Here is a 57,671-nt window from a genome sequence, read left to right as displayed (position 1 = left end):
GCAGCGGGGTAACCGAAACATAGCCTTCATCAACGGCGGCAAAGTCGGTATCCGGACCCGCATCGCACTTATCGCCGGGAGGGCCAATCCAGTAAAGCGTGTTGCCGCGAGGATCCTGCTGCGGGATGACCTGATCGGCAGGGTGTCGACTCCCGCAACGGGTGACGCGAATGCCTTTAATTTCGTCGAGGGGAAGATCCGGCACGTTGATGTTGAGGATGCGCCCGGTACGCAACGGCTCGCGGCCGAGCGCCCGCAGGATCGAACAGGTCACCGCGGCGGCGGTATCGTAGTGCGTATGGCCGTTCAACGAGACCGCCAGCGCCGGGAATCCCAGATGGCGCCCTTCCATTGCGGCCGCCACGGTGCCGGAGTAAATCACGTCATCGCCGAGGTTAGGACCGGCGTTAATGCCGGAAACAACGATATCCGGACGCGGCCGCATCAGCGCGTTCACGCCCAGAAAAACACAGTCGGTTGGCGTGCCCATCTGCACGGCAATATCGCCATTTTCAAAGGTAAAGGTGCGAAGCGACGACTCCAGCGTCAGAGAGTTAGACGCTCCACTGCGGTTACGATCGGGCGCCACGACCTGCACATCCGCAAATTCACGGAGATGTTTCGCCAGGGTCTGAATGCCTGGCGCGTGGATCCCGTCATCGTTACTCAGCAATATTCGCATAATCACCCGAGGTGTTGATTAGTTCCCTGACAACACTGGTGGCAAAGCTACCTGCCGGTAGCCAGAAGCGTAACTCGACGGTTACGTCATCCCACCAGTTCCAGCTTAACTGCTGCGGATAGAGCAGCATCGCGCGGCGTGCCGCTTCAACTTTTTCCCGCACCAGCAAGGATTGTAATTCTGGCGCATCCGCTACGGCTGACTGCTCGGCGGCCAGCGCGTCGCCCTGTGTTCCCCAGTCGCCCGTACCCGGCAGCGCGGCGGTAATCATCAGCGCTTTTGCGTCCACGCGCGACTGCACATCGGCCATTTCTTCGGCCGTTGCCACAAACCAGCTTCCGCGTCCCGCTAATTGTAGCGCATCGCCAACAACAACTTGATTCGCGTCCGGTTTTTTCAGCCTTTCGCTCACAATCTGATTAAACAACGCGCTGCGGGCCGCCGACAACCAAAAACTGCGTTTATTCCTGTCGCGCACCGGTGCATCGCTTTGCGCCCAGCGCAGCGCGCCCTGCAGGTTGCTGCCGCCAATGCCAAAGCGCTGCGCGCCAAAGTAGTTCGGTACGCCGCGTTCACTGATAGCGTTCAGTCGTTTTTCAACATCTTCGCGGTGCGACACTTCACGCAGCACCAGCGTAAAGTCGTTCCCCTTCAACGCCCCCAGACGCAGTTTGCGCTTGTGCCGGGCGAATTCCAGTACCTTACAGCCTTCAAGCTCAAATTTGCTTAAATCAGGCATCGTATTGCCGGGAACGCGCGCACACAGCCACTGTTCCGTGACGGCGTGTTTATCTTTCTGCCCGGCAAAGCTTACTTCGCGGGCATGAATTTTGAGGAATTTTGCCAGCGCGTCGGCCACGAAGCGGGTATTGCAACCATTTTTCAGAATACGCACCAGGATATGTTCGCCTTCGCCATCCGGCTCAAAGCCCAGATCCTCCACCACGAGGAAATCTTCCGGGCTGGCTTTCAGCACCCCGTTCCCCTGCGGTTTACCGTGCAGGTATGTCAGGTTGTCGAAGTCCGTCATTTGCTCGCCTTCACCAGCAGCGCCACGGCCTCACAGGCAATCCCTTCGCCACGCCCGGTAAAGCCCAGCTTCTCGGTCGTCGTCGCTTTGACGTTCACGTCGTCCATATGGCAGCCCAGATCTTCTGCAATAAACACGCGCATCTGCGGAATGTGCGGCAGCATTTTCGGGGCCTGGGCAATAATCGTCACGTCGACGTTGCCGAGGGTGTAGCCTTTCGCCTGGATGCGGCGCCACGCTTCGCGCAGCAGCTCGCGGCTGTCCGCCCCTTTAAATGCCGGGTCGGTGTCCGGGAACAGCTTGCCGATATCACCCAGCGCGGCAGCGCCCAACAGCGCGTCGGTCAGCGCATGCAGTGCCACGTCGCCATCAGAATGCGCCAGCAGTCCTTTATCATAGGGAATGCGCACGCCGCCAATGATAATTGGGCCTTCTCCGCCAAAGGCGTGTACATCAAAACCGTGTCCAATTCGCATTATGCCTTCTCCTGATGGGTCGAACGGGTAAGATAAAATTCCGCGAGCTGTAAATCTTCCGGACGCGTCACTTTTATATTATCAGCGCGTCCTTCAACAAGCTCAGGGTGGAAACCGCAATATTCCAGCGCGGAGGCTTCGTCCGTGATGGTCGCGCCTTCTTTAAGCGCTCGCGTTAGGCAGTCGTGGAGTAATTCGCGGGGGAAAAATTGTGGCGTCAGCGCGTGCCATAAATCGACGCGATCGACGGTGTGGGCGATAGCCTGTTTTCCCGGCTCGGCGCGCTTCATGGTGTCGCGCACCGGTGCGGCCAGAATCCCACCGACCTTGCTTGTTTCGCTCAGCGCCAGCAGGCGCGCAAGATCGTCCTGATGCAGGCAAGGACGCGCCGCGTCATGCACCAGCACCCACGGCGCGTTTCCGGCGGCCTGAATGCCCGCCAGAACGGAATCGGCGCGCTCGGCGCCACCGTCAACGACGGTAATCTGCGGGTGATTTGCCAGCGGCAGCTGCGCGAAGCGCGCATCGCCAGGGCTGATAGCGATAATCACACGCGTCACCCGCGGGTGCGCCAGCAGCGCCGCCACGGCGTGCTCGAGGATCGTTTTATCGCCAATAGAGAGGTACTGCTTGGGACATTCTGTCTGCATGCGCCGGCCAAAACCTGCGGCCGGCACCACGGCGCATACGTCCGAAAAAGTTACTGCCATGTCGTAATCCTGGGCCTGATTATCGATTGTTTTGTGCTGAGCCCTGATTGCGTTTAGACGCATCCGGAACCAGACGATAAAAGGTTTCGCCCGGCTTAGTCATACTGAGTTCATTGCGTGCGCGTTCCTCAATCGCCTCCTGCCCGCCATTGAGGTCATCAATTTCAGCAAAGAGTTGATCGTTTCGCGCCTTAAGTTTGGCGTTTGTTGCCTGCTGAGCCGCGACGTCATCGCTCACCCGGCTATAGTCGTGAAGTCCGTTCTTACCGAACCACAGCGAATATTGCAGCCAGATTAGCAAAGCCAGCAACAGCAGCGTTAGTTTACCCATCCTGCCCCCTGAAAAACGGCATCATCATCCCAAGACTTCCCCAGAGCACTACGCCGGGGTAACAGAGATGCCGCAACATCGCGGGCAAATGTACCACATTTTTTCCGCAGAATCGTCCTGCACAATATCGTTACACAGTTGGTTACGGTTTGAATTATGGCTGAAGTTAGCCCATGAGCCACAAAAATAACAGACCAAACATCACAACCACCGTCACAATCGTGACCACGGTGCTGTAGAGGAGCTTGCCGTTGAGCAGAGAGTGCAGCGCAATGCCGACAACAACCGCCACGGGCATCAACGCCAGAAAGAAAGGCCAGGTGTAGAGAAAGAAGAACAGCGTGTTGCCGCCGTAGATAAGAAACGGAATGCCAAGCGCCAGCAGCCATGAGACGAAGCCAATGATGGCCCCAGGAAATGACCAGGTCGTTTCGTCGTCGGTCGCTAGCGGCTCCGACCCGGTGGTGGTGATGTAATGTTCACTGTTGCGCATAGCTAATCCTGTGACCGTGACTCATCGTTCGGGAAGACAGCTCCCGAACGATACCGCCTCAGGATCTGATAATATCGTCCCGCCTGAGCAGGTCTAATAATTGGCTTACTAAATTTGTTACCAATTGTTGACCTTCCAGGTGAATTTCAGGCGATTCAGGCGCTTCGTATACCGCGTCAATTCCGGTGAAGTTGCGCAGCTCTCCGGCACGCGCTTTCTTGTACAGCCCTTTCGGGTCGCGCGCTTCGCAAATCTCCAGCGGCGTATCGACAAACACCTCGATAAAGCGATCCTGGCCCACGCGTTCGCGCACCATCTGGCGCTCGGCGCGGTGCGGGGAGATAAACGCGGTCAGCACCACCAGCCCGGCGTCAGCCATCAGGCTGGCGACTTCGCCCACCCGGCGGATGTTTTCTTTGCGGTCATCGTCGCTAAACCTTAAATCGCTGCACAGACCGTGACGCACGTTATCGCCATCCAGCAGGTACGTGCTTACGCCCTGCTGATGCAACGCCTCTTCCAGCGCGCCTGCCACCGTCGATTTACCCGAGCCGGACAGCCCGGTAAACCACAGCACAACCCCACGGTGACCGTGGAGCTGTTCGCGCTGGGCGACGGTGACCGGATGAGGATGCCAGACGACGTTCTCATCATGGGCGGCCATTACTTGCCTCCCAGCAGATCGCGTGCGCCCCAGTGCGGGAAGTGTTTACGCACCAGCGCGTTCAGTTCCAGCTCGAAGGCGCTGAATTCAGACGTCGCGGCAGCCTGTTTAATCGGTTCGCGAACCATACCGGCCCCGACGGTAACGTTGGTCAGCCTGTCGATAAAGATCAGCCCTCCCGTGACCGGGTTCTGCTGATACGGATCCAGCACCAGCGGTTCGTCGAAGGTCAGATCGACCAGACCAATGCCGTTCAGCGGCAGCTCGGTGACGTCACGCTGGGTCAGGTTGTTGATATCCACCTGGAACTGAATACCGTCCACGCGGGCGCGGGTTTTCTTGCCGGCAATTTTGATGTCATAGCTCTGGCCAGCGGTCAGCGGCTGTTCGGCCATCCAGACCACGTCCACGGAAGCCCCCTGCACTGCCGCCAGCGTTTCCTGCGCGTCGACCAGCAGGTCGCCCCGGCTGATATCAATTTCGTCTTTCAGCACCAGCGTTACGGCTTCACCGGCGCCCGCTTCCTGCAGGTCACCGTCGAAGGTGACGATGCGGGCGATAGTCGATTCCACGCCGGATGGCAGCACCTTGACGCGCTGACCTACCTTCACGGAGCCTGACGCCAGGGTGCCTGAGAAACCGCGGAAATCGAGGTTTGGACGGTTCACGTACTGCACCGGGAAGCGCATCGGCTGGGTATCGACCACGCGCTGAATTTCAACGGTTTCCAGCACTTCCAGCAGCGTCGGACCGCTGTACCACGGCATGTTCGCGCTCTGGGAGGCGACGTTATCCCCTTCCAGCGCCGAGAGCGGCACAAAGCGAATATCCAGGTTGCCCGGCAGCTGTTCGGCAAAGGTCAGGTAGCTCTGGCGGATCTCCTCGAACTTCTCTTCGCTGAAGTTGACCAGATCCATCTTGTTGACCGCCACCACCAGGTGTTTGATCCCCAGCAGCGTCGAGATAAAGCTGTGACGACGGGTCTGATCCAGCACGCCTTTACGCGCGTCCATCAGCAGGATCGCCAGGTCGCAGGTGGACGCGCCGGTCGCCATGTTGCGTGTGTACTGCTCGTGCCCCGGGGTGTCAGCGATAATAAATTTGCGCTTCTCGGTAGAGAAGTAGCGGTAGGCCACGTCGATGGTGATGCCCTGCTCGCGCTCCGCCTGCAGGCCGTCCACCAGCAGGGCCAGGTCGAGTTTTTCACCCTGGGTGCCGTGACGTTTACTGTCGTTATGCAGGGAAGAGAGCTGATCTTCATAAATCTGGCGCGTGTCGTGCAGCAGGCGGCCAATCAGGGTACTTTTCCCGTCATCCACGCTGCCGCAGGTCAGAAAACGCAGCAGGCTTTTGTGTTGTTGCGCGTGCAGATACGCTTCCACGCCGCCTTCGTTGGCAATTTGTTGAGCAATAGTGGTGTTCATGGCGGCTCCTTAGAAATAACCCTGACGTTTCTTCAGCTCCATGGAGCCTGCCTGGTCGCGGTCAATCACGCGCCCCTGTCGCTCGCTGGTGGTGGACACCAGCATCTCTTCGATGATCTCCGGCAGCGTCTGCGCGCTGGATTCCACCGCGCCGGTCAGCGGCCAGCAGCCGAGGGTACGGAAACGGACCATCTGTTGTTTGATCACTTCACCCGGCTGCAGGTCGATGCGATCGTCATCGATCATCATCAGCATGCCGTCGCGCTCCAGCACCGGGCGCTCGGCGGCCAGGTACAGCGGAACGATCTCGATGTTTTCCAGATAGATGTACTGCCAGATATCCAGCTCGGTCCAGTTGGAGAGCGGGAAGACGCGAATACTTTCGCCTTTGTTGATCTGACCGTTGTAGTTGTGCCACAGCTCCGGACGCTGGTTTTTCGGATCCCAGCGGTGGAAGCGGTCGCGGAAGGAGTAGATACGCTCTTTGGCGCGGGATTTCTCCTCGTCACGGCGCGCGCCGCCGAAGGCCGCGTCAAAACCGTATTTGTTCAGCGCCTGCTTCAGCCCTTCGGTTTTCATGATATCGGTGTGCTTGGCGCTGCCGTGCACGAACGGGTTAATGCCCATCGCCACCCCTTCCGGGTTTTTATGCACAAGCAGCTCGCAGCCGTAGGCTTTCGCGGTACGGTCACGGAACTCGTACATTTCACGGAACTTCCAGCCGGTATCCACGTGCAGCAGCGGGAACGGCAGCGTGCCCGGATAAAACGCTTTACGCGCCAGATGCAGCATGACGCTGGAATCTTTACCGATGGAGTACATCATCACCGGGTTAGAAAACTCGGCGGCCACTTCGCGGATGATATGGATACTCTCCGCTTCGAGCTGCCGCAGGTGTGTAAGACGTTTTTGGTCCATAACCGTTCCTTAAGCCAAATTTACGACAGAAGAACCAAAGCCTTCTGTATCGGTTGTGTGTTGGAACCAGGCGAGCGTGCTGTGCAGCTGCACCACTTCACCCACCACGATCAGGGCGGGCATCGGGGCGTCTTTCGCCAGGGTTGCAAGATGTTCCAGCGTGCCCGTCGCAACGTGCTGATCGACGCGCGTGCCGCGAGAAATGACGGCAACGGGCGTCGTCGCCTCGCGACCGTGCTGAATAAGCTGTTCGCTGATGTCCGCGGCCTTCATCGTGCCCATGTAGATCGCCAGCGTCTGGCGGCTCTGGGCGAGATGCGACCAGTCGAACGGCGTGCTGTCGGCCTTGTAGTGGCCGGTCACAAAGGTCACGCTCTGGGCGTAATCGCGGTGGGTCAGCGGAATACCGGCGTAGGCCGTCACCGCAGAGGCCGCCGTGATGCCGGGCACCACCTGGAACGGTATGCCCGCTTCGGCTGCCGCCTGCAGCTCTTCGCCGCCGCGGCCGAAGATAAACGGATCGCCCCCTTTCAGGCGCACCACGGTTTTACCCGCTTTGGCGGCGTCAACCAGCATCTGGTTAGTGTCGTGCTGCGGCACCGAGTGCTCGCCAGCCCGTTTGCCGACGCAGATTTGCTCCGCGTCGCGACGGATCAGCTCGCGCACGCCGTCGGTGACCAGATGGTCGTAGAACACCACGTCCGCGTCCTGCAGCACCTGCAGGCCGCGCAGCGTCAGGAGCCCGGCATCGCCCGGCCCTGCCCCCACCAGAATGATCTCCCCGCCCGTGCTGCCGGGGTTATCCAGTTCGTCCTCGAGGATTTTCTGCGCCGCCGTCTCATTACCGGCATGCATCAGGCTGGCAAAGCGGCCGCGAAACACGCGTTCCCAGAAGCGACGGCGTTCCGTTACGCTGGTCAGGCGCGTTTTAAGGTGGTTGCGCCAGAAGCTGGCTTTTTCCGCCATGCGCCCGAGGCTGGTCGGCAGCAGCGCCTCGATTTTTTCACGCAGCACGCGCGCCAGCACCGGTGCGGTACCGCCGGAGGAGATCGCCACCAGCAGCGGCGAACGGTCAACGATCGACGGGAAGATAAACGAACATAACGGCTGGTCGTCCACCACGTTCACCAGGCGGTAACGGGCCTGAGCGGCGTCGGAAATCCGCCGGTTTAGGTCGCGATCTTCGGTCGCCGCAATCACCAGCACTACGGTATCGATTTGTGATTCGTCAAAATCCGCTTCTGCCACTACCCGCACCTGCGCCCCTGCGCGCTGCAAAAACGCGATTTTGCGATCGGCAATTTCACCCGTGCCTACAACCAGCACCGGCTTCTCTTTTATCGCGGCAAATAAGGGCAGATAGTCCACAAGCAACAACTCACTAACAACGAGGAATAAAGGGACTATAGGGGGCGGCTTAGACCGAATGAAATTACGAATTGGAATGAGTAGTTACTCAATGGAATAACGCCGTGAAAAAGCTAATACCAAAAAGTGCTTAACATGCGAAATATCGGGCATTTAAGAGCAATTCAAATTGTGTATGGGCGATCACAGTTTCATACTAGGCGGGTTAATATTTTGCTCTGTTTTTAAGGACTCACTATGTTTTCCGCAACGCGCCACCGTATTGCTGCCCTGGCGCTCGGCGTTTGCTTTATTCTTCCTGCCCAGGCAAAAAACCAACCTTATGGTGAAATTGCCACTATGCAGGCGCGGCATATTGCCACAGTCTTTCCTGGCCGCATGACCGGCTCGCCTGCGGAGATGCTCTCCGCAGACTATCTTCGCCAGCAGTTTACCGGGATGGGCTATCAGAGCGATATCAGGTCGTTTCACAGCCGCTACGTCTATACCTCACGAAATAAAACGAAAAACTGGCATAACGTGACCGGCAGTACGGTTATCGCGGCGCATGAAGGTAGCGCGGCTGAACAGATTATTATTATGGCGCACCTTGATACCTACGCCCCGATGAGCGATGCCGATACGGATAACAACCTCGGCGGGCTGACGCTGCAGGGCATGGACGACAACGCGGCGGGCCTGGGCGTGATGCTCGAACTGGCCGAGCGGATGAAAGATATTCCAACCCAGTATGGCATTCGTTTCGTGGCTACCAGCGGTGAAGAAGAGGGCAAACTCGGCGCTGAGAATCTCCTCAAACGCATGAGCGCTGAGGAGAAGAAAAATACGCTGCTGGTGATCAACCTCGATAACCTGATCGTCGGCGACAAGCTTTATTTCAACAGCGGGCAGAGTACGCCGGGACCCGTGCGGAAACTGACGCGCGACCGGGCGCTGGCGATAGCCCGCAGCCATGGCGTTTTTGCCACGACCAATCCGGGCGGGAATCCTGCTTTCCCACGCGGAACAGGCTGCTGCAACGACGGGGAAGTCTTCGATAAGGCGGGCATTCCGGTGCTGTACGTGGAAGCGACAAACTGGGCACTGGGCAAAAAAGATGGCTATCAGCAGCGGGCTAAATCGAAAGCCTTCCCGGACGGGACAAGCTGGCACAACGTGATGCTGGATAATCAGCAGCACATTGACAGCGCGCTGCCGCAGCGGATTGAGCACCGCAGTCGTGATGTGGTGAAGGTCATGCTGCCGCTGGTGAAGGAGCTGGCGAAGGCGGGGAAAGCCTGAGGTGGTTAAGCATAGCGCGGCCTGATGCCCTCACCCAAACCCTCTCCCACAGGGAGAGGGAGGATAAAGGATCACCCTTCATGCAGCCCGCACTCGCGCTTCAGCCCAAAGAATCGCGTCTCTTCTTCCGCCATTCCCGGTTCCCATTTGCGCGTGGTGTGGGTGTCGCCCACCGACAGATAGCCCTGGTCCCACAGCGGATGGTACTTCAGCCCGTGTTTTTGCAGATACTGATACACCGTCCGGTTATCCCAGTCGATAATCGGCAGCACTTTAAACACCCCGCGCTGGACCGCCAGCACCGGTAAGGTTGCACGACTGCCGGACTGCTCGCGACGCAGGCCCGCAAACCACGTCTGCGCATTGAGCTCTTTCAGCGCCCGGTTCATCGGCTCGACTTTGTTGATCTCATTGTATTTCTCAATGCCCTCAACGCCCTGCTCCCACAGCTTACCGTAGCGCGCCTCCTGCCAGGCCGCGCTTTCCGTCGCGCGGTAAACTTTGAGGTTCAGCTTGAGCTTGTCCGTCAGCTCGTCAATAAACTGGTAGGTTTCCGGGAACAGGTAGCCGGTATCGGTGAGAATCACCGGAATGTCCGGACGGATCTGATTCACCAGATGCAGGCTGACCGCCGCCTGAATACCAAAGCTCGACGAGAGCACATAGTCTCCCGGCAGGTTTTCCAGCGCCCACGCCACGCGCCCTTCGGCGTCCAGCTTTTCAAGGTGGGCATTGGTTTCTGCCAGCGCCAGAATGCGTTCGACTTTAGGCAGATCGTTAAGGGCGTTTAGATCGAGTACGGACATAAGAACCTCGTTTGCCTGTTTTGCCGGGCGGCACTGCGTTTGCCCGGCCTACAACACCTGTAAAACCATCGGGATGTTACTCCCAGAAATCCCTTGCGGGATCGAGCACCGGGCGAATGATGCCCGCACGCACCGTAAAGTCGCCGAAGCCTTCACCCGCTTCGCGCTCTTTCGCCCAGCGCCCGACAAGCTCGTCGATGGAATCAAGGATTTCCGGCTCGGTAATGTTCTCGCGGAACATACGCGGAATGCGAGTGCCGATACGGTTACCGCCCAGGTGCAGGTTATAGCGCCCCGGCGCTTTCCCCACCAGACCCAGCTCGGCCAGCATCGCGCGACCGCAGCCGTTCGGGCAGCCGGTGACGCGCATAACAATATGCTCGTCCGGAATACCGTGTTTTTCCAGAATCGCTTCTACCTTGTCAGTGAATGACGGCAGGAAACGTTCCGCTTCGGCCATCGCCAGCGGGCAGGTCGGGAACGACACGCAGGCCATCGAGTTTTCACGCTGCGGCTTAACCGCATCCATTAACCCGTGGTCGCGCGCCAGCTTCTCGATCTTCGCCTTCTGGCTCTCCGGCACGCCGGCAATAATGAGATTCTGGTTAGCGGTAATGCGGAATTCGCCTTTATGGATCTTAGCAATTTCCAGCAGACCGGTTTTGAGCGGACGGCCCGGATAATCCAGAATACGGCCGTTTTCAATAAACAGCGTCAGGTGCCATTTATTGTCGATACCCTTCACCCAGCCAATGCGATCGCCGCGACCGGTGAATTCGTAAGGGCGGATCGGCTCAAACTTGATGCCTGCGCGACGCTCCACTTCCTCTTTGAACGTCTCAACGCCCACGCGCTCCAGGGTGTATTTGGTTTTCGCGTTTTTGCGGTCGGTACGGTTGCCCCAGTCGCGTTGGGTGGTTACTACCGCTTCCGCCACGGCCAGCGTGTGCTCCAGCGGCAGGAAGCCGAACTCGCTCGCGGTACGGGCGTAGGTTTTCTTATTGCCGTGCTCAATGGACAGGCCGCCGCCCACCAGCAGGTTAAAGCCAATCAGCTTGCCGTTTTCGGCAATCGCCACGAAGTTCATGTCGTTGGCGTGCAGATCGATATCGTTCTGCGGTGGGATCACGACCGTGGTTTTAAACTTACGCGGCAGATAGGTCTGGCCAAGGATCGGTTCTTCGTCCGTGGTGGCGACTTTTTCCTGATCGAGCCAAATCTCCGCATAGGCGCGGGTGCGCGGCAGCAGATGCTCAGAGATCTTCTTCGCCCACTCATAGGCTTCGGCGTGCAGCTCGGACTCATACGGGTTCGAGGTGCAAAGCACGTTACGGTTCATGTCGTTGGCGGTCGCCAGCGCGTCCAGCCCGACCGAGTGCAGCATCTGATGCACCGGCTTCACGTTCTTCTTCAGAATGCCGTGGAACTGGAAGGTCTGACGGTTGGTCAGGCGGATGCTGCCATAAATCGTGTTTTCACCGGCAAACTTGTCGATGGCCTGCCACTGTTTGGTGGTGATCACCCCGCCCGGCAGGCGGCAGCGCAGCAGCATCGCATGACGCGGCTCCAGCTTCTGTTCGGCACGCTCGGCGCGGATGTCGCGATCGTCCTGCTGGTACATACCGTGGAAGCGGATCAGCAGGAAGTTGTCGCCTTTGAAGCCGCCGGTGAGACCGTCATTCAGATCTTCAGCAATGGTGCCGCGCAGATAGTTGCTTTCCAGCTTCATGCGCTCGGCGTCTGTCAGTTTACCTTCGACCACCAGTGGCCCTGGATGTTTTTCGCTCATTAGTAGACATCTCGCTGATAACGGCGCTCAACGCGCAGCTCACTTAAAAATTCATCCGCCGTTTCGGCATCCATACCGCCGAATTCGGCAATCACTTCCAGCAGTGCCTGCTCAACGTCTTTCGCCATGCGATTGGCGTCGCCGCAGACATAAATGTGGGCACCGTCATTGATCCAGCGCCACAGCTCTGCGCCCTGTTCGCGCAGTTTGTCTTGTACGTATACTTTTTCTTTCTGGTCGCGGGACCAGGCCAGATCGATGCGGGTCAGTACGCCTTCTTTAACATAGCGCTGCCACTCAACCTGGTAGAGGAAATCCTCGGTAAAGTGCGGGTTGCCGAAGAACAGCCAGTTTTTACCCGGCGCTTCATCTGCCGCGCGCTGCTGCATGAAGGCGCGGAACGGCGCAATGCCGGTGCCAGGGCCAATCATGATGACCGGCGTTTCCGGGTTCGCCGGGAGGCGGAAGTTGTCGTTGTGCTCGATAAAAACGCGCACTTCGCCCTCTTCTTCCACGCGATCCGCCAGGAAGCCAGATGCCCCACCCGCGCGGGCGCGGCCTTCGATGTCGTAGCGCACCACGCCGACGGTAATATGCACTTCACTCTCCACTTCGGCCTGCGAAGAGGCGATGGAGTACAGGCGCGGGGTCAGCGGTCGCAGCAGGCCGATCAGCGCATCGGCATCCAGCTGAGCCGGAGAGAAACGGACCATATCGACAATTGGCGTCGTCGCGGCGTAATGCTGCAGCTTCGCCTTGTCGCCCACCAGCGGCAGCAGGGATTCGCTGCGCGTTAAGGTGGCATAATTTTCGACGATATTCGGGGTATTCACCGTCAGTTCGAAATGCCACTGCAGCGCCTCTGAAAGCGACTGGTTTTTGCCGTCAACGGTGACGGGCTCGTCACCCTTCAGCCACAGCAGCTCAACCAGCTCTTTCACCAGAGCCGGATCGTTCTGGTACCAGATACCCAGCGCGTCGCCCGGCTGATAGCGCAGGCCCGAGTCGCCGAGATCGATTTCGATATGGCGCACGTCTTTTTCCGAGTCGCGGCCGGTAATTTTCTGGTTCACCGACAGGCTCGCCGTCAGCGGCGCCTCTTTGGTGTACGGGCTGGTGTGGATGTCGTTGACGGCCCCCGTCGCGGTGAAGGCGGCCTGCGCCGACGTCTCTTTCGGCACGCGCGCTTTTAACACCTCAACGATGCGCGCACGCCATTCGGCGGCGGCGGTCTGGTATTCGACATCCGCGTCAACGCGGTCCAGCAGGCGCTCCGCGCCCAGCTCCGCCAGCCTGCTGTCGAAGTCTTTACCGGACTGGCAGAAGAATTCATACGAGGTATCGCCAAGGCCAAATACGGCAAACGCCGTGCCATCCAGCTTCGGCGCTTTTTTCGAGAACAGGAACTTATGCAGCGCCACCGCTTCTTCAGCGGGTTCACCTTCACCCTGCGTAGAAGCGACCACCACCAGCAGTTTTTCTGACGCGATTTGCTTAAATTTATAATCCCCGGCGTTGACCAGGTTCACATTCAGTTTGGCGGCCAGCAGGTCGTCACGCAGCGCTTCGGCCACGCGGCGCGCATTGCCCGTCTGCGAGGCGGAAATCAGCGTAATGGCCGGAATTTCAACGGCCGTTACTGGTGCACCCGCCACAGCGCCAGGCTGCTGATTGAGCATTCCCCAGAAATAACCGGAGACCCAGGCAAGCTGAGTGGGAGAAAAATCAGAGGTGGCAGCCTGAAGGCGCGCCAGTTGCTCCGGGTTCAGGGGAAGCAAATTTGAAGGTGGGGCCTGTGTTGTCATGCGTCGTTATGTTCCAGTAGCCAAGCGGACTTTAAGCGAATAAATCCAAACTGAAGATAAGGTTAACGGCGAGGATAATAACAATTAAAGAAGGGATGGAAATAATAAATAACCAAATGGACTAACCTGTTTTAGTTGTCATACTTAACGATAAAACCGATTAATTAACCCACTGAAAATTATCGATAAAACCCACAAAAAAAGCCCGTTAACGAGACGCATGGCTTCAGAGCCGTTTTAGTTAATGCTAAAAATTGTGCTTTCCGGTACTATGCGGCGGTTTTTTCCGCATTACTGAGAGCGATCATGTCCACCACACTGTTTAAAGATTTCACCTTCGAAGCCGCCCACCACCTTCCGCATGTCCCTGAAGGGCATAAATGCGGCCGTCTGCACGGGCATTCGTTCATGGTGCGTCTTGAGATCACCGGTGAAGTTGATCCGCATACCGGTTGGATCATGGATTTTGCCGAGCTGAAGGCGGCGTTTAAGCCGAGCTACGATCGTCTGGATCATTACTACCTGAATGATATCCCGGGCCTTGAAAACCCGACCAGCGAAGTGCTGGCGAAATGGATTTGGGATCAGATGAAGCCGCTGGTGCCGCTGCTGAGCGCGGTGATGATCAAAGAGACCTGCACCGCTGGCTGTATCTATCGCGGGGAGTGATCCTCTTCATCACGCCCGTTTAGCGGCATGAACTCATAGAGCACGAGCGCGTTACTTTCCAGTGATTCTGTCATTTGCCAGCCGTCATTAAGCCGTTCATCGCGTAAGGAAAGCGTTGGACGCGCTTTGTGCGCAATCCAGCGCCACATCTCTTCATCAGGCCCGCTGTCGCTGCGTACCCCTTCCAGCAGCGGGTAGAGCGCACCATTGTGCCGATCGAAAAGATGGCGCCTGATGCGCCACTCGCCGCGCATCCCCTGTAGCTGCAGATGATATTGCTGTTGAAAACGTTGGATGAAAGCCTCCTCGCTGGAGAGCAGCGGATTGAACACCACCACGTTACGCAGCAGCAGCTGATAGCCCCCCTGATGGCGGAGCAGCAGCACGCTCTTGTCGTTGACGAGCACTTCTCCCCGCAGGCGTTGCCACAGCCAGAGCACCCAGTAGATGGGCCGCGGAAGGCCGTGATTATACTGAAGCGCAAGGCTCGATGTATCGAGGGTGTTGTTCGTCCTGGCTTCCCCCTGCAAACCGGAATTCAGCCAGAATCCCGCCAGCCAGACCTGTTCTGAAAGCCCGAGTAAATTTTGCATAAGCAGCGCGCCGCGAAAAAACCAGCCGTTGGTTGCCCGCGTATTCCCGGTAAGGGTATTCCACGAGAGTAACCATACCGGCAGCGTGCGCTGCCGCTGGCGAAGGGCGGAGAGTATTTGGCGGATCTTCAGCACGGGATAGTTTTCAGACGAGGAGAGATGTGCAGGATCCAGCCGCGCCAGATCGAGCAGCTCGTTGGCATCCGCCTGACAGGCGAGGAAATCGGCCTGGTCCAGAATGCCAGAATGGAACAGCGCGTCGTCGCCGAGTTCAGTACCCACGGGAGAGAAGCGATGCCACACCCCAAACTTTGCCTGTGGAAGGTAGGCCCCGACCGTCGCCCGCTGAGCCTGCCAGGCGTGCTCCTGGGTTTCCGCGCTTGCCTGAGGAGACCAGTGCATCACGACGTGCCAGCCTGCGGTAATATCGGGTAAAAATCGGTTAACCGACAGCTGCAAAAAGCGCTTCAGAAGATCGCATCGGGTGGTGACCCCCGTGTGCAGCAGGATCGTCCAGCCTTTTTTTGCTACCCAGGTAAACAGCTGCTGCAGATTGTACCAGCAGGCGTAACCCGCCATATGGGGATCGTCCCATCCCGTGGCGAACAGACGGCTGCTGAGAAAAGGTTCAGCGATATCAATCCCCTCAATTGGGATCGCCTCGTGAAGCGCCTCCAGATGCTGGCGAACATCCTCCCGCAGTAAATCGTCGAGCTCGCGCAGGGTGACGACCAGCCTCGCGCGGCGCAGCGCGGACGAGAGCGGATAAAGCTGCTGCAGATCAACTATTCGCTCCTGACGCGGAGAGTGGGTTAACGGAGCGGGTTCCCAGCCGCGGTTCTCAGCGCCTCTAAGCAAGCTAAACAGCCTATCCACCGCGATAGGAAAGCGCTGCTCGCCCGTGCCTGCCCGCAGCGGAGACGCATCGGAGCGATGCCGCCTGGCCTTACGAAACTCGCCCGGAGACATATTGTGATAGCGCCGGAACCGATCGGTCATCATACGCGTGCTGGCAAACCCGTGTTCCAGCGCAATCTGATGCAAAGGACGGCTGGTGAGGCGCAGGGCATCAGCCGCTTTTTCCAGCCGCAGGGCGGTGATGTACTGCATAAAACTGACACCCATCTCTTTTCGAAAGAGGCGGGAGAGCCACGCTTCGGAGACGAACTCACTCGCTGCAATTTCGGCCAGCGTAATGCGCCGGGTATAGCTGGCGTTGATCCGCTCCAGCACGCGGGCAATGCGCTTGCTGACGTCGGCGTGCTGGTCCCGGGGTTTCTGGCGGGCAGGCTGCTGAAAGCGGCCAATCAGCAGCAGCAGGATCTCGCTCAGCCAGCGATTTGCCTCCAGCCTGAAGCGGTGTGGATCGTTCACCAGCGTCACCACCAGAAGCTGACGCAGCAGGTGCCGAAGTTCGTCACACTGCGGCCAGTTTCCACCGGACTCTGTCGGAACCGCGTAGTCATGGGCAAAAAAGTCATTGTACAGCTTGATTACCCACCGCCCGGAGAGAACGACACGAAGCGTCACGTTCGCGCTCTGGCTACTGAACCGCCAGCGCTGATAGCGGTTTATCACCGCAAGACCGTTATTTGACACCGTCTCGCGTCCTGCGGCGGTTTGCAGTTCGGCTTGCCCTTCCAGAACCCACAGTATCGTCAGCGAATCACCTTCATCCTGCGTGAGCAGGCGAATGTCTTCAACGACTACCGCAAACTCGTTCCCATGCTGCTCCATTCGGCTCCCCCGCATGGACAAAAAATGATGCGCCATTTTTTGTCATAACTGAATCGTATGAAAAACAATCAGAAAAAAGGCGTCGCTTTACAACAAAAAAGGGCATTTTCCGGCAATGCGATCGACATAAACTCGAAACTAACACCGTTTGGCAGGAAAAGGATAACAAAAATGACACATCCAATTGTTGACGCTCTGCGGGACACCGAAGATCGGTTCACTGAACTTCGTCGCGAATTCCACCGACACCCCGAAATTGGCTTCGAGGAGCACAAAACCAGCGACCGCGTCGCGTCACTCCTTCAACAATGGGGCTATGAGGTTCACCGGGGAATGGCAAAAACCGGGGTGGTTGGCACCCTGAAGGTGGGCAACAGCAGCAAAAGCATGGGCCTGCGCGCCGACATGGATGCGCTGCCAATGCAGGAAAACAGCGGCAAGGCGTGGAGTAGCACCGTCGAGGGAAAATTCCACGGCTGCGGGCACGATGGCCACACCACCACGCTGCTCTATGCCGCAGAATATTTGGCTCGTACCCGCAACTTTAGCGGTACGTTACATCTCATTTTTCAACCTGCGGAAGAGCTGCTGTATGGCGGACGCGTCATGCTGGAGGATGGCCTGTTTGAGCAGTTCCCCTGCGACCATATTTTCGGCCTGCACAATATGCCCTCCCAGCCGCTCGGGAAAATCGGCCTTCGCGATGGCGCCATGATGGCTTCTTCGGACACCGTTCATATTGAAGTCAACGGGGTGGGAGGACACGGCGCCGTTCCGGAACACACCGTCGATGCCACGCTGGTTGCCTGCCACATCACCCTCGCCCTGCAGTCGATTGTGTCGAGGAATATTACCCCGTTCCAGCCGGTCGTCGTGACCGTGGGCAGCATCCAGGCGGGTCATGCTCCGAATATCATCAACGACAAGGTGTTAATGAAGCTTACCGTTCGCACGCTGGATGAAACGGTGCGTCAAACCGTGCTGCAGCGGATCCATGATATCGCCGTGGCGCAGGCTGAGAGCTTCAACGCCACGGCCACGATCCGTCACGTGAACGGGAGTCCGGTGCTAAGGAATAACCCGCAGGCCAATGAAATAGTGCGTACGGTAGCGACCGACCTGTTCGGTCAGGATGCCGTCTCGTCGGTGAATGCCTTTATGGGAAGCGAAGATTTTGCGTTCATGCTCGAGAAAAATCCCAACGGCTGCTACTTCACCCTCGGTGCGGGAGATGAGCCTGAACGCTGCATGGTGCATAACCCAGGCTATGACTTTAACGACAAGCTTCTCCTCACCGGCGCGGCACTCTGGAGCGCGTTGACCGAACATTATCTGCGTTAATTCCCGCCCACCCCGGAGGCTTGCACGATGAGTACCGTTCCCCTGACAGGCACACCGACCTACGCCGGTAACGATCGGCTGCTGGCCGGTATTGTGATGAGCGTTCTGACGTTCTGGTTATTTGCGCAGTCGGTGATTAACGTTGTCCCGGCAATGAAAAATAGCCTGACTATCTCCCTCGAAACCCTCACGCTGGCGGTCAGCCTCAGCGCCTTGTTCAGCGGCTGTTTTGTCGTTGCCTGCGGGGGATTTGCCGACAAGTTTGGGCGTATGCGCATGACCTATATCGGCCTGATGCTGAGCATCGTCGGAAGCGCCCTGCTTTTCATCTCGTGGGAGCCGGTTCTGTTTCTGCTGGGAAGAGCGATACAGGGGCTGTCAGCGGCCTGCATCATGCCCGCCACGCTGGCGCTGATTAAAACGTGGTATGAAGGAAACGCGCGGCAGCGGGCCATCAGCTTTTGGGTCATTGGTTCATGGGGCGGCAGCGGCCTGAGCGCGTTTGTCGGCGGGACTATTGCCACCACGCTCGGCTGGCGCTGGATTTTTGTTTTTTCCATGCTGGTCGCGGTGGCGGCGCTGCTGCTGATCCGCGGTACGCCGGAAAGCCGAAGCGACGCCGCGAGCCGCCATAAGCTGGATATCAGCGGCCTGGTGAGCTTTGTCTGCATGCTGGTGCTGCTGAACCTATTTATCAGTAAAGGGCACAGCTGGGGCTGGAGCAGCGTTTTATCGCTACTTGTGCTGGGTAGCGCCGCGCTGGCAGCGGTCTTCTTTGTGCTTACCGGGCGACGTAAAGGTGATGTGGCGCTGATTGATTTTGCCCTGTTTAAAAACCGGGCCTACAGCGCGTCGGTATTCTCAAATTTTTTGCTCAACGGCTGCATTGGCACCATGATGATCGCCAGTATCTGGCTGCAGCAAGGACACCATCTTTCGCCGCTACAAACCGGCATCATGACGCTGGGATATCTGGTCACCGTGTTGGCGATGATTCGGGTCGGGGAAAAGCTGCTCCAGCGTTACGGGGCGCGCCTGCCGATGATGACCGGGCCGCTGCTGACCGCAACGGGTATCACGCTGATCTCCTGCACTTTCTTAAGCAAAGAGATCTATATTGTCACCGTTTTTCTCAGCAACATTTTATTTGGCCTGGGGCTGGGGTGTTACGCCACGCCGTCAACGGATACTGCGGTAATGAATGCGCCTGAAAACAAAGTTGGCGTGGCCTCAGGGGTTTACAAGATGGGCAGTTCACTGGGCGGAGCAATGGGGATCGCCGTTACCGCGTCGCTGTATGCGCTGCTGCTGCCGCTGGGAATGGCCAGCGCCGCACAGTATGCGCTACTCTTCAACAGCGCAATTTGTCTCGCTTCGGCGGGAGTCACCTGGGCATTGCTTCCTTCAGAACGGGCCCCGCGATAGGCGGGGCCGCGCAAAGATCAGGCGATATTCAGATATTTGTGCGTCTGCATCGACAGGCGCCAGTTGCGCGCAATACAAGTTTCAATGCACAGGCGCGTTGCATCCTCTTTCTGGCTGATAGGCTGCAGGGCAATCACCCGCTGCTTTTCATCCGTCAGCGTGGCCAGCAGTTCATCCAGCGCTTCGATGTCACGCACGCGCCCTACCGGGTGCTTAATCTCATCCGCGCGTTCCAGCGCCTGAGACAGCACGTCATACCCGCCGCGCATATTCACTTTTGGCGATACCGTCACCCAGGTCGTGTGTGAACAGCGCACTTCATGGGTGCCGCTGGTCTCAATCTGGCAGCTGTAGCCGTTCTTTTCGAGCAGCTCGGTCAGCGGCGTCAGATCGTGGATGCAGGGTTCACCGCCGGTGATCACCACGTGGCGCGCCGTCCAGCCCTGACGACCAATAATGGCCAGCAGATCTTCTGAACTGCCCGCGCCCCACTTATCGCTCTCTTTGGTTTTCGCCAGAATGCTAAACAGCGACACTTCCCGATCTGCGAGCTTATCCCACGTATGTTTGGTATCACACCAGGCACAGCCAACCGGGCATCCCTGTAAACGAATGAAAATAGCGGGAACGCCGGTAAAGTAACCCTCGCCTTGCAGGGTCTGGAACATCTCGTTAATCGGGTACTGCATAGTCATCTCAGTAAAGGGGATAAACGATAAGTATCGCAGATCCCCGCCGGATGGTCATGCTCCATCGGTGCTTTGCGCGCCAATCGCCGCCATAAAACGCTCGGTAATTTGCTGTGGACGGGTGATCGCGCCGCCGACGACGACCGTATGCGCGCCCAGCGCCAGGCATCTGGCCGCGCGTTCAGGCGTATCCACGTTGCCTTCGGCAATCACGGGAACCGTCACGGCGGCCAGCACGGCCTTCAGGAACGCGCAGTCATTTTCCGGAAGCGAATGGCCCGCCGTTTCCGCCGTATAGCCGTAAAGCGTGGTGCCGACGCAGTCAAAGCCAAGCGCCTGCGCCGTCACGGCTTCGCCCAAGGTGGAAATATCGGCCATCAGCAGTACCGAGGGATAGCGTGAGCGGATGCGCGTGACCAGCGTTTCCAGGGATTCTCCACCGGGACGCTCACGCGCCGTCGCATCAAGCGCAATGATTTCCGGAGAAACGGTCATGAGCTCATCCACCTCTTTCATCGTGGCGGTGATAAACACCTCGCTTTCCGGGTAATCCCGTTTGATGATGCCGATAACAGGCAAAGACACCTGCTGCTTAATGGCCTCGATATCCACCACGCTGTTGGCACGAATGGCTGCGGCCCCGCCCTGTGCCGCCGCCAGCGCCATCCGCGACATAATAAACGGGCTGTGCAGCGGTTCATTTTCCAGCGCCTGACAGGAGACGACCAGTTTTCCCTTCAGGTTATCCAGTACAGTTTTCATTACGATAAGATCTCTTCCACTTCGTTTTTGATAATCGTGACGTGCGGGCCATAAATGACCTGAACACCGTTACCGCGCACGATAACGCCGCGCGCGCCGGTGGCTTTCAGCGCCGCGTCATTCACTTTGCTGCCGTCCTTCACCGTGACGCGAAGCCGCGTGGCGCAGCAGTCCACCTCTTCCAGATTCTCTTTTCCGCCTAACCCCGCGATCACCGCAACGGCGCGCTCGCTCCGGGATAAGGTCACTTCATTGGCCATCGCCTCCTTTTCCCGACCCGGCGTGGCAAAATCAAAGCGGTTAATCAGGTAGCGGAAGGTGAAGTAGTAAAGGAAGAACCACGGCACGCCCACCAGCGGAACGAACATCCAGTTGGTTTTGGCCTCCCCCTGCAAAATGCCGAACAGCACGAAGTCAATAAAACCGCCGGAGAAGGTTTGCCCGATGGTGATATGCAGCATGTGTGCGAGCATGAACGCCAGCCCGTCAAACAGCGCATGAATGACGTAAAGCACCGGCGCAATAAACAGGAAGGAAAACTCGATAGGCTCGGTAATCCCCGTCAGGAACGAGGTTAGCGCCGCAGAGAGCAGCAGTCCGGCAACGCGCTTTTTGTTCTCCGGTTTTGCCGTGTGGTACATCGCCAGACACGCGCCGAGCAGGCCAAACATCATCGTAATAAAGCGCCCGGACATGAAGCGCGACGTGCCCTCATAGAAATGCTGCGTGTTCGGGTCGGCCAGCTGGGCGAAGAAGATCCGCTGTGTGCCCTCAACGAGGTGACCGTTAACAATCTCACTGCCGCCGAGCGCGGTAGTCCAGAACGGCAGATAGAAGATGTGGTGCAAACCAAACGGGCCCAGCATGCGTAAAATAAAACCGTACAGCAGTGTGCCCAGATAGCCGGTGGCATCAACCAGCCCGCCGAGACCAAAAATCAGCTTCTGGAAATGCGGCCAGACCACGGTCATGAGCGCGCCGACGAGTATCGCCGCCAGCGAGCTGATGATGGGAACAAAGCGCGAGCCGCCTAAAAAGCCCAGGAACTGCGGAAGCGCAATTTTATTAAACCGATGATGGAGCGTGCAGGTCACCAGCCCAATCACCACGCCGCCAAACACGCCGGTTTCCAGCGTCTGGATCCCCAGCGTCATGCCCTGCCCTACAGCGCCCGGATTCTCATGCGCCAGTTTACCGGTGAGGATCAGCAGCGCGTTGATGGTGGCATTCATCACCAGAAACGCGAGCAGCGCCGCCAGCCCAGCCGTGCCCTTATCGCTTTTTGCCAGCCCGACGGCGACCCCAACCGCAAACAGCACCGAGAGGTTCGCAAACACGATTGATCCTGCGCTGCTCATGATGGTGAAAATGGCCTGCAGCCAGCCCACATCTAAAAACGGATAAGCCGCCAGCGTATTGGGATTCGATAGCGCGCCGCCTATCCCCAGCAGCAGACCCGCCGCGGGCAGCACGGCGATAGGCAACATAAAGGATTTACCAAAGCGCTGCGCTTTTTCAAACCATCCCCCCGAAGAAGCACCACTGAACATTTGCATCATGTTTTCATCTCCCCGTTAAATGATGAAAATTTTTACCACATAAATATATAACAGTGAAAATTATCATCAAAAACCAGGAAGCCGATCATACTTTTTCAAAATGACTGGCATCTTTCCCCTCCTTTCCGCCACACTAGTCGCAGCGAAACACATTAAGGACGTGGCATGTCGGACCATGAAAATCTGCTGCTGAAGCTCCGCCAGGAGGCTTCCGGGTACAGCCCAACGCAACAAAAACTCGGCGAGTTTGTCCTCAGCGATCCTGGCCGGGTGCTCTACCTGACGATCACTGAACTGGCGCGCGAGAGCCACACCAGCGAAGCCAGCGTAACGCGCCTTTGCCGGACGCTGGGCTGCAAGGGCTATAACGAATTTAAAATGGCGCTTGCGCTGGATATTCAGCAGGGCCAGCCCGCGCGTCAGGCGGGGGATGAGATTGATAACGTCGTGGATGAGTCGGTGCAGGCCTTGCAGGATACCGCCAGACTCCTCGACCGCACGCTGCTTGAAAATGCGGCGCTGGCGCTGCACCAGGCGCAATCCGTGCAGATTTATGGCGTCGCGGCCAGCGCGATCCTCGGAGAGTATCTGCATTACAAGCTGCTGCGGCTGGGCAAACCCGCACAGCTGTTTAGCGATATGCATCGCGCGGCCATGAATGCGACAACGCTTTCGAAAGATACGCTGGTTGTGGCCATCTCCAGTTCGGGTTCAACGCGGGATTTACTCCACGTGGTGAAGCTTGCCCGCAAGCGCGGCGTTAAGGTTCTGGCGCTAAGCAATACGCCCCGCAGCCCGCTGGCGTCCCTGAGCGACATGCAGCTGGTTGCAGCCAAACCAGAAGGCCCTCTAAGTGCAGGCGCGCTCAATGCTAAGGTTGGAGTCATGCTTCTGGTCGAGCTGTTGACCACGTCCATGATTGCGCTGGATGGTCATTACGGCGACGTTAGTCAACAAACAGCCAGCGCCACGCTTCCCCTTTTGCTCTGAAAATCATTCGCAGGCTAAATAAATCGGCCTGCGACTTATGTTGTCTGATTTGAGTTAAGTGGTATTTAAAAAATTTATTCGATAAATGTTTAGTGTAACAAATTATTATATTTATTACATTTTGAATTGCGTTAACCATTCGACACAGACCTCATAAAAACATTTGAATTCAATAATTTAAAATTTAACTTTTAATAGAGTGAATTTTTACCCTTGCGATAGTGTCCAATATCTCCACCTGATTCCCTTTCCTTAAAATAAGCTTAAGACGCCATCGATTTCGGCGTTTTATTATTTAAATGCCGTTTACTTTTGCACGCCTACAATCCGCCTCATCAATCATAATGAGACGGTATTAATGAAGATGTTATTGATTACAGGCGTGACCGGATTTCTGGGCGGTGCAGTTCTTGAAAAAATCCTGACCAGCGATCAACCAGCAAAACTCCTTTTGCTTGCGCGCGCCAGCGATCCGCAGAGCGGGCTGGAGCGCGTGCTGGAGAACATGCGCAAGTTCAACGTTCCCGAGGACAAACTGGCCTCCCTGAAGGTGGATAATATCCTGATTGGCGACCTCAGCCAGCCTGAAGCCTTTCTCAACGATCCCCGTCTGGATCGGGTCACGCACGTGGTTAACTGTGCGGCCGTGGCCTCATTTGGTAATAACCCGCTGATCTGGAAGGTCAACGTTGAAGGTACGCTCGCGCTGGCGCGCCGTATGGAGCAGGTTACAGGACTGCAGCGTTTCCTCCACGTCGGCACAGCAATGTCATGCACGCCGGAGCAGGATTCCCTGGTCGCCGAAAGTGCGGAATTCAGAGAGAATGCTGAACACCTGGTGGAATACACGTTTTCGAAGTCAACCATAGAACAGCTGATGCGCGAGGAGTGCCCTGACCTGCCGCTGCTCATCGCCCGTCCGTCCATCGTCGTCGGCCATACCCGTCACGGCTGCACGCCGTCGAGCAGCATTTTCTGGGTCTTTAGCATGGGCCTGATGCTGCAGAAGTTTATGTGCTCAATGGAAGACAGGATCGACGTTGTTCCGGTGGATTATTGCGCCGACGCGATGTTAATGCTGCTCAACAGCAACGCTCGTCCGGGAGAAGTGGTACACATTTCTGCGGGAGAAGAGAACAGCGTTCGCTTTGCGGATATCGATCAGGCAATGGCGCAGGCGCTGGAGAAAGCCCCCGTCGGGGATAAATATGCGCAGGTCAGCTACGAAACGCTGGTCAGAATGCGCCGCGAGCTGAAACATATTTTTGGGCCGTGCAACGAACGTCTGATGCTGAAAGCCATGCGTTTATACGGTGCGTTTGCCACGCTTAACGTGCGCTTCAGCAACGATAAGCTGCTGAGCATGGGGATGCCGAAGCCACCCCGGTTTACGGATTACATCGCCCGCTGCGTGCAAACCACTCAGGGGCTGACCATTCCGGAGCAAATGGCGGTCGATTTTAAATAGCCCAAAAAAATGCCAGTCATTCGACTGGCATTTTCATTTTAAGGCTTAAGCAATTATGCCTGGCCTTTGATCTCTTTCAGACCGTTGTATGGTGCTTTTTCGCCCAGCGCTTCTTCGATACGAATCAGCTGGTTGTATTTAGCAACACGGTCAGAACGGCTCATAGAACCGGTTTTGATCTGGCCTGCAGCGGTACCCACAGCCAGGTCGGCAATGGTAGCGTCTTCAGTTTCGCCAGAACGGTGAGAGATAACAGCGGTGTAGCCAGCGTCTTTCGCCATTTTGATCGCAGCCAGAGTTTCGGTCAGAGAACCGATCTGGTTGAATTTGATCAGGATGGAGTTAACGATGCCTTTCTCGATGCCTTCTTTCAGGATCTTGGTGTTGGTTACGAACAGGTCGTCACCAACCAGCTGGATTTTGTCGCCCAGTACTTTAGTCTGGTATGCGAAGCCAGCCCAGTCAGACTCGTCCAGACCGTCTTCGATAGATACGATTGGGTACTGTTTGGTCAGGTCTTCCAGGAAGTGAGTGAACTCTTCGGAGGTGAACGCTTTGTTGCCTTCGCCAGCCAGAACGTATTTACCGTCTTTGTAGAATTCAGATGCTGCACAGTCCATCGCCAGGGTGATGTCTTTGCCCAGCTCGTAGCCAGCAGCTTTTACTGCTTCTGCGATAACGGCCAGCGCTTCTGCGTTAGAACCCAGGTTTGGCGCATAGCCACCTTCGTCACCAACAGCAGTGTTCATACCTTTAGCTTTCAGAACTTTAGCCAGGTTGTGGAACACTTCAGAACCCATACGTACGGCTTCTTTCAGGGATTTCGCGCCAACTGGCTGAATCATGAATTCCTGAATATCAACGTTGTTGTCTGCGTGCTCACCACCGTTGATGATGTTCATCATTGGTACAGGCATGGAGTATTTGCCTGGGGTGCCGTTCAGTTCAGCGATGTGCTCGAACAGTGGCATACCTTTCGCAGCAGCAGCCGCTTTGGCGTTTGCCAGAGAAACTGCCAGGATTGCGTTCGCACCGAAGTTAGATTTGTTTTCAGTACCGTCCAGATCGATCATGATCTTGTCGATGCCAGCCTGGTCTTTGGCGTCTTTGCCAAGGATTGCCTGAGCAATAGGACCGTTTACAGCGCCAACCGCTTTCAGTACGCCTTTGCCCAGGAAGCGGGATTTGTCGCCATCGCGCAGTTCCAGCGCTTCGCGAGAACCAGTAGAAGCACCTGATGGAGCAGCAGCCATACCAACGAAACCACCTTCCAGGTGAACTTCGGCTTCAACGGTCGGGTTACCACGGGAGTCGATGATTTCACGACCGATGACTTTAACGATTTTGGACATTAGATTTTCCTCAGTACAAGTTAAACTAAAACTCCAGACAAACAACGCGTACCAAAGGTACGCGTTGCCGTTCTAACTTTTTTTACTTCGCCTGACGCTTCTGGTAGTCGCTGGCGGCCTTCACGAAGCCTGCAAACAGCGGATGCCCGTCACGTGGCGTTGAAGTAAATTCCGGGTGGAACTGGCAGGCGACAAACCACGGATGGTTTGGCACTTCAATGATCTCGACTAACTGATCATCCCCGGAGCGGCCCGCAACACGCAGGCCCGCGGCTTCAATAGGTTTCAACAACATGTTGTTGACTTCATAGCGGTGACGATGGCGCTCGGTGATGACCGGCTCGCCGTACAGCTTGCGAACCACGCTATCGTCAGACAGCTGGCAGGCCTGTGCGCCAAGACGCATGGTGCCACCCAGATCGCTCTTCTCGGTACGGACTTCGACGTTACCTTCTTCGTCACGCCATTCAGTGATAAGCGCCACAACAGGGTACTTACAGTCTGGCACAAATTCCGTAGAGTTCGCGTTTTCCATTCCCGCTACGTTGCGCGCAAATTCGATCAGCGCAACCTGCATACCCAGACAGATGCCGAGGTATGGAATATTGTTTTCACGCGCATAGCGCGCGGTGGCGATCTTGCCTTCAACACCACGGTAGCCGAAGCCGCCAGGGATAAGGATAGCATCCAGATCTTTCAGGATTTCAACGCCACGCGTTTCAACATCCTGCGAATCAATCAGCTTGATGTTCACGGAAACACGGTTCTTCAGACCACCGTGTTTCAGCGCTTCGATCACTGACTTATAGGCATCCGGCAGTTCAATGTACTTGCCGACCATACCGATAGTCACTTCGCCTGCCGGGTTGGCTTCTTCATAAATAACCTGTTCCCATTCAGACAGGTTCGCTTCCGGACAGTTCAAGCTGAATCGTTTACAAATATAATCGTCCAGGCCCTGAGATTTCAACAGGCCCGGGATTTTATAAATGGAATCGACATCTTTCATTGAAATAACGGCTTTTTCAGGCACGTTACAGAACAATGCAATTTTCGCACGTTCGTTCGCCGGAACCGCGCGATCGGAGCGGCAAACCAGGATATCTGGCTGAATACCAATAGAGAGCAGCTCTTTCACAGAGTGCTGAGTCGGCTTGGTTTTCACTTCACCTGCGGCGGCCATGTACGGCACCAGAGTCAGGTGCATGAACAGCGCGTGCTCCCGGCCAATATCTACCGCCAGCTGACGAATCGCTTCCAGGAATGGCAGGGATTCGATATCACCCACGGTACCGCCGATTTCAACCAGCACCACGTCGTGGCCTTCGCCACCCGCAACAATGCGTTCTTTGATTGCGTTAGTGATGTGCGGGATAACCTGAACGGTTGCACCCAGGTAGTCACCACGGCGCTCTTTACGCAGAACGTCGGAGTAGATGCGGCCAGTCGTGAAGTTGTTACGACGGGTCATTTTGGTGCGGATGAAACGCTCGTAGTGGCCAAGATCCAGATCGGTTTCAGCGCCGTCTTCAGTAACGAACACTTCCCCGTGTTGGATTGGGCTCATGGTGCCCGGATCGACGTTGATGTACGGATCCAGTTTCATCATGGTCACATTGAGGCCACGGGCTTCAAGAATGGCTGCGAGGGAGGCTGCGGCAATGCCTTTACCCAGAGAGGATACGACCCCGCCGGTCACAAAAATATAGTTCGTTGTCATGCTGAACCTGAGAAGTTAGGGTGAAACGATGGAATAACCAGGACGGGAAAGTAGTATACCCGAACACGGCGAGCGCCACAAACTTTCATTCTCCGTCCCCATTCCAGGCCATGACAAACATAAGGAGTGAGAAAATAGCCCCTTTTGGGTAAATGTTTTTGACGCAAATCAAGCGCTTGTCATTTAAAAAATCACACAAATTGCGCTTGATCGCAAAATCTCGTTAGAGATCAGATTCCTGGCGCTTTACTTCCTGCCAGACTTCTTCCATCGTTTCGAGGTCAATTCCGCTCATTTCCAGGCCTCGCGAGGCGACAATCCGCTCAACTTCGCGAAAGCGTCGTTCGAATTTTAGGTTGGCTTTTTGCAGGGCGGTTTCCGCTTTTACACCCAGGTGGCGAGAAAGGTTGACGGTCGCAAACAGCAGGTCGCCCATCTCTTCCTCAAGCTTTGCTTCATCCACTACCGCCTGCTGCGCTTCGTGCATGACTTCGTCAATCTCTTCGTGCACTTTATCCAGCACAGGGCCGAGGGAGGTCCAGTCAAAACCGACGGCGGAGCAGCGCTTCTGGATTTTATGCGCGCGCATCAGCGCGGGCAGGCTCAGTGGAATATCATCCAGCGCCGAGTGCTGGGATCTTTCCGCTCGCTCGGCGCTTTTGATCTGCTCCCAGCGGGCCAGCACCTCAGCGCTGTTCCCTGCGGTGGCATCGCCGAAGATATGGGGATGACGGCGCTCAAGCTTGTCGCTGATGGCAGCGCAGATATCGTCAAAGTTAAAGCGCCCCTCTTCCTGCGCCATTTGCGCATAGAACACCACCTGGAACAGCAGATCGCCCAGCTCGCCGCGCAGGTCGTCAAAATCTTCGCGGGAAATAGCGTCCAGCACCTCATAGGTCTCTTCGAGGGTATAAGGCGCGATGGTGGCGAAAGTCTGCTCTTTGTCCCACGGGCAGCCGTTTTCCGGGTCGCGCAGGCGTTTCATGATGCCAAGCAGGCGGTCGATTTGAGTCATAGTGTTTTCCATTAAAAAAACAAGCCGGGCGGCGGCAAAGCCTTACCCGGCCTACAGAAGAGTGTGTTTAACCGCCGTGCAGACGACGCGCGTCTATCACATCCGGCACCTGGTTCAGTTTGCCGAGCACGCGGCCCAGCACCTGCAGGTTGTAGATTTCGATGGTCATATCGATGGTGGCAAGCTGCTCGCGGGTATCGCTGCGGCTGGCGACGCCCAGCACGTTGACCTTCTCGTTGGCGAGAATGGTCGTGATGTCGCGCAGCAGGCCGCTGCGGTCGTTGGCGGTAACGCGCACCACCAGCGAGTAACCAGCGGAATAGCTCTCACCCCAAACCGCTTCCACGATGCGCTCCGGCGCATGCGACTGCAGCTCGGCAAGCTGGTCACAGTCGGAACGGTGAATCGAAATCCCGCGTCCCTGGGTGATAAAGCCGACGATATCGTCGCCCGGAATAGGCTGGCAGCAGCGGGCAATGTGGTGCATCAGGTTACCTACGCCTTCAACCACCACGCGGCCGTTGTCTTTGCTGCGCTGCTGCGGGGCGTAGGTTTTCTGCTGCAGCTGCTTCAGCGCCGCCGCGTCCTGCTCTGCCGCGCTTGGCTTATTGAACTGCGCCTGCAGGAAGTTCACCATCTGATTCAGACGGATATCACCGCCGCCAATGGCCGCTAACAGCTCGTCAAGCTCGTTAAAGTTGTAGCGCGGCAGCAGGAATTTCTCCGCCTCTTTCAGGCTTATCCCGATATGCTCCAGCTCGTCGTCAAGGATCTGGCGACCGGCAAGAATGTTCTTGTCACGATCCTGTTTACGGAACCAGGCGTGAATTTTCGATCGCCCGCGGCTGGTGGTGACGTAGCCCAGGTTCGGGTTTAGCCAGTCACGGCTCGGGTTGGGCTGCTTCTGGGTAATGATCTCAATCTGGTCACCCATCTGCAGTTGATAGGTGAACGGTACGATACGTCCGCCGATTTTCGCCCCGATGCAGCGGTGTCCCACATCGCTGTGGATGTGGTAGGCAAAATCGAGCGGCGTAGAGCCCGCCGGCAGGTCGACAACGTCCCCTTTTGGGGTAAAGACGTACACGCGATCGTCAAAGACCTGGCTACGTACTTCGTCGAGCATCTCGCCGGAGTCGGCCATCTCTTCCTGCCACGCAATCAGCTTGCGTAGCCAGGCAATGCGGTCTTCGTGGCCAGAACGCGCTCCGCCGGACGTGCCTTCTTTGTATTTCCAGTGCGCGGCCACGCCCAGCTCGGCGTCTTCGTGCATCTGTTTGGTGCGGATCTGAATCTCGACCGTTTTGCCGCCAGGGCCAAGCACAACGGTATGGATAGACTGATAGCCGTTCGGTTTGGGGTTAGCGACATAGTCATCGAACTCATCGGGAAGATGACGGAAGTGAGTGTGTACTATCCCCAGCGCGGCGTAGCAGTCCTGCAGACGCTCCGCCACGATACGCACGGCGCGCACGTCAAACAGCTCGTCAAAGGCGAGGTGTTTCTTCTGCATTTTGCGCCAGATGCTGTAGATATGCTTAGGCCGGCCGTAGACTTCGGCGCGCACGTTCTCTTCTTTCATCGCCTGGCGCAGCCCGCCGACAAATTCCTCGATATAGTGCTCGCGGTCGATACGGCGCTCGTGCAGGAGTTTGGCAATACGTTTATATTCCGCCGGGTGCAGATAGCGGAAGCAGTAATCTTCCAGCTCCCATTTCAGCTGACCAATCCCTAAGCGGTTCGCCAGCGGCGCATAGATGTTTGTACACTCTTTGGCAGCCAGCACGCGCTCGTCTTCCGGCGCATCCTTCACCTCTCGCAGGTGGGCAATACGCTCGGCCAGCTTGATGACCACGCAGCGGAAATCATCCACCATGGCCAGCAGCATCCGGCGAACGTTATCGACCTGCTCTGAGGAGACGGAATCGGTGTGCGCGGCTTTAAGCTGGCGGATAGCCGCCATATCGCGTACGCCGTGGATCAGCGCGACGACGGATTTCCCGACGCTGTCGCGCAGTACGTCTTCGCTGACCACGTCCGCATCCGCGAGGGGGAAGAGAAGCGCGGCCTGCAGCGTTTCAATATCCATGTTCAGCATGGATAAGATTTCCACCATCTCCACGCCGCGCCACAGGAGAAGATCGGCATCCGGATGCCCCTGCGTGGTGCGCAGACAATAGGCCCAGGTTTCGGTTAAGCGTTCACACGACTGCTGGCTGGAAATTCCCAGACTTGCGATCCATTTTTGTGGGTCAAATTCCCCAGCTTTATTGAGATGTGCACTTCTTACCGCAACCATTGTCCTCTCCTTTAGGGACCTGGGCCTGTCGAAGTCGACAAGCCAAACAAATTAGATGTGCTCGAACAACACCATCGATTCCAGATGTCCAGTGTGCGGGAACATGTCCAGCATTGCCAGACGCTGAATCTGGTAACCCGCGCTGATTAATGCCTCGCTGTCCCGGGCAAGCGTTGCCGGGTTACAGGAAACATAGACCACACGCTTCGGCGCGAGTTTAATAATATGTGCCATCACACCCGGGGCACCGGCACGCGCCGGGTCGAGCAAAATTTTATCAAAGCCCTGCTTTGCCCACGGCTGTTGGGTGACATCTTCCTCAAGATTTTGATGAAAGAATGTCACATTTTGCAAGCCGTTCTGCAGCGCGTTCTCCTGCCCTTTCGCCACCAGCGCCTCAACGCCTTCCACGCCGACGACGCTGGCCGCTTCTCGCGCCAGCGGCAGCGTGAAGTTGCCCATTCCGCAGAACAGGTCGAGCACCCGATCGCTTTTCTGAACGTCCAGCCACGCCAGCGCTTTCTCAACCATCAGTTGGTTAACGCCATCATTCACCTGAATGAAATCCCGCGGGCTGAACGTTAAGCGTAGCCCGTTTGACGCATACCAGGGCGCCTCACCGGTAACCTGCTCAAGTATCTCGCTTTGTGGTGCAAGGAAAAGCGCCAGGTCGTGGGAATGCGAAAAGCGTTCCAGTTTTTCGCGATCTTTTTTCGACAACGGCGCGGTATGGCGCAGGACCATCAGCGGTCCATTGTTTGCCATGACCAGTTCGACATGCCCGAGATGGCTAACGCCGTCCAGCCCGGAAAGACAGGTGCGCACTTCCGGAAGCAACGCCTCAAGATGGGGCACCAAAATGGGGCACTGCTGCACATCGACAATGTCGCTGGAACCGGCCTTGCGAAACCCCATCTCCAGCCGAGCCGTTTTTGGCTGATAGCTGAGGCTCAGGCGCGCGCGTCGACGATAGCCCCAGGGCACATCGGCGAGAATTTCGTTAACGTCATGTTTAAGCTGACGCGCCAGCGCGCGGCTTTTGCTTTTTTGCTGTAATTCTGTGCTCGCATGCTGTTGCTGGCAGCCCCCGCAAACGCCAAAATGTGGGCAGCGGGGCTTCACGCGCTCCGGGCTATCGTTGAGGCGACGCTTAACCTGTCCGCGCGCGAACTGGCGTTTATCTTCCGTCAGCGTAATTTCTGCTCGTTCTGTTGGCAGTAAACCTGTTATAAACAGAGCCTTACCATTGTGACGTGCCACTCCCTGACCAAACGGATCGAGGTCCGTGGCTTCAACAGTAATGATTTGACGCGTCGTCACGCGTCGCTTTGCAGAGTAGAATTGCGCCATCGCCGAGATTTTTCTCATATAAACATAATTATCTTAATTGTCCCATAACGGAACGCCATGACCAACTACAGCCTGCGCGCGCGCATGATGATTTTGATCCTCGCCCCCACCGTTCTCATCGGTTTGCTGCTGAGTATCTTCTTTGTGGTGCACCGCTATAACGATTTGCAGCGGCAGCTGGAGGATGCAGGTGCCAGCATTATCGAACCGCTTGCCGTGTCCAGCGAGTACGGCATGAACCTGCAAAACCGCGAATCCATTGGTCAGTTAATCAGCGTGCTCCACCGCCGCCACTCGGACATCGTACGAGCCATTTCCGTTTACGACGAACATAACCGCCTGTTTGTCACCTCGAATTTTCATCTCGATCCTGCGGCTCTGAAGATCCCGGACGGTACGCCATTCCCGCGCCATCTCACCGTACTGCGGCGCGGCGATATCATGATCCTGCGCACGCCGATCGTATCGGAAAGCTATTCCCCCGATGAGTCTGCGCAATCCGATGCCAAATCCAGCAACAATATGCTGGGATATGTGGCGCTGGAGCTGGATCTCAAGTCGGTCCGGCTACAGCAGTACAAAGAAATTTTTATCTCTGGCGTGATGATGCTGTTCTGCATTGGCATTGCGCTGATCTTCGGCTGGCGCCTGATGCGCGACGTGACGGGCCCCATCCGCAACATGGTTAATACGGTTGACCGCATCCGCCGCGGCCAGCTCGACAGCCGGGTGGAAGGGTTTATGCTGGGTGAGCTGGACATGCTGAAGAACGGCATCAACTCGATGGCCATGTCGCTGGCGGCGTATCACGAAGAGATGCAGCACAACGTTGACCAGGCCACGTCCGACCTGCGCGAAACGCTGGAGCAGATGGAGATCCAGAACGTTGAGCTGGATCTGGCGAAAAAGCGCGCCCAGGAAGCGGCACGTATTAAGTCGGAATTCCTTGCCAATATGTCGCACGAGCTGCGTACGCCGCTCAATGGCGTGATCGGCTTTACCCGCCTGACGCTGAAAAGCGAGCTTAACCCGACTCAGCGCGATCACCTGCACACCATTGAACGTTCGGCCAACAACCTGCTGGCGATCATCAACGACGTGCTCGACTTCTCCAAGCTGGAAGCGGGCAAGCTGATCCTGGAGAGTATTCCGTTCCCGCTGCGCAGTACGCTCGATGAGGTGGTGACGCTGCTCGCGCACTCGTCGCACGACAAAGGCCTTGAGCTGACGCTTAATATTAAAAACGACGTGCCGGATAACGTCATTGGCGATCCGCTGCGCCTGCAGCAGGTCATTACCAACCTTGTCGGGAATGCGATTAAATTCACCGAAAGCGGTAACATCGACATTCTGGTAGAAAAACGCTCCATCAGCAGCAATAAGGTGCAGATTGAAGTCCAGATCCGCGATACCGGCATCGGTATTCCTGAGCGGGATCAGTCGCGTCTGTTCCAGGCGTTCCGTCAGGCGGACGCCAGTATCTCCCGCCGTCATGGCGGTACCGGCCTGGGGCTGGTGATCACCCAGCGTCTGGTGAACGAGATGGGCGGCGATATCTCTTTCCACAGCCAGCCGAACCGTGGTTCAACCTTCTGGTTCCACATTAATCTGGACCTCAATCCGAATGTCCTGACCGATGGCCCGGTGACGGACTGCCTGAAAGGCAAGCGTCTGGCCTACGTCGAACCTAACGCGGCGGCCGCGCAGTGCGCGCTCGATATTTTAAGCACCACGCCGCTGGAGGTGGTCTACAGCCCAACCTTCTCAGCGCTTGCCGTTGAGCACTACGATATTCTGCTGATGGGGATCCCGGTTACCTTCACCGGCGAGCTGACCATGCAGCAGGAGCGGCTGGCGAAAGCCGCCTCAATGACCGACTATCTGCTGCTGGCGCTGCCCTGCCACGCCCAGATTAATGCAGAGGAGTTGAAAAACGACGGAGCCGCCGCGTGTCTGCTGAAGCCGCTCACCGCGACCCGCCTCCTGCCCGCGCTCACGGAGTATTGCCGTCTTAGCCAGCATGCTCTCCCGCTGATTAACGATGAGCAAAAATTGCCCATGAGCGTGATGGCAGTGGATGATAATCAAGCCAACCTGAAGCTGATTGGCGCATTGCTTGAGGACCAGGTTCAGCACGTTGAGCTGTGCACCAGCGGCGCGCAGGCGGTTGAACAGGCGAAGCAGATGCAGTTCGATTTAATCCTGATGGATATTCAGATGCCGGGCATGGATGGCATTCGGGCCTGCGAGCTGATCCACCAGCTGCCGCACCAGCAGCAAACCCCGGTCATTGCGGTCACCGCGCACGCGATGGCCGGCCAGAAAGAGAAGCTGCTGAGCGCCGGAATGAATGACTATCTGGCGAAGCCCATCGATGAAGAGAAACTTCATAATCTGCTGTTACGCTATAAGCCGGGTCACATTGGCGGGACGTACACGGTTTCCAGCGAGCCGATTGAAATCAGCGTTAACCAGAACGCGACCTTTGACTGGCAGCTTGCCCTGCGCCAGGCGGCGGGTAAACCCGATTTAGCCCGCGAAATGCTGCAAATGCTGGTCGCATTTCTGCCGGAAATTCGCAATAAGGTGGAAGAGCAGCTGGTGGGTGAAAATCCGGAAGCGCTGCTGGAAGCGATCCACAAGCTGCACGGCAGCTGCGGGTACAGCGGCGTACCGCGGCTGAAAAACCTTTGCCAGCTGCTGGAGCAGCAGCTGCGTGCCGGCACGCCGGAATCGGAGCTTGAACCGGAGTTCCTGGAGCTGCTGGATGAAATGGATAACGTAACGCGCGAAGCGACGAAGTTGCTGGGAAGCTGAGATAAAAGCCCGGTGGCGCTACGCTTACCGGGCCTGCAATTGCGGGTGCGGCCTGATGCCCTCACCCCGATCCTCTCCCACAGGGAGAGGGAGAACTACATTCCCTGCCCCACTTTCAGCACCGCCGCGATATTCCTGGCGGCCATCCTGACGTTCTCGCTGGCATTTTCCAGCGCATCCTCCAGCGAGCAGATGGTGTAAATCACGCTAAACACCGCATCAATGCCGTGATCGTGTACCACGCCAACGTCCGCCGTCAGGCTGCCTGCAATGCCGATGACGGGTTTGTTAAAGCGTTTCGCCACTTTCGCCACGCCCACCGGAACTTTGCCGTGGATCGTCTGGCTGTCGATGCGGCCTTCTCCCGTGATCACCAGATCCGCATCGGCCACCTGGTCGGCCAGGTGTAGCGCATCGGTCACGATCTCAATACCCTGGCGAAGCTGCGCGCCGCAAAAAGCGTACAGCGCGGCCCCCATGCCACCCGCCGCGCCGCCGCCAGCAATGTTTAGCACGTCGATATCCAGATCCCGGGCAATGACTCTCGCATACTGCGCCAGCGCGTTGTCCAGTGTGACGATCATCTCGGGAGTCGCCCCCTTTTGCGGGCCAAATACGGCTGACGCGCCGTCCTCACCGGTGAGCGGATTCGTCACATCACAGGCGACCTCTATCCGGCACTCCGCCAGACGTCTGTCCAGCCCGCTCAGGTCGATACGCGCGAGTTTTCCCAGCTCGCCCCCGCCCTGCCCAAGGGGCTGCCCGCTGTCGTCCAGCAGCTTTGCCCCCAACGCCTGCACCATCCCTGCTCCGCCGTCATTGGTGGCGCTGCCGCCAATGCCGATGATGATATGCTTAACGCCTGCGTCCAGCGCGTGACGAATAAGTTCGCCCGTGCCCCACGAGGTGGTTTTCAGGGGATTACGCTGCGAAGGGACGACCAGCTCCAGGCCGCTAGCCGCCGCCATTTCAATAAAGGCACTCTGCTCGTCACCGGATAAGCCATAAAATCCTTCCACGCGCTCACCCAGCGGGTCGGTCACCGGAACATGTACAATGCGTCCCTGCGTTGCCGCGATCATCGCCTCAACCGTTCCTTCGCCACCGTCCGCGACCGGCAGTTTGACGTAAACCGCCTCGGGAAAGATCTCGCGAAAACCACGTTCTATCGCTGTCGCAACCTCAAGCGCACTCAAACTTTCCTTATACGAGTCCGGTGCGATAACAATTTTCATAAGCCATCCTTACGCATAGTCGTTACGTTAAGCATACACCACGTAAAAGACCGTTCGTGGGAGCGGTCCCAATGCGTTTATCGTACCATGCACGGGCGTTTATTGTCGAATGTCCAGTCGGGGATCAGATACTGCATCGCCATCGCATCGTCGCGCGCGCCCAGACCGTGTTTTTGATACAGCTCATGGGCTTTCATAACCTGGTCCATATCCAGCTCAACCCCTAGCCCCGGCGTGGAAGGCACCTGCACCATGCCACCTATGATCTCAAACGGCCGCTTAGTCAGACGCTGATTACCTTCCTGCCAGATCCAGTGCGTGTCGATAGCGGTAATCGTGCCCGGCGCGGCGGCGGCAACGTGCGTGAACATCGCCAGCGACACGTCGAAGTGGTTATTAGAGTGCGAGCCCCAGGTCAGGCCAAACTCGTGGCACATTTGCGCCACGCGCACCGACCCCTGCATCGTCCAGAAGTGCGGGTCTGCCAGCGGAATATCGACGGAGTGCAATGACAGGGTGTGTCCCATCTGACGCCAGTCGGTGGCAATCATATTGGTCGCGGTCGGCAGCCCCGTGGCGCGACGGAATTCCGCCATGACTTCACGGCCAGAGAAGCCCTGTTCAGCCCCACACGGATCTTCCGCATACGCCAGCACGCCTTTCAGCTGCTTACCAATTTTGATCGCTTCATCAAGCGACCACGCACCGTTCGGATCCAGCGTCACGCGCGCCTGCGGGAAACGTTTTGCCAGCGCGGTGACGGCTTCCGCCTCTTCCTCACCGGCCAGCACGCCGCCCTTCAGTTTGAAATCATTAAAGCCATATTTTTCGTACGCGGCTTCCGCCAGGCGCACCACCGCATCCGGGGTCATCGCCTCGTCGTGGCGAAGTCGATACCAGTCGCATTGTTCATCCGGCTGGCTCTGATAAGGCAATGGCGTCAGCCTGCGGTCGCCGACAAAGAAAAGATAGCCCAGCATTTCCACTTCGCTGCGCTGCTGCCCCTCGCCCAACAGCGAGGCAACGTTAACGCCCAGATGCTGACCCAGCAGATCCAGCATCGCGGATTCAATCCCGGTCACCACGTGAATGGTGGTGCGCAGATCGAAGGTCTGCAGGCCACGCCCTCCGGCATCGCGATCGGCAAAGGTATTGCGCACGGTGTTGAGGACATTTTTGTACTCGCCCAGCGTTTTGCCCACCACCAGCGGAATGGCATCTTCCAGCGTCTGGCGGATCTTCTCCCCGCCCGGAATTTCGCCCACGCCCGTATGGCCGGAATTGTCTTTGATAATGACAATATTGCGGGTGAAGAATGGCGCATGCGCGCCGCTCAGGTTCATCAGCATGCTGTCATGGCCCGCAACCGGAACGATCTGCATGGCGGTGACGACAGGGGTAGAAAAAGTACTCATCGTGTAATCCTTTTATCAGTGACGTCCAAAAACAGGGCGCTTACGGTCAAATGTCCAGCCGGGGATCAGGTACTGCATCGGGCCCGCGTCGTTACGCGCGCCGCCCGGTAGCTTTTTATACGCCTCATGGGCTTTATGGATCTGATCCCAGTCAATCTCCACGCCCAACCCCGGCGCATCCGGTACGGCGATCTTGCCGTTGATGATTTCCAGCGGATTTTTCGTCAGGCGGGCTTCCCCTTCCTGCCAAATCCAGTGGGTGTCGATGGCGGTCGGGTTACCCGGCGCCGCCGCGCCAACGTGGGTAAACATCGCCAGCGAAATATCAAAGTGGTTGTTCGAGTGACAGCCCCAGGTCAGCCCCCAGTCATCGCAGAGCTGCGCCACGCGCACTGCACCTGAAAGCGTCCAGAAGTGAGGGTCCGCCAGCGGTATGTCGACGGCGTTCAGCATCACCGCATGACCCATTTCACGCCAGTTGGTGGCGACCATATTGGTCGCGACAGGCAGCCCGGTGGCGCGACGAAACTCGGCCATGACTTCACGGCCCGAGAAGCCCTGCTCCGCACCGCAGGGATCTTCTGCATAGGTCAGGACATCCCCCAGCCCTTTGCACAGGCTAATGGCTTCATCCAGCAGCCATGCGCCGTTGGGATCGACGGTGATCCGCGCATCCGCAAAGCGTTTTTTCAGCGCCCGGACCGTTTCAATCTCCTGCTCGCCGGGCAGCACGCCGCCCTTCAGCTTGAAATCCTTGAAGCCGTAGCGATCCTGCACCGCCTCGGCCAGCCGCACCACCGCGTCGCTGGAGAGCGCTTCCTGGTGGCGCAGGCGATACCAGTCGTGATCGCCCGTGGATCGAGCCAGATAAGGGAGATCGGTCTTATTGCGATCGCCAACGTAGAACAGATAGCCCAGCACCGTTACCGCATCGCGCTGTTTGCCTAGCCCCAGCAGCTCGCAAACCGGAACATTGAGCGCCTTACCCAGCAAGTCGAGCAGGGCGGCCTCCAGCGCGGCGACCGCGTTGACGCGCAGTTCAAACGTCCAGGCACCTTTACCGAACGTATCAAAGTCCGCCGACTGATTGCCCTTATGGACCCGCTGAACGACCTTGTTCAGGCGGGCGACCTCCTGACCCAGGACCAGCGGAATGGCATCGACCAGCGTCTGGTAAATCACCTCTCCGCCCGGGGCTTCGCCCACGCCGGTATTCCCTGAGCTGTCTTTCAGCACGACGATATTACGGGTAAACCAGGCGCTATGCGCACCGCCAATGTTGAGCAGCATGCTGTCCTGCCCGGCTACCGGAATGACCTTCATCTCCGTAACGGTTGGGCTCGATTGCGTTGTCATCATCCACGCTCCGCAACAGGTTTAAGTTCGACGCGTTTGATATCCCCAACCAGCACCAGGTAACTCAGCACCGCCACCAGCGCATGCACACCCACGTAGATCAGCGCACCGTTGAAAGAGCCGGTGGTGCCGACGATGTAGCCGATAGCGATAGGCGTAACAATCCCGGAGATGTTGCCGAACATGTTGAACAGACCGCCGCTCAGGCCGCTGATCTCTTTCGGTGCCGTATCCGCCATCACCGCCCAGCCCAGCGCGCCAATGCCTTTGCCGAAGAAGGCCATCGCCATAAAGCCGATAATCATCCATTCGGCGTTGACGTAGTTACAGAACACCATGGTCATGGAGAGCAGCATGCCGAGCACAATCGGGGTTTTACGCGCGATGTTCAGCGAGCCGGTCCGGCGCATCAGCCAGTCGGAAATCACTCCGCCGAGCACGCCACCGACGAAGCCGCAGATTGCCGGAACCGACGCGACAAATCCCGCTTTCAGAATCGACATGCCGCGAGCCTGCACCAGGTACACCGGGAACCAGGTGATGAAGAAGTAGGTTAAGGCGTTAATACAGTACTGGCCCAGATAGATGCCGATCATCATGCGCGAGCCGACGAGCTGCTTGATCTGCGCCCATTTCTGGCTGAACGGGACTTTTGCTTTTGCGGATTTCTGATCCATATTGATCAGCGCGCCACCTTCCGCGATGTACTCCAGCTCTTTTTTGTTCACGCCAGGGTGCTGGTTGGGTTCGTGGATCACTTTCAGCCAGACGAAGCTGATGACGATCCCAAGTCCGCCCATGAAGAAGAAGACGTGCGACCAGCCCACCTCATGCGTCAGCCAGCCCATGATTGGCGCGAAGATCACCGTTGCGAAGTACTGTGCGGAGTTGAAAATCGCCACCGCCGTTCCCCTCTCCTGCGCCGGGAACCAGGCAGCGACAATGCGGCTGTTCCCCGGGAAGGAAGGTGCTTCCGCTAAGCCTACCAGGAAGCGCAGCGTGAAGAGCGCCACGATAATGCCGAAGCCGCTGAAGATATCGACGAACCCCTGTAACAGGGTAAACATCGACCAGATAAAGATGGACCAGAAATAGACGCGTTTAGATCCAAAACGGTCCAGCAGCCAGCCGCCAGGAATTTGCCCGATGACGTAGGCCCATGAGAATGCGGAGAAAACGTAACCCATGCCCACCGGATCAAGGCCGATGTCTTTTGCCATTTCCGAACCGGCAATCGACAGCGTGGCGCGGTCACCATAGTTAAAGGATGTGACGATAAACAGCATCACCACTATCCAGTAGCGGGCGTTGGTGCGCTTTTCAGCGCTGCTCGCTGCGTGGCTTAATGTACTCATTGTTGCACTCCTGAAACATAGCTTTCGCCTGGTTCATTCTGTACAGCACCGGTAGGGTAATCAGAATGAGATTGGTGTTTTGTCGTTTTGGTACGGCCTGACGCCGTTTTATAGTGACCGGAAAAGTATATGAAGGAGTGCCTCATCACCTCACCGTGCAGAAACACAGTATTAAAGGATGTATGAGAGGTTGTTTATGGCATAAGCCCAGGGGAATGGAAGGTGGTTCACGGAATTGGCGTTTGGAGCGGGATGTATCGCCGGGCGGCGGCTACGCCTGACCCGGCCTACACAACTATTTAAGGAGAGTTGCCCAGTGCTCGACCCACGGGTTCGATTCGCTTTCGGGTTCAGGATGCTCCCCGGCATCAATCAGCAGCATCTCGCCGACGCGCTGGGCGCTCTGTTCCTGCAGGAGCGCATCGAACTGCTTGCCGCCGCCGCAGAAGTTAGCGTAAGAACTGTCGCCCAGAGCAATGATGCCGTAGTGCACGTCCGGCTGATAGCCAAGCTGGTCTTTAATGCCCTGAAACAGCGGCACGATGCTGTCCGGCAGATCGCCCTGCCCGGTGGTGGAGGTCACCACCAGAATGTATTTATCTGTATACTTTTCCCAGTCTGCCAGTTCCGGATCTTCATAGACCGTGGCTTTATGGCCCTGGCTGGCGAGTATTGCCTCAGCCTCTTCCGCTACCAGCAGCGAGTTGCCGTACATTGTCCCGACAAAAATGCCTACTTCAGCCATGATGTTTTCCCATAATGAATGCGCTTACCGTTCATCCTGAACGTTGCCCGATACAAACTCAACCCTTTCATTTTCGGGGAGTTGGCCCAGCCAGCCAAACTGTGACAGCGCCTGCATCCAGACGTCGTCCAGCCCAGCACGGATAGTCAGCGGCTCGCCGGTAAACGGGTGCGTCAGGCTCAGCTCGCTGGCGTGAAGCATCAGACGATGGCAGCCAAAGTGTTCGGCCGCACTGCGGTTCTGGCGCAAATCACCGTGTTTGCTGTCGCCAATAATCGGATGGCGCAGGTGCGCAAGATGGCGCCGCAGCTGGTGCTTACGCCCGGTTTTAGGCAGAAGCTCAACCAGGCTGTAGCGTGTGGTCGGAAATTTGCTGGTTGCAACCGGCATTTCGGTCGTCGCCATGCCGCGATAATCCGTCACCGCGGGCTGCGGACCTTTGTCATCGCGGGCAAATTTATCGGCGATTTTGTCCAGCTCCTCTACCAGCGGATAGTCCAGCGTGGCGGCTTCCGTCAGCCAGCCGCGCACGATCGCGTGGTAGCGCTTTTGCATCTGATGCTGTTCAAACTGCTGTGACAGCAAACGCCCCGCCTCGCTGGAAAGCCCCATCAGCAGCACGCCGGAGGTCGGCCTGTCGAGACGATGGGCGGTAAAAACATGCTGACCAATCTGGTCGCGAACGGTCTGCATCACCACCACTTTCTCATCGCGATCGAGCCAGCTGCGGTGTACCAGCCAGCCTGACGGTTTATTCACCGCTACCAGCCACTCGTCCTGATAGAGGATCTCAAGCGTCATGCATCTTCACCGGCAAACAGGGCATCCAGTTTTTCCAGTTCGACCAGCATCACGTCGCGCGCAGGGTGCGTCGCCTCGAGCGCCATTTCATAGTAGGGAGAGACAGCAAACGCCTGCGGCAGCGGGTGACCGCCCTCAAGCAGGGCGTGCATGCGCGGAATTAACACCCACTGCAGCCATTCAAACGGGGCCAGCGTATCCAGGCAGAAGGGCTGAGTGCTCGCGAACGCTTCTGGCTGCGGCGCGGTCTCCTGCCACAGCTGATGTTGGCGCAAAAGGGCTTCGATGGCGTGCAACTGAGCACGAACGCTATCGTGTTGCGTCATAGTAACCTCAACTGAAAAAGTGAACGGCGCGCAGCATAGCATTGCGGAAGGCAGAAATAAAAAAAGGGAGCACTGTAAAAACAGTGCTCCCGGTTCGTTTCGCAGCATTCCAGCTACAATTCGTGCTCCCTGCTCATCCGTGACAACTTTTCCTGAAGCCCGAAGGCCTGGTCATCCGTAAGCCGATGCATCCTGCACACATCTTCCTGACGCGTTTGTCTCATCCTGAAACATCCTGGCCTTCCTGACCCACCGACCATCCTGACCGGCTCTCATTCTCCTTCCTGGAGGTGTCCCTTACGCATCCTGCGTTATCCACTTCGCTTCATCCTGAAGCCTTCCTGCAGCGCCATCCTGACGAGTCCTGTGTGAGAAACGCCATCATCCTGATGTTCGTTTCTCGTGTCGGCGTCCTGTCGACGGAGATAGAATCCGCTATTCCGCTTCGTCTTACAACCCACTCAGCCGGAGTTGTAAGACGCACAGGCTCCCTAAAAATAATAGGATGAACAACTAATCTATTGAAAAATAGAGTGTTATTAATCTGAATTTAATAAGGTAATACTGAATGTTCCAGCGATCTCTCACAAACCTTGTAAGAGATCTCTCACACGCGCTGTAGCAGCATGGATTACAGAAGGGGCTCAAGTCGGGTGAGGAAATCCGCAAGAGAGGGGGCGAGAGTCTCGCGATTGCGGGTGCCGATAGTCTCTTTAACCACTTCACCTGACAGGTTACAGACGGATAACACATCCAGTTCGCTGTCCAGCGTGGCAATAAAGAGCGTCGGAGAAAGCTTAAGGCGTTTTTGCGTGACCAGATGACCAATCAGGTTTTCCTGAACACGCTGCAGATCGTCTTCGCTCCAGGTCTGCAACAGCGTCAGCGTGATATCAGCAAAGCGCGCGGGCATATCCCCTGCGAACTGCGTGGTATAAAACGCGTGAACCGCTGGTTGTACCACAATGTCCATTGCACGCTCAACCGCATTTACATTTTGCTCGCCGTCGAAAGGTTTTGGCTGCCAGATAACGTAATCGTCGACTGAAGAGATAATGCACGGCGAGGGTACGCCATACAAATCAGTGCTTTGTGGCCATGTTCCGTGCTTTTCATGCCATGCATCGCAGTAGCGGGCCGTGAAGGTAGTGAGGGCATTTGCAGTTTCGATGTCCACCGATTTCTCTCTTCTTGTCAGACAGGATAAACTCAGGCCATAAGTGTACCTGTAAAGTGGCTATGAAACATGTCTTACGAAAATCATCAGGCGTTAACCGGCTTAACGCTGGGTAAATCGACCGATTACCGCGATACCTACGATGCAAGCCTGCTGCAGGGCGTGCCGCGCAGCCTGAACCGCGATCCTCTGGGCCTGCATGCGGATGCCTTGCCGTTTGTCGGCGGTGACATCTGGACGCTGTACGAACTCTCGTGGCTTAACGCGCGCGGTCTGCCGCAGGTGGCAGTGGGCCACGTTGAGCTGGATTACGCCAGCGTTAATCTCGTGGAATCCAAAAGCTTTAAGCTCTATCTCAACAGCTTTAACCAGACTAAATTCAACAGCTGGGACGACGTTCAGCACACCCTGGAACGTGATTTAAGCGCCTGCGCGCAGGGAAAGGTGAGCGTTTCACTGTATCGCCTGCACGAGCTGGAAGGGCAGCCAGTCGCCCGCTTCAACGGGACCTGCATCGACGATCAGGATATCGAGGTGGAGAATTATGAATTCAGCGCCGATTACCTCGAAAACGCGGCGAGCGGCAAAGTGGTTGAAGAGACGCTGGTCAGCCATCTGCTGAAATCTAACTGCCTGATCACCCACCAGCCGGACTGGGGCTCGGTGCAGATCCAGTACCGCGGCCCGAAAATTGACCGGGAAAAGCTGCTGCGCTACCTGGTGTCTTTCCGCCATCACAACGAATTCCACGAGCAGTGCGTGGAGCGCATCTTTAGCGATATTCAGCGTTTCTGCCAGCCAGAAAAACTGAGCGTTTATGCGCGCTATACCCGCCGGGGCGGTCTGGACATCAACCCGTGGCGCACCAACACCGATTTTGTGCCGGCAACGGGACGGCTGGTGCGTCAGTAATATAAATATTTTCACAATATGCGCGGTATCTTCCGCGCTTTAGGTTGTGAAACGTCACGCGCCAGGGCTATTGTAATCAACAGGGAAAGACGATAATCGTCCCGTAAGGAGCTCACTTGATTACACATATTAGCCCGCTTGGCTCAATGGATATGTTGTCGCAGCTGGAAGTGGACATGCTTAAGCGCACGGCCAGCAGCGATCTTTATCAACTGTTTCGTAACTGTTCACTTGCCGTACTGAACTCCGGAAGCCTGACAGATAACAGTAAAGAACTGCTGTCCCGCTTCGAAAGCTTTGATATCAACGTGCTGCGCCGCGAGCGTGGCGTGAAGCTTGAAGTCATCAACCCGCCGGAAGAGGCCTTTGTCGACGGGCGCATCATTCGTTCACTTCAGGCTAACCTGTTTGCCGTGCTGCGTGACATTCTGTTTGTTAACGGGCAGATCCACAACGCAGGCCGTTTCCAGCATCTCGACCTGGAAAGCTCGGTCCATATCACCAACCTGGTGTTCTCCATTTTGCGTAACGCCCGGGCCCTGCACGTTGGCGAAGCGCCGAACATGGTCGTCTGCTGGGGCGGCCACTCCATTAACGAAACTGAATACCTTTATGCGCGTCGGGTGGGCACCCAGCTCGGCCTGCGCGAGCTGAATATCTGTACCGGCTGCGGTCCGGGTGCGATGGAAGCGCCAATGAAAGGTGCCGCAGTAGGTCACGCGCAGCAGCGTTACAAAGAGGGACGGTTTATTGGCATGACCGAGCCGTCAATCATTGCCGCTGAGCCGCCTAACCCGCTGGTTAACGAGCTGATTATCATGCCGGATATCGAGAAACGTCTTGAAGCGTTTGTCCGTATCGCCCACGGCATTATCATCTTCCCGGGCGGCGTAGGGACAGCGGAAGAGCTGCTCTACCTGCTGGGTATTCTGATGAACCCGGCCAACAAAGATCAGGTTCTGCCGCTGATCCTGACCGGGCCAAAAGAGAGCGCCGACTACTTCCGCGTGCTGGACGAGTTTATCGTGCACACGCTGGGCGAAGCCGCGCGTCGTCACTATCGCATCATCATTGACGATGCCGCAGAAGTGGCGCGCCAGATGAAAAAAGCGATGCCGCTGGTAAAAGAAAACCGTCGCGATACCGGCGATGCGTACAGCTTTAACTGGTCAATCCGTATCGCGCCGGACCTGCAGATCCCGTTCGAGCCAACGCACGAAAATATGGCGAACCTGAAACTCTATCCGGACCAGCCGGTGGAAGTCCTGGCTGCCGATCTGCGTCGTGCCTTCTCCGGGATTGTGGCGGGCAACGTGAAAGAGATGGGCATCCGCGCCATTGAACAGTACGGTCCATACAAGATCCACGGCGATCCGGAGATGATGCGCCGCATGGACGACATGCTGCAGGGCTTTGTCGCCCAGCACCGCATGAAGCTGCCGGGCTCAGCCTATATTCCTTGCTACGAAATCTGCACATAACGCTCAACAGCATCTGATTAAAGCCGGGTCGCCCTGTTGCGCGTCCCGGCTTTTTTATTACCGAGGTAATTCATACGCATCACTTATGTCTTTTACAAACTATGCGCAAACGCAAACGATTACCTGGTTTTTTCAACCGTAAATTATCAGCCTTAATCCAAATTACCTGCCAGAAAATACTAAAAACCCATTTCTTTACAGCTAAAGACACCTATATCACGGGCCAGTCTTTCAGCTCACATGTCGTTGGTGGTAGCCTTCGCGCCCGTAAATTCTCTTTGGCGTTTTTTTAACAGATAAATGGTCTAAAGATGCCCACATCATAAGTGGATTATTGCATTTGGGATCAGGATCACTGATAGATTCATAACTAGAATGTATCTTTCCGCCCGCCAATAGTTACGGGCAAAAATTATTAAAAAACCGTCACTGAACGAATTTCATATTACCGTCAGGCACTTTTTCATCGGATTTGACTAAAAACCTGACAATTCGCTTCCTCCAGGAGATACAGATGGAAACCACTCAAACCAGCACCGTTGCTTCGATTGAATCCCGAAGTGGTTGGCGCAAAACGGATACCATGTGGATGCTTGGCCTTTACGGCACGGCAATCGGCGCTGGTGTACTGTTCCTTCCTATCAACGCAGGCGTCGGCGGTCTGATCCCGCTGATCATTATGGCTATCATTGCTTTCCCGATGACCTTCTTTGCACACCGCGGTCTGACCCGCTTCGTGCTGTCCGGTAAAAACCCGGGTGAAGACATCACTGAAGTGGTTGAAGAGCATTTCGGCGTGGGCGCAGGTAAACTGATTACCCTGCTCTACTTCTTCGCGATTTACCCTATCCTGTTGGTTTACAGCGTGGCGATCACCAACACCGTTGAAAGCTTCATGCTGCACCAGCTGCACATGACGCCGCCACCGCGTGCCATCCTGTCTCTGATCCTGATTGTCGGCATGATGACCATCGTGCGCTTCGGTGAGCAGATGATTGTGAAAGCGATGAGCGTACTGGTGTTCCCGTTTGTGGCCGCACTGATGCTGCTGGCCTGCTACCTGATCCCACAGTGGAACGGCGCAGCGCTGGAAACCCTGTCCCTGAGCAGCGCATCGGCAACCGGTAACGGCCTGCTGATGACCCTCTGGCTGGCGATTCCGGTGATGGTGTTCTCCTTCAACCACTCCCCAATCATCTCCTCTTTCGCCGTGGCGAAACGTGAAGAGTACGGTAATGGCGCAGAGAAGAAGTGCTCCAGCATCCTGGCGCGCGCTCACATCATGATGGTACTGACCGTTATGTTCTTCGTCTTCAGCTGCGTACTGAGCCTCTCCCCGGCGGATCTGGCGGCAGCGAAAGAGCAGAACATCTCTATTCTGTCTTACCTGGCGAACCACTTTAACGCACCGGTCATTGCGTGGATGGCACCAATCATCGCGATTATCGCCATCACCAAATCCTTCCTGGGCCACTACCTCGGCGCGCGTGAAGGCTTCAACGGTATGGTGATTAAATCTCTGCGCGGTAAAGGCAAGAGCATTGAAATCAACAAGCTGAACAAAATCACTGCACTGTTCATGCTGCTCACCACCTGGGCGGTAGCGACCCTGAACCCAAGCATCCTGGGCATGATTGAAACCCTGGGCGGCCCGGTCATCGCAATGATTCTGTTCCTGATGCCGATGTACGCGATTCAGAAAGTCCCTGCTATGCGCAAGTACAGCGGTCATGTGAGCAACGTCTTTGTGGTTATCATGGGTCTTATCGCAATCTCTGCGATCTTCTACTCCCTGTATACCATGTTCTGATTATCACCCGCGCCGTCTTCGGACGGCGCACTCCTCCCTCTCTGACTGAAAGCAATGGACGCATCATGATTAGCGTATTCGATATCTTCAAAATCGGTATTGGTCCTTCCAGCTCTCACACCGTCGGACCAATGAAAGCCGGTAAGCAGTTCACGGATGACTTGATTGCACGCGGCATCTTGCATGACATTACCCGCGTGGTTGTCGATGTATACGGCTCGCTTTCCCTGACCGGGAAAGGCCACCATACCGATATCGCCATTATCATGGGCCTGGCGGGAAACCTGCCGGATACCGTTGATATTGATGCGATCCCTGGCTTCATCCAGGATGTGAACACCCACGGTCGCCTGCTGCTGGCGAACGGTGAGCATGAGGTTGAATTCCCGGTTGACCACTGCATGAATTTCCATGCGGACAACCTGTCGCTGCACGAAAACGGCATGCGCATTACCGCGCTGGCCGGCGACAAAGCGGTATACAGCCAGACGTATTACTCTATCGGCGGCGGCTTTATCGTCGACGAAGACCACTTTGGTCAAACCAATACCTCTTCTGTCGAAGTGCCGTATCCGTACAAAACGGCGGCGGACCTTCAGCGTCACTGCCAGGAGACGGGCCTTTCCCTCTCCGGCCTGATAATGAAAAACGAGCTGGCACTTCACAGTAAAGAAGAGCTCGAACAGCACTTCACTAACGTCTGGGAAGTGATGCGCGGCGGTATTGAGCGCGGGATCACCACCGAAGGCGTTCTGCCGGGCAAGCTTCGCGTGCCGCGTCGCGCTGCTGCGCTGCGCCGTATGCTGGTGAGCACCGACAAAACGACGACGGACCCGATGGCCGTTGTAGACTGGATCAACATGTTCGCCCTGGCGGTAAACGAAGAGAACGCCGCAGGGGGCCGCGTGGTCACCGCGCCGACTAACGGCGCCTGCGGTATCGTTCCGGCGGTGCTGGCGTACTACGACAAGTTTATCCGAGAAGTGAACGCGAACTCGCTGGCGCGCTACCTGCTGGTCGCCAGTGCGATTGGTTCGCTGTATAAGATGAACGCGTCTATTTCCGGTGCGGAAGTGGGCTGTCAGGGTGAAGTCGGCGTGGCGTGCTCCATGGCGGCGGCGGGTCTGGCCGAACTGCTAGGTGCAAGCCCGACACAGGTGTGCATTGCTGCGGAAATCGGCATGGAACATAACCTGGGACTGACCTGTGACCCGGTTGCCGGACAGGTACAGGTGCCGTGCATCGAACGTAACGCGATTGCCTCAGTGAAGGCGGTGAACGCGGCACGTATGGCGCTGCGCCGCACCAGCGAGCCGCGCGTCTGTCTCGATAAGGTTATCGAAACCATGTACGAAACAGGTAAAGATATGAACGCCAAATACCGCGAAACCTCTCGCGGCGGCCTGGCGATGAAGATCGTGACCTGCGATTAAGCCCCTCAGGAAGCCTCGTTTTGCGAGGCTTCTTCCTGTTTTCCCCACCATTCATAGTTTCACGCTGCTGACAGTGTTACCCTTCACGCATGAGATAGAAGGGAGATTATCTGTGGCCGTTCATTTACTTATCGTCGATGCTCTTAACCTGATCCGCCGTATCCATGCGGTACAGGGGACGCCTTGTAAAGACACCTGTCTGCACGCGCTGGAACAGCTTATCCGCCACAGTGAGCCCACCCATGCGGTCGCGGTATTTGATGACGAAGCCCGCAACACGGGCTGGCGACACCAGCGTCTGCCCGACTACAAAGCCGGACGCGCCCCGATGCCGGACGATCTTCACGCTGAATTGCCCATGCTGCGCGCTGCATTTGAACAGCGGGGCGTTCCCTGCTGGGGTGCACAGGGAAATGAAGCAGACGATCTCGCGGCCACCCTGGCCGTAAAGGTGGCAAGCGCCGGACATCAGGCCACTATCGTTTCAACTGACAAAGGCTACTGCCAGCTGCTCTCCCCGACTATCCGCATTCGCGACTATTTTCAAAAACGCTGGCTGGACGCGCCGTTTATTGCCAGCGAGTTCGGCGTCTCGCCTGAGCAACTGCCGGATTACTGGGGGCTGGCAGGCATCAGCAGCTCTAAGGTTCCGGGTGTCGCCGGTATTGGGCCGAAGAGCGCCGCGCAGCTGCTGACCGATTTTCAGAGTCTGGAAGGGATTTACGCCCGTCTGGATGAGGTACCGGAAAAGTGGCGCAAGAAGCTGGAGGCGCATAAAGAGATGGCGTTTATCTGCCGGGAAATCGCAACGCTACAGACGGATTTACAGCTGGACGGGAATTTACAGCAGCTGCGGTTAGAACGTTAATATCCCCTCACCCTAACCCTCTCCCCATGGGGGAGAGGGAATTGGTGCGGTCTTTTCCTCCTCGCCCCTTTGGGAGAGGGCCGGGGTGAGGGGCAATCAGCGGACTATCGCTCGTCGCGACGTCCGCCGACCGCAGCCCACCAGCGACGAATATGCACCGTCACCTCTTCACGGTCGTGATACAGCTGACGCGCCTGGATCTCCACGTTAATTCCGTGTTCATCCATCTGCTCCTGAATGTAGGCGAGGTTCTGCGACACTTCCTCATAGCGCTTTTTCATCGGCAGCTTGAGGTTGAAAATGGTCTCACGACACCAGCCGTTGACCAGCCAGGAGGCCATCAGCGCGGCGACTTTTGCCGGCTTCTCAACCATATCGCACACCATCCACGAGATGTTGTTACGGTTCGGGCGATATCGGAATCCGTCTTCACGCAGCCAGGTAACCTGCCCGGTGTCCATCAGGCTTTGCGCCATTGGGCCGTTATCAACGGACGATACCCACATATTGCGTTTCACCAGCTGATAGGTCCAGCCGCCCGGGCACGCGCCAAGGTCGACGGCGTACATGCCGTTTGCCAGACGCTCATCCCACTCATCTGCCGGGATAAAAACGTGGAACGCCTCTTCCAGCTTAAGCGTGGAACGGCTTGGCGCATCGGACGGGAAGCGCAAACGCGGAATACCCATAAAGAAGGGAGAGTTGTTGGTGGTGTACGAATAGCCTGTATAACAGCAGCCCGGTGCGATAAAGAAGATATGCACCACCGGACGCTTCGGCGTTTCGTAGTTCGTCAGCACGCCCGCATCACGCAGCGCCGCACGCAGCGGCACGGTGAACTTACGGCAGAACTTCATCAGCTCTTTACTTTCGTTGGTATCCGCCACTTCAACGCGCAGATCGCCGCCCTTCTCCACCACGCCCTGCAGCATGCCGACAATAGGCGTGATGCGGTCTTCCGGCGGAAGATCCTTCAGCAGCTCACCCGCGACAAACATCTGGCGAGCAAAGATCAGCGAGCTGAACGGCAGCTCGCGCGCCAGCTTGTCCGCGTCTTCAGGCTGATAGCACTCGAATACCACATAGCCCGCGTTTTCTTTTACGCGGGCAAAGCCGAAGACTTCGCGCTTCGCCGCTTTATCGGTAATTTCCGCGGCGCACTCTTTCTCAAACCCCGGGCGACAATATAAAACAACCTTATTCATGAACAACGCCCTTGCGTTTCAGACGGATAGCTCCGATAAACATTAATACCCAACCCGCCAGGAAGCTGAAGCCGCCGACAGGTGTAACAAACGCCCACAGGCGCAAATGTGAGAGCGCAAGGCAGTACAGGCTACCGCTGAACAACACGGTACCCAGCGCCATAAACACGCTGCTCCAGTAAAACCAGATACTGATACGACGCTGCATCGCCACCGCCAGCCCAAAAATAGCCAGCGTGTGGAACGCCTGATATTCAAGGCCGGTCTGGATCCAGCCCATCTCTACTGCGCCCAAAGACTTGCTTAATACATGTGCGCCAAAGGCGCCCAGTGCAACAAAAATAAAGCCACTCACCGCGGCAAAAATCAGCATGAATCGGCTGGTCATGTTTAAGTCCTGAGTTGATGCGTGCCCGGCACACAAACGTTATTGCTCATACCTGAAGCGGAATTTTTCTTGCTCGGTTGCCGCTTTCGCCAGTATCCACTGCCGGAAGGCGGCTATTTTACCCAGTTCTGCCTGACTGTCATGACAAACCAGATAAAACGCATTCTTGCTGACCAGTACATCATTAAAAGGGCAAACCAGGCGGCCTGCCTCAATTTCGGACTGCGCCATGACGTTGTTTGCCAACGCCACGCCCTGCCCGTGAATGGCAGCCTGTAACACCATCGCACTGTGGCTAAAAATGGGTCCCTGCTGCACGTTAATATGTGTAAGACCTAATTGACGGGTATAAGTTTGCCAGTCGCGGCGAGAGGCATCATGCAAAAGCGTATGCTGAGCCAGATCAGCGGGTGACTTCAGCGCCTTCTCACCTGTTAACAGCAGAGGAGAACAGACCGGCAGGAGATATTCTGCGTATAATTTTTCAACGCGCAAGCCCGGCCAGTTACCGCGACCATAAAAAATGGCGACATCTACGTCATCGGCCAGCTTGTCCTCCTGACGATCTACCGCCTGGATTCGAACGTCGATCCCCGGATAAGCTGAGTTAAAGCTTGAGAGTCTTGGCACCAGCCAATGAATGGCAAAACTGGGCAATAAACTGACGGTCAGAGCACCTTTTGCACTCCGAGCCTGCAGCTTACGAGTGGCTTCCGTAAGCTGGGAAAAAATCTCTTTAATATCCTGAAAATAGCTCTGCCCCTCTTCGGTCAACAGCAACGAACGGTTGCGTCGACGAAACAGCTTAAGGCCCAGAAAATCCTCCAGAGACTTGATTTGGTGACTTACTGCGGCCTGTGTCACAAAAAGCTCATCTGCCGCGCGGGTGAAGCTCAGGTGACGTGCTGCTGCATCAAAAACACGTAATGCATTAAGGGGTGGCAATCGCTTTGACATGGTTATCTGGCTTAGATGTTAACGGATTTTAACAAACAGGAAACAACGTTTAACCTATTAGTTTTTTTTATCTGAGCCATTATAATTTGTCCGTTGAGGAACTACCAGCAAATACCTATAGTGGCGGCACTTCCTGAGCCGGAACGAAGAGCTTTTTTCGGAATGCGTGTTCTGAAGGGCTTTTGGCTTACGGTTGTGATGTTGTGTTGTTGTGTTTGCAATTGGTCTGCGATTCAGATCACGGTAGCAACGCTACCAATTTTTCACTTCCTGTACATTTACCCTGTCTGTCCATAGTGATTAATGTAGCACCGCCAATTTGCGGTGCTTTTTTTTCGCCTGCGATCTGTTAATGCTCGATCTCTTTCATCTCTTTCACGTCCGTGCGGTTGATCTGCTGCTTGTTCCCGTTAGCATCTTTGTACGAAATCATCCCGGTATCATTATCGGTAGTCGGTTTCCCTTCCGAAACGATAGAACGACCATCGTTGGTGTGCATCACGTAGTTGTTACCAGAACAGGCGCTCAGGGCAAAAGTAAACGCACAGGCAGAAATGATTGCAGCTGTCTTATTCATGATTATTCTCCTTTAGCAATTAATGCTATTCAAACCTCGATTTATAACAGGCTAAAACATCCGCCTAACACTATTTAGCATAACCTGCTTTTTTGAGGTCGTAAGGATAAGCAGACAATTCTGATAGATATCAACCTCCTTGCCCTGCCGCTGAAATTGCGCGACGATCGCTATATTGAAATGAGGAATCCCATGAACGCTTTCAGTCCTGCGCAGTTCCGCGCACAGTTTCCGGCCCTGGCCGATGCAGGTATTTACCTGGATAGCGCCGCCACCGCCCTTAAGCCACAGGCGGTGATTGAGGCCACGCAGCAGTTCTACAGCCTGAGCGCCGGGAACGTGCATCGCAGCCAGTTTGCCGAAGCCCAGCGATTAACCGCGCGCTACGAAGCCGCACGCGATCAGGTCGCGCGCCTGATCAATGCCGAAAGCGGGAAAAACATCGTCTGGACGCGCGGCACCACCGAAGCCATCAATATGGTGGCCCAGTGCTACGCGCGCCCGCCGCTTCAGCCGGGCGATGAGATCGTCGTCAGCGAGGCGGAACATCACGCCAACCTTGTGCCGTGGCTGATGGTGGCCGAGCAAACGGGTGCACGCGTGGTGAAGCTTCCACTGGGTGCAGACCTTCTGCCCGACGTGGCCCGTCTCCCCGAACTGATTACCCCTCGCAGCCGCATTCTGGCGCTCGGACAGATGTCGAACGTCACGGGAGGTTGCCCGGACCTGGCTCAGGCTATTCGCATTGCCCATGCAAGCGGGATGGTGGTGATGGTCGACGGCGCTCAGGGCGTGGTGCACTTCCCCGCTGATGTGCAGGCGCTTGATATCGATTTCTATGCCTTCTCAGGGCATAAGCTCTACGGGCCAACCGGTATTGGGGCGTTGTACGGCAAGCCTGAACTGCTGGCAAAAATGACGCCGTGGCTGGGTGGCGGCAAAATGATCACCGAAGTGTCGTTCGATGGCTTCAAAACTCAGGATGTTCCCTATCGCCTGGAGGCCGGTACGCCGAACGTGGCGGGTGTGATTGGCTTAAGCGCGGCGCTGGAGTGGCTGGCAGAAACAGACATCGTTCAGGCTGAAAGCTGGAGCCGGGGGCTGGCGACGCTGGCAGAGGAAGAACTCAAAAAGCGCCCGGGCTTCCGCTCGTTCCGCGTTCAGGATTCAAGCCTGCTCGCCTTTGATTTTGCGGGCGTACATCACAGCGACATGGTGACGCTGCTGGCCGGGTACGGCATTGCCCTGCGTGCCGGACAGCACTGCGCCCAGCCGCTGCTGGCGGCGCTTGGCGTTAACGGTACGCTGCGCGCCTCGTTTGCGCCGTATAATACCCAAAGCGATGTCGACGCGCTGGTTGCCGCCGTTGACCGCGCCCTTGAAATACTGGTGGATTAATGACTAGCGCTGCTTTAGCCGGACATCCGTTTGGCACCGTCATCACAGAAGAGACCTTAAAACAGACCTTCGCCCCGCTCCAGCAGTGGGAAGATAAATATCGACAGCTGATCCTGCTGGGTAAACAGCTCCCTGCCCTTTCAGACGATCTTAAAGCGCAGGCGAAAGAGATCGCAGGCTGTGAAAACCGCGTCTGGCTGGGCGTGAGCGTCTCCGGCGAGACGCTGCACTTCTTCGGCGACAGCGAAGGCCGCATCGTCCGGGGCCTGCTGGCCGTATTGCTGACCGCTGTGGAAGGGAAAAGCGCGGCGGAATTGCTGGCACATTCGCCGCTGGCGTTATTTGATGAGCTTGGGCTGCGCGCGCAGCTCAGCGCCTCGCGCGGTCAGGGGTTGATCGCGCTCAGCGACGCGGTACTGGATGCCGCGCGTCAGGCTCAGGCCTGACGTTCCGCCTTCGCCATCATTTTCTTGAGGGCGTGAGACACCGCCACAAAGCCGAAGGAGGCGGTCACCATGGTGGCCGCACCAAAACCTGAGGCGCAGTCCATTCGTTTTGGCCCTTCCGCCGTGCTTTTCATCGCGCAGACTGAACCATCCGCCTGCGGGTAGACCAGCGCTTCGGTCGAGAACACGCAGTCGACGCCGAGCTTGCCTTTGCTGTTCTTCACCACGTTAAAATCGCTCTTCAGGCGCTCACGCAACTTGGCCGCCAGCGGATCCTGGATCGTTTTCGCCAGATCGGCCACCTGGATCTGCGTCGGATCGATTTGTCCGCCCGCACCGCCCGTCGTGACCAGCGGCACCTTGTAGCGACGGCAGTATGCGATCAGCGCCGCTTTTGGCCGCACGCTGTCGATGGCGTCAATCACATAGCTGTAGCCTTTGCTCATGTACTCCGCGACGTTATCTGCCGTCACAAAGTCGTCGATCACCGTCACGCGGCACTCCGGGTTGATGAGACGAATACGCTCCGCCATCACCTCGGATTTTGCCAGGCCGACGCTATCACGCAGCGCATGGATTTGACGGTTAGTGTTGGTGACGCAAACGTCATCCATGTCAATCAGCGTGATTGCGCCAATACCGGTTCTCGCCAGCGCTTCTGCCGCCCACGACCCCACACCACCAATGCCCACGACGCAGACGTGCGCATCCGCAAACAGCTGCAGGGCTTTTTCACCATATAAACGTGCCGTCCCGCCAAAACGCTGGCGCCAGGCGTCGCTGATTACCACAGACATAAGACCTCAGATGTAAAAAGGGTGAGGTTTTCCTCACCCTGAACAGTAATCCGTATTGTGCTCAGAATATCACAATCAGCCGCTGAATACGTTTCCAGCACCCGGCGCCGCCTTCAGTACCCACACGCGTCCGTAGTGGTTATACCAGCCCGCGCGATGGCCTGCGTCAGGGCCAATACCCTGATAGATGTCGAAGTGCTGGCCTTTAATTGCCCCGCCGACGTCCAGCGCCACCATCAGACGCAGCTCATACTGACCGTTGAACTTGCCGTTATTGTCCAGCAGAGGGACTTCAGCCAGCAGCGTGGTGCCTGCAGGAATAATCGAACGATCCGATGCTACCGACGCGCGGCCAATCAGCGGAACCGCGCTGGCCCCTTTCACCGGCGCGAAGTTTTGCGGTTTGAAGAAGACGAACGACGGGTTCTGCTCCAGCAGCTCGCGCACCTCGGCTTCGCTGTGTTTCTCGCCCCACTCGCGGATCGCCTGCATCGACATATCTTCTTTCTTCACTTCGCCGCGGTCGATCAGCACCTTACCGATACTGCGATAGGCGTGGCCGTTTTTACCGGAATAGCTGAAGAAGTTAAGCGGCGACCCGTCGCCAAAATCAATGTAGCCGCTGCCCTGAACGTCCATGATGAAGTTATCCATCAGGGAGTTGCTGTAGGCCAGAACGTAGTTTTCGCTTAGCGCACCGGCGTAGATCTCAGCGCGAGACGGCAGACGACCGCGTTTTGGCGGCATACGGTAGATAGGGTACTGGAACTCGCCCTGACGCGAGTGCCGTGCCTGGATAACCGGGGTGTAGTAGCCGGTAAACTGGACGTTGCCGTAGTTATCGGCCCCTTCCATCTGCCAGGCGTCGATACCAAACTGACGCATGTTGCGCGTATCGCCGCCTGCTTTCAGCCAGTCCTGGACCGCGTTATACACGCTACTCTGGGTACCATACAGACGCGGCGACGCGTTGCGGATCTGGTAGACCTGCTCGGAGAAATCACCGGCATTAATCGGTGCGCCGACGGCATCAGGCTGATTAACTAAAGAGAAAGGCTGGGATAACTTCCCGTCTTTATACTGTTGACCGCGATCGGTCGGTTTGGAAGAACAGGCCGCAAGAATCGCTACCATTGCGCCCGCCATCAGATACTTCGCCCAACGTCCTTTCATTATATCTCGTCTTTAAGTTGCCCATTTCCGCGTGATGAAGATAACAAACCGCCAGGGCTAATGAAATGCGATCGCATGCCCTTTGGCAAATTTTGCGCAAAAAATAGTCCAAACAGAGCCATGTCGTTCAATTTGCATACAAAATCATGATTTATGTGAAAAAGGGGTTGCATCACAAACCTATCCGAGTATAGTGCGCATCCACGGACGCGGGGTGGAGCAGCCTGGTAGCTCGTCGGGCTCATAACCCGAA

Annotated in this window: 50 protein-coding genes (1 of these 50 running past the window's edge); 14 read left to right on the top strand and 36 right to left on the bottom strand. The window is 56.6% G+C overall.

Annotation, left to right across the window (positions count from 1 at the left end):
• The 10 genes from surE to cysG all read right to left on the bottom strand — a co-directional run.
• On the bottom strand, positions 1 to 682 hold the 5' portion of the coding sequence (surE, locus tag ADJ24_RS15335; protein ID WP_023308990.1) for a 5'/3'-nucleotidase SurE. It extends 80 nt beyond the left edge of the window; only the first 682 of its 762 coding nucleotides appear in the window; its start codon is at positions 680 to 682; its stop codon lies beyond the left edge, outside the window.
• Entirely contained in the window at positions 663 to 1,712 is a 1,050-nt protein-coding gene (truD, locus tag ADJ24_RS15330) for a tRNA pseudouridine(13) synthase TruD (protein ID WP_023308991.1), read from the bottom strand. Before truD ends, surE begins: the two co-directional genes overlap by 20 nt.
• Complete coding sequence (ispF, locus tag ADJ24_RS15325) at positions 1,709 to 2,188, bottom strand: 2-C-methyl-D-erythritol 2,4-cyclodiphosphate synthase (RefSeq protein ID WP_023308992.1); 480 nt, start codon at positions 2,186 to 2,188, stop codon at positions 1,709 to 1,711. Before ispF ends, truD begins: the two co-directional genes overlap by 4 nt.
• The gene (gene ispD / locus ADJ24_RS15320) at positions 2,188 to 2,898 is read right to left on the bottom strand and encodes a 2-C-methyl-D-erythritol 4-phosphate cytidylyltransferase (RefSeq protein WP_023308993.1); all 711 of its coding nucleotides are present in this window, start codon (positions 2,896 to 2,898) and stop codon (positions 2,188 to 2,190) included. Before ispD ends, ispF begins: the two co-directional genes overlap by 1 nt.
• A gap of 19 nt (positions 2,899 to 2,917) precedes the next feature.
• Complete coding sequence (ftsB, locus tag ADJ24_RS15315) at positions 2,918 to 3,229, bottom strand: cell division protein FtsB (protein ID WP_008499609.1); 312 nt, start codon at positions 3,227 to 3,229, stop codon at positions 2,918 to 2,920.
• A 166-nt stretch (positions 3,230 to 3,395) separates the two neighbouring features.
• Positions 3,396 to 3,722: a DUF3561 family protein gene (locus ADJ24_RS15310; RefSeq protein ID WP_023308994.1), complete on the bottom strand. Its 327-nt coding sequence runs from the start codon at positions 3,720 to 3,722 to the stop codon at positions 3,396 to 3,398.
• Between the two features lie 58 nt (positions 3,723 to 3,780).
• Entirely contained in the window at positions 3,781 to 4,386 is a 606-nt protein-coding gene (gene cysC, locus ADJ24_RS15305) for an adenylyl-sulfate kinase (RefSeq protein ID WP_023308995.1), read from the bottom strand.
• The gene (gene cysN, locus ADJ24_RS15300; RefSeq protein ID WP_023308996.1) at positions 4,386 to 5,810 is read right to left on the bottom strand and encodes a sulfate adenylyltransferase subunit CysN; all 1,425 of its coding nucleotides are present in this window, start codon (positions 5,808 to 5,810) and stop codon (positions 4,386 to 4,388) included. Before cysN ends, cysC begins: the two co-directional genes overlap by 1 nt.
• 9 nt (positions 5,811 to 5,819) lie before the next feature.
• On the bottom strand, positions 5,820 to 6,728 hold the full coding sequence (gene cysD / locus ADJ24_RS15295; RefSeq protein WP_010434549.1) for a sulfate adenylyltransferase subunit CysD: 909 nt from the start codon (positions 6,726 to 6,728) through the stop codon (positions 5,820 to 5,822).
• 9 nt (positions 6,729 to 6,737) lie between these two features.
• A complete protein-coding gene (gene cysG, locus ADJ24_RS15290; RefSeq protein WP_023308997.1) occupies positions 6,738 to 8,096 on the bottom strand; it encodes a siroheme synthase CysG in 1,359 nt (452 codons plus the stop codon).
• Positions 8,097 to 8,333: 237 nt separating this feature from the next.
• Here cysG and ADJ24_RS15285 point away from each other — a divergent pair, with 237 nt between their 5' ends.
• The gene (locus ADJ24_RS15285; protein ID WP_023308998.1) at positions 8,334 to 9,377 is read left to right on the top strand and encodes an aminopeptidase; all 1,044 of its coding nucleotides are present in this window, start codon (positions 8,334 to 8,336) and stop codon (positions 9,375 to 9,377) included.
• Positions 9,378 to 9,448: 71 nt separating this feature from the next.
• On the opposite strand, the gene cysH is transcribed toward ADJ24_RS15285, so the two are convergent.
• The 3 genes from cysH to cysJ form a co-directional block, all read right to left on the bottom strand.
• Positions 9,449 to 10,183 carry a phosphoadenosine phosphosulfate reductase gene (gene cysH / locus ADJ24_RS15280; protein ID WP_023308999.1) on the bottom strand — a complete coding sequence of 245 codons (735 nt, stop codon included), beginning with the start codon at positions 10,181 to 10,183 and terminating at the stop codon, positions 9,449 to 9,451.
• A 76-nt stretch (positions 10,184 to 10,259) separates the two neighbouring features.
• Positions 10,260 to 11,972: an assimilatory sulfite reductase (NADPH) hemoprotein subunit gene (gene cysI, locus ADJ24_RS15275; RefSeq protein ID WP_023309000.1), complete on the bottom strand. Its 1,713-nt coding sequence runs from the start codon at positions 11,970 to 11,972 to the stop codon at positions 10,260 to 10,262.
• The gene (cysJ, locus tag ADJ24_RS15270) at positions 11,972 to 13,777 is read right to left on the bottom strand and encodes an NADPH-dependent assimilatory sulfite reductase flavoprotein subunit (protein WP_023309001.1); all 1,806 of its coding nucleotides are present in this window, start codon (positions 13,775 to 13,777) and stop codon (positions 11,972 to 11,974) included. The genes cysI and cysJ overlap by 1 nt, the downstream gene beginning before the upstream one ends.
• A gap of 303 nt (positions 13,778 to 14,080) precedes the next feature.
• Between cysJ and queD the strand changes: the two genes are divergently transcribed.
• On the top strand, positions 14,081 to 14,446 hold the full coding sequence (gene queD, locus ADJ24_RS15265) for a 6-carboxytetrahydropterin synthase QueD (RefSeq protein ID WP_192831035.1): 366 nt from the start codon (positions 14,081 to 14,083) through the stop codon (positions 14,444 to 14,446).
• On the opposite strand, the gene ADJ24_RS15260 is transcribed toward queD, so the two are convergent.
• Positions 14,431 to 16,776, bottom strand: coding sequence for a helix-turn-helix transcriptional regulator (locus ADJ24_RS15260; protein WP_023309003.1), 2,346 nt, complete (start codon positions 16,774 to 16,776; stop codon positions 14,431 to 14,433). The two genes, queD and ADJ24_RS15260, sit on opposite strands and share 16 nt — an antisense overlap.
• 171 nt (positions 16,777 to 16,947) lie before the next feature.
• On the opposite strand from ADJ24_RS15260, the gene ADJ24_RS15255 reads away from it, so the two are divergent.
• On the top strand, positions 16,948 to 18,117 hold the full coding sequence (locus ADJ24_RS15255; RefSeq protein WP_023309004.1) for a M20 aminoacylase family protein: 1,170 nt from the start codon (positions 16,948 to 16,950) through the stop codon (positions 18,115 to 18,117).
• Between the two features lie 27 nt (positions 18,118 to 18,144).
• Positions 18,145 to 19,542: an MFS transporter gene (locus ADJ24_RS15250; protein WP_023309005.1), complete on the top strand. Its 1,398-nt coding sequence runs from the start codon at positions 18,145 to 18,147 to the stop codon at positions 19,540 to 19,542.
• A gap of 17 nt (positions 19,543 to 19,559) precedes the next feature.
• Here ADJ24_RS15250 and queE read toward each other — a convergent pair whose 3' ends face one another.
• From queE to ADJ24_RS15235, 3 genes are read right to left on the bottom strand one after another with little or no spacing between them, the layout of a single operon-like run.
• Positions 19,560 to 20,231, bottom strand: coding sequence for a 7-carboxy-7-deazaguanine synthase QueE (gene queE / locus ADJ24_RS15245; protein ID WP_023309006.1), 672 nt, complete (start codon positions 20,229 to 20,231; stop codon positions 19,560 to 19,562).
• 54 nt (positions 20,232 to 20,285) lie between these two features.
• Positions 20,286 to 20,993 carry an N-acetylmannosamine-6-phosphate 2-epimerase gene (locus ADJ24_RS15240; RefSeq protein ID WP_023309007.1) on the bottom strand — a complete coding sequence of 236 codons (708 nt, stop codon included), beginning with the start codon at positions 20,991 to 20,993 and terminating at the stop codon, positions 20,286 to 20,288.
• Entirely contained in the window at positions 20,993 to 22,552 is a 1,560-nt protein-coding gene (locus tag ADJ24_RS15235; protein ID WP_023309008.1) for a PTS transporter subunit EIIC, read from the bottom strand. Before ADJ24_RS15235 ends, ADJ24_RS15240 begins: the two co-directional genes overlap by 1 nt.
• A 165-nt stretch (positions 22,553 to 22,717) precedes the next feature.
• On the opposite strand from ADJ24_RS15235, the gene ADJ24_RS15230 reads away from it, so the two are divergent.
• Both ADJ24_RS15230 and ADJ24_RS15225 read left to right on the top strand, forming a co-directional pair.
• Complete coding sequence (locus ADJ24_RS15230; protein ID WP_048702872.1) at positions 22,718 to 23,542, top strand: MurR/RpiR family transcriptional regulator; 825 nt, start codon at positions 22,718 to 22,720, stop codon at positions 23,540 to 23,542.
• Between the two features lie 358 nt (positions 23,543 to 23,900).
• Positions 23,901 to 25,010 carry an SDR family oxidoreductase gene (locus tag ADJ24_RS15225; protein WP_023309011.1) on the top strand — a complete coding sequence of 370 codons (1,110 nt, stop codon included), beginning with the start codon at positions 23,901 to 23,903 and terminating at the stop codon, positions 25,008 to 25,010.
• A 53-nt stretch (positions 25,011 to 25,063) separates the two neighbouring features.
• Here ADJ24_RS15225 and eno read toward each other — a convergent pair whose 3' ends face one another.
• The 5 genes from eno to rlmD all read right to left on the bottom strand — a co-directional run bounded on the left by eno (position 25,064) and on the right by rlmD (position 32,746).
• Positions 25,064 to 26,362, bottom strand: a complete 1,299-nt coding sequence (eno, locus tag ADJ24_RS15220) for a phosphopyruvate hydratase (protein ID WP_023309012.1) — start codon at positions 26,360 to 26,362, stop codon at positions 25,064 to 25,066.
• Positions 26,363 to 26,444: 82 nt separating this feature from the next.
• Complete coding sequence (gene pyrG, locus ADJ24_RS15215; RefSeq protein WP_023309013.1) at positions 26,445 to 28,082, bottom strand: glutamine hydrolyzing CTP synthase; 1,638 nt, start codon at positions 28,080 to 28,082, stop codon at positions 26,445 to 26,447.
• Positions 28,083 to 28,305: 223 nt separating this feature from the next.
• Positions 28,306 to 29,097 carry a nucleoside triphosphate pyrophosphohydrolase gene (mazG, locus tag ADJ24_RS15210; RefSeq protein WP_023309014.1) on the bottom strand — a complete coding sequence of 264 codons (792 nt, stop codon included), beginning with the start codon at positions 29,095 to 29,097 and terminating at the stop codon, positions 28,306 to 28,308.
• Positions 29,098 to 29,164: 67 nt separating this feature from the next.
• Positions 29,165 to 31,396 (bottom strand): GTP diphosphokinase, encoded by a 2,232-nt coding sequence (gene relA, locus ADJ24_RS15205; protein ID WP_023309015.1) that lies wholly within the window; start codon positions 31,394 to 31,396, stop codon positions 29,165 to 29,167.
• Between the two features lie 51 nt (positions 31,397 to 31,447).
• Entirely contained in the window at positions 31,448 to 32,746 is a 1,299-nt protein-coding gene (rlmD, locus tag ADJ24_RS15200) for a 23S rRNA (uracil(1939)-C(5))-methyltransferase RlmD (RefSeq protein ID WP_023309016.1), read from the bottom strand.
• A 57-nt stretch (positions 32,747 to 32,803) separates the two neighbouring features.
• Here rlmD and barA point away from each other — a divergent pair, with 57 nt between their 5' ends.
• Positions 32,804 to 35,563, top strand: a complete 2,760-nt coding sequence (barA, locus tag ADJ24_RS15195; protein ID WP_023309017.1) for a two-component sensor histidine kinase BarA — start codon at positions 32,804 to 32,806, stop codon at positions 35,561 to 35,563.
• 95 nt (positions 35,564 to 35,658) lie between these two features.
• On the opposite strand, the gene ADJ24_RS15190 is transcribed toward barA, so the two are convergent.
• The 8 genes from ADJ24_RS15190 to syd all read right to left on the bottom strand — a co-directional run bounded on the left by ADJ24_RS15190 (position 35,659) and on the right by syd (position 43,973).
• Positions 35,659 to 36,798 (bottom strand): glycerate kinase, encoded by a 1,140-nt coding sequence (locus tag ADJ24_RS15190; RefSeq protein ID WP_048702868.1) that lies wholly within the window; start codon positions 36,796 to 36,798, stop codon positions 35,659 to 35,661.
• Between the two features lie 77 nt (positions 36,799 to 36,875).
• The gene (gene gudD, locus ADJ24_RS15185) at positions 36,876 to 38,213 is read right to left on the bottom strand and encodes a glucarate dehydratase (RefSeq protein ID WP_023309019.1); all 1,338 of its coding nucleotides are present in this window, start codon (positions 38,211 to 38,213) and stop codon (positions 36,876 to 36,878) included.
• A 15-nt stretch (positions 38,214 to 38,228) separates the two neighbouring features.
• The gene (locus ADJ24_RS15180) at positions 38,229 to 39,569 is read right to left on the bottom strand and encodes an enolase C-terminal domain-like protein (protein ID WP_023309020.1); all 1,341 of its coding nucleotides are present in this window, start codon (positions 39,567 to 39,569) and stop codon (positions 38,229 to 38,231) included.
• A complete protein-coding gene (gene gudP / locus ADJ24_RS15175; protein ID WP_023309021.1) occupies positions 39,569 to 40,924 on the bottom strand; it encodes a galactarate/glucarate/glycerate transporter GudP in 1,356 nt (451 codons plus the stop codon). Before gudP ends, ADJ24_RS15180 begins: the two co-directional genes overlap by 1 nt.
• 295 nt (positions 40,925 to 41,219) lie before the next feature.
• Positions 41,220 to 41,669 (bottom strand): flavodoxin, encoded by a 450-nt coding sequence (locus ADJ24_RS15170; RefSeq protein WP_023309022.1) that lies wholly within the window; start codon positions 41,667 to 41,669, stop codon positions 41,220 to 41,222.
• A 24-nt stretch (positions 41,670 to 41,693) separates the two neighbouring features.
• Positions 41,694 to 42,470 (bottom strand): tRNA pseudouridine(65) synthase TruC, encoded by a 777-nt coding sequence (truC, locus tag ADJ24_RS15165; RefSeq protein ID WP_023309023.1) that lies wholly within the window; start codon positions 42,468 to 42,470, stop codon positions 41,694 to 41,696.
• Entirely contained in the window at positions 42,467 to 42,796 is a 330-nt protein-coding gene (locus ADJ24_RS15160) for a YqcC family protein (protein WP_023309024.1), read from the bottom strand. The genes truC and ADJ24_RS15160 overlap by 4 nt, the downstream gene beginning before the upstream one ends.
• A gap of 631 nt (positions 42,797 to 43,427) precedes the next feature.
• Positions 43,428 to 43,973 (bottom strand): SecY-interacting protein, encoded by a 546-nt coding sequence (gene syd, locus ADJ24_RS15155; RefSeq protein ID WP_023309025.1) that lies wholly within the window; start codon positions 43,971 to 43,973, stop codon positions 43,428 to 43,430.
• Between the two features lie 69 nt (positions 43,974 to 44,042).
• On the opposite strand from syd, the gene queF reads away from it, so the two are divergent.
• The 5 genes from queF (at position 44,043) to xni (ending at position 50,477) form a co-directional block, all read left to right on the top strand.
• Entirely contained in the window at positions 44,043 to 44,885 is an 843-nt protein-coding gene (gene queF, locus ADJ24_RS15150; RefSeq protein WP_023309026.1) for an NADPH-dependent 7-cyano-7-deazaguanine reductase QueF, read from the top strand.
• Between the two features lie 116 nt (positions 44,886 to 45,001).
• On the top strand, positions 45,002 to 46,366 hold the full coding sequence (ppnN, locus tag ADJ24_RS15145) for a nucleotide 5'-monophosphate nucleosidase PpnN (RefSeq protein ID WP_023309027.1): 1,365 nt from the start codon (positions 45,002 to 45,004) through the stop codon (positions 46,364 to 46,366).
• A gap of 514 nt (positions 46,367 to 46,880) precedes the next feature.
• Positions 46,881 to 48,176: an HAAAP family serine/threonine permease gene (locus tag ADJ24_RS15140; protein ID WP_023309028.1), complete on the top strand. Its 1,296-nt coding sequence runs from the start codon at positions 46,881 to 46,883 to the stop codon at positions 48,174 to 48,176.
• 65 nt (positions 48,177 to 48,241) lie between these two features.
• Positions 48,242 to 49,609 carry an L-serine ammonia-lyase gene (locus ADJ24_RS15135; RefSeq protein WP_048702864.1) on the top strand — a complete coding sequence of 456 codons (1,368 nt, stop codon included), beginning with the start codon at positions 48,242 to 48,244 and terminating at the stop codon, positions 49,607 to 49,609.
• Positions 49,610 to 49,721: 112 nt separating this feature from the next.
• The gene (gene xni / locus ADJ24_RS15130; RefSeq protein ID WP_021241892.1) at positions 49,722 to 50,477 is read left to right on the top strand and encodes a flap endonuclease Xni; all 756 of its coding nucleotides are present in this window, start codon (positions 49,722 to 49,724) and stop codon (positions 50,475 to 50,477) included.
• Positions 50,478 to 50,581: 104 nt separating this feature from the next.
• On the opposite strand, the gene rlmM is transcribed toward xni, so the two are convergent.
• The 4 genes from rlmM to ADJ24_RS15110 all read right to left on the bottom strand — a co-directional run bounded on the left by rlmM (position 50,582) and on the right by ADJ24_RS15110 (position 53,604).
• The gene (rlmM, locus tag ADJ24_RS15125) at positions 50,582 to 51,682 is read right to left on the bottom strand and encodes a 23S rRNA (cytidine(2498)-2'-O)-methyltransferase RlmM (protein WP_023309030.1); all 1,101 of its coding nucleotides are present in this window, start codon (positions 51,680 to 51,682) and stop codon (positions 50,582 to 50,584) included.
• Positions 51,675 to 52,070, bottom strand: a complete 396-nt coding sequence (locus tag ADJ24_RS15120; protein ID WP_023309031.1) for a DUF423 domain-containing protein — start codon at positions 52,068 to 52,070, stop codon at positions 51,675 to 51,677. The genes rlmM and ADJ24_RS15120 overlap by 8 nt, the downstream gene beginning before the upstream one ends.
• A gap of 39 nt (positions 52,071 to 52,109) precedes the next feature.
• Positions 52,110 to 53,027, bottom strand: coding sequence for a glycine cleavage system transcriptional regulator GcvA (gene gcvA / locus ADJ24_RS15115; RefSeq protein ID WP_023309032.1), 918 nt, complete (start codon positions 53,025 to 53,027; stop codon positions 52,110 to 52,112).
• Between the two features lie 349 nt (positions 53,028 to 53,376).
• Complete coding sequence (locus tag ADJ24_RS15110; protein ID WP_008499648.1) at positions 53,377 to 53,604, bottom strand: YgdI/YgdR family lipoprotein; 228 nt, start codon at positions 53,602 to 53,604, stop codon at positions 53,377 to 53,379.
• A gap of 192 nt (positions 53,605 to 53,796) precedes the next feature.
• On the opposite strand from ADJ24_RS15110, the gene csdA reads away from it, so the two are divergent.
• Both csdA and csdE read left to right on the top strand, forming a co-directional pair.
• On the top strand, positions 53,797 to 55,002 hold the full coding sequence (gene csdA / locus ADJ24_RS15105) for a cysteine desulfurase CsdA (protein ID WP_023309033.1): 1,206 nt from the start codon (positions 53,797 to 53,799) through the stop codon (positions 55,000 to 55,002).
• Complete coding sequence (csdE, locus tag ADJ24_RS15100) at positions 55,002 to 55,448, top strand: cysteine desulfurase sulfur acceptor subunit CsdE (protein WP_023309034.1); 447 nt, start codon at positions 55,002 to 55,004, stop codon at positions 55,446 to 55,448. Before csdA ends, csdE begins: the two co-directional genes overlap by 1 nt.
• On the opposite strand, the gene tcdA is transcribed toward csdE, so the two are convergent.
• Entirely contained in the window at positions 55,439 to 56,245 is an 807-nt protein-coding gene (gene tcdA / locus ADJ24_RS15095) for a tRNA cyclic N6-threonylcarbamoyladenosine(37) synthase TcdA (RefSeq protein WP_008499651.1), read from the bottom strand. The two genes, csdE and tcdA, sit on opposite strands and share 10 nt — an antisense overlap.
• A gap of 75 nt (positions 56,246 to 56,320) precedes the next feature.
• A complete protein-coding gene (gene mltA, locus ADJ24_RS15090; protein ID WP_023309035.1) occupies positions 56,321 to 57,418 on the bottom strand; it encodes a murein transglycosylase A in 1,098 nt (365 codons plus the stop codon).
• Positions 57,419 to 57,671: the final 253 nt, after the last annotated feature.

It is taken from the genome of Enterobacter sp. 940_PEND (assembly GCF_001059415.1).
In the GTDB taxonomy this organism is placed as follows: domain Bacteria; phylum Pseudomonadota; class Gammaproteobacteria; order Enterobacterales; family Enterobacteriaceae; genus Enterobacter; species Enterobacter cloacae_M.
Note: the sequence above shows the minus strand (reverse complement) of the source record. Positions and strands in the feature narration are given on the sequence as shown.

Bases quoted from the DNA above. Each gene is read 5' to 3' on its own strand.
- truD (WP_023308991.1), bottom strand. From the start codon at position 1,712: ATGACGGACTTCGACAACCTGACATACCTGCACGGTAAACCGCAGGGG.
- ispF (WP_023308992.1), bottom strand. From the start codon at position 2,188: ATGCGAATTGGACACGGTTTTGATGTACACGCCTTTGGCGGAGAAGGC.
- ispD (WP_023308993.1), bottom strand. From the start codon at position 2,898: ATGGCAGTAACTTTTTCGGACGTATGCGCCGTGGTGCCGGCCGCAGGT.
- ftsB (WP_008499609.1), bottom strand. From the start codon at position 3,229: ATGGGTAAACTAACGCTGCTGTTGCTGGCTTTGCTAATCTGGCTGCAA.
- ADJ24_RS15310 (WP_023308994.1), bottom strand. From the start codon at position 3,722: ATGCGCAACAGTGAACATTACATCACCACCACCGGGTCGGAGCCGCTA.
- cysC (WP_023308995.1), bottom strand. From the start codon at position 4,386: ATGGCCGCCCATGATGAGAACGTCGTCTGGCATCCTCATCCGGTCACC.
- cysN (WP_023308996.1), bottom strand. From the start codon at position 5,810: ATGAACACCACTATTGCTCAACAAATTGCCAACGAAGGCGGCGTGGAA.
- cysD (WP_010434549.1), bottom strand. From the start codon at position 6,728: ATGGACCAAAAACGTCTTACACACCTGCGGCAGCTCGAAGCGGAGAGT.
- ADJ24_RS15285 (WP_023308998.1), top strand. From the start codon at position 8,334: ATGTTTTCCGCAACGCGCCACCGTATTGCTGCCCTGGCGCTCGGCGTT.
- cysH (WP_023308999.1), bottom strand. From the start codon at position 10,183: ATGTCCGTACTCGATCTAAACGCCCTTAACGATCTGCCTAAAGTCGAA.
- cysI (WP_023309000.1), bottom strand. From the start codon at position 11,972: ATGAGCGAAAAACATCCAGGGCCACTGGTGGTCGAAGGTAAACTGACA.
- cysJ (WP_023309001.1), bottom strand. From the start codon at position 13,777: ATGACAACACAGGCCCCACCTTCAAATTTGCTTCCCCTGAACCCGGAG.
- ADJ24_RS15260 (WP_023309003.1), bottom strand. From the start codon at position 16,776: ATGGAGCAGCATGGGAACGAGTTTGCGGTAGTCGTTGAAGACATTCGC.
- ADJ24_RS15255 (WP_023309004.1), top strand. From the start codon at position 16,948: ATGACACATCCAATTGTTGACGCTCTGCGGGACACCGAAGATCGGTTC.
- ADJ24_RS15250 (WP_023309005.1), top strand. From the start codon at position 18,145: ATGAGTACCGTTCCCCTGACAGGCACACCGACCTACGCCGGTAACGAT.
- queE (WP_023309006.1), bottom strand. From the start codon at position 20,231: ATGCAGTACCCGATTAACGAGATGTTCCAGACCCTGCAAGGCGAGGGT.
- ADJ24_RS15240 (WP_023309007.1), bottom strand. From the start codon at position 20,993: ATGAAAACTGTACTGGATAACCTGAAGGGAAAACTGGTCGTCTCCTGT.
- ADJ24_RS15235 (WP_023309008.1), bottom strand. From the start codon at position 22,552: ATGATGCAAATGTTCAGTGGTGCTTCTTCGGGGGGATGGTTTGAAAAA.
- ADJ24_RS15230 (WP_048702872.1), top strand. From the start codon at position 22,718: ATGTCGGACCATGAAAATCTGCTGCTGAAGCTCCGCCAGGAGGCTTCC.
- ADJ24_RS15225 (WP_023309011.1), top strand. From the start codon at position 23,901: ATGAAGATGTTATTGATTACAGGCGTGACCGGATTTCTGGGCGGTGCA.
- eno (WP_023309012.1), bottom strand. From the start codon at position 26,362: ATGTCCAAAATCGTTAAAGTCATCGGTCGTGAAATCATCGACTCCCGT.
- pyrG (WP_023309013.1), bottom strand. From the start codon at position 28,082: ATGACAACGAACTATATTTTTGTGACCGGCGGGGTCGTATCCTCTCTG.
- mazG (WP_023309014.1), bottom strand. From the start codon at position 29,097: ATGACTCAAATCGACCGCCTGCTTGGCATCATGAAACGCCTGCGCGAC.
- relA (WP_023309015.1), bottom strand. From the start codon at position 31,396: ATGGTTGCGGTAAGAAGTGCACATCTCAATAAAGCTGGGGAATTTGAC.
- rlmD (WP_023309016.1), bottom strand. From the start codon at position 32,746: ATGGCGCAATTCTACTCTGCAAAGCGACGCGTGACGACGCGTCAAATC.
- barA (WP_023309017.1), top strand. From the start codon at position 32,804: ATGACCAACTACAGCCTGCGCGCGCGCATGATGATTTTGATCCTCGCC.
- ADJ24_RS15190 (WP_048702868.1), bottom strand. From the start codon at position 36,798: ATGAAAATTGTTATCGCACCGGACTCGTATAAGGAAAGTTTGAGTGCG.
- gudD (WP_023309019.1), bottom strand. From the start codon at position 38,213: ATGAGTACTTTTTCTACCCCTGTCGTCACCGCCATGCAGATCGTTCCG.
- ADJ24_RS15180 (WP_023309020.1), bottom strand. From the start codon at position 39,569: ATGACAACGCAATCGAGCCCAACCGTTACGGAGATGAAGGTCATTCCG.
- gudP (WP_023309021.1), bottom strand. From the start codon at position 40,924: ATGAGTACATTAAGCCACGCAGCGAGCAGCGCTGAAAAGCGCACCAAC.
- ADJ24_RS15170 (WP_023309022.1), bottom strand. From the start codon at position 41,669: ATGGCTGAAGTAGGCATTTTTGTCGGGACAATGTACGGCAACTCGCTG.
- truC (WP_023309023.1), bottom strand. From the start codon at position 42,470: ATGACGCTTGAGATCCTCTATCAGGACGAGTGGCTGGTAGCGGTGAAT.
- ADJ24_RS15160 (WP_023309024.1), bottom strand. From the start codon at position 42,796: ATGACGCAACACGATAGCGTTCGTGCTCAGTTGCACGCCATCGAAGCC.
- queF (WP_023309026.1), top strand. From the start codon at position 44,043: ATGTCTTACGAAAATCATCAGGCGTTAACCGGCTTAACGCTGGGTAAA.
- ADJ24_RS15140 (WP_023309028.1), top strand. From the start codon at position 46,881: ATGGAAACCACTCAAACCAGCACCGTTGCTTCGATTGAATCCCGAAGT.
- ADJ24_RS15135 (WP_048702864.1), top strand. From the start codon at position 48,242: ATGATTAGCGTATTCGATATCTTCAAAATCGGTATTGGTCCTTCCAGC.
- rlmM (WP_023309030.1), bottom strand. From the start codon at position 51,682: ATGAATAAGGTTGTTTTATATTGTCGCCCGGGGTTTGAGAAAGAGTGC.
- ADJ24_RS15120 (WP_023309031.1), bottom strand. From the start codon at position 52,070: ATGACCAGCCGATTCATGCTGATTTTTGCCGCGGTGAGTGGCTTTATT.
- gcvA (WP_023309032.1), bottom strand. From the start codon at position 53,027: ATGTCAAAGCGATTGCCACCCCTTAATGCATTACGTGTTTTTGATGCA.
- ADJ24_RS15110 (WP_008499648.1), bottom strand. From the start codon at position 53,604: ATGAATAAGACAGCTGCAATCATTTCTGCCTGTGCGTTTACTTTTGCC.
- csdA (WP_023309033.1), top strand. From the start codon at position 53,797: ATGAACGCTTTCAGTCCTGCGCAGTTCCGCGCACAGTTTCCGGCCCTG.
- csdE (WP_023309034.1), top strand. From the start codon at position 55,002: ATGACTAGCGCTGCTTTAGCCGGACATCCGTTTGGCACCGTCATCACA.
- tcdA (WP_008499651.1), bottom strand. From the start codon at position 56,245: ATGTCTGTGGTAATCAGCGACGCCTGGCGCCAGCGTTTTGGCGGGACG.
- mltA (WP_023309035.1), bottom strand. From the start codon at position 57,418: ATGAAAGGACGTTGGGCGAAGTATCTGATGGCGGGCGCAATGGTAGCG.